This is a genomic window from Martinezella miluonensis, assembly GCF_900094545.1.
Taxonomy (GTDB): Bacteria; Pseudomonadota; Alphaproteobacteria; order Rhizobiales; family Rhizobiaceae; genus Rhizobium; species Rhizobium miluonense.
In genome coordinates, this window is sequence record NZ_FMAH01000001.1 from 279,377 (window position 1) to 334,746 (window position 55,370).

The 55,370-nt window shown below is 61.3% G+C and carries 52 protein-coding genes (1 of these 52 cut by a window edge); 32 read left to right on the forward strand and 20 right to left on the reverse strand.

Going from position 1 to position 55,370, the window contains the following annotated elements:
* The first annotated feature begins 17 nt into the window (after positions 1–17).
* From GA0061102_RS01405 to GA0061102_RS01425, 5 genes are all read left to right on the forward strand, one after another.
* The gene (locus tag GA0061102_RS01405) at positions 18–1,307 is read left to right on the forward strand and encodes an RsmB/NOP family class I SAM-dependent RNA methyltransferase (RefSeq protein ID WP_092843314.1); all 1,290 of its coding nucleotides are present in this window, start codon (positions 18–20) and stop codon (positions 1,305–1,307) included.
* A 323-nt stretch (positions 1,308–1,630) separates the two neighbouring features.
* Positions 1,631–2,917: an imelysin family protein gene (locus tag GA0061102_RS01410; protein ID WP_092843316.1), complete on the forward strand. Its 1,287-nt coding sequence runs from the start codon at positions 1,631–1,633 to the stop codon at positions 2,915–2,917.
* Between the two features lie 44 nt (positions 2,918–2,961).
* Positions 2,962–4,521, forward strand: coding sequence for a di-heme oxidoreductase family protein (locus tag GA0061102_RS01415; RefSeq protein ID WP_092843678.1), 1,560 nt, complete (start codon positions 2,962–2,964; stop codon positions 4,519–4,521).
* The gene (locus GA0061102_RS01420) at positions 4,521–5,630 is read left to right on the forward strand and encodes an imelysin family protein (RefSeq protein WP_092843318.1); all 1,110 of its coding nucleotides are present in this window, start codon (positions 4,521–4,523) and stop codon (positions 5,628–5,630) included. The genes GA0061102_RS01415 and GA0061102_RS01420 overlap by 1 nt, the downstream gene beginning before the upstream one ends.
* Before the next feature lie 5 nt (positions 5,631–5,635).
* Complete coding sequence (locus GA0061102_RS01425; protein ID WP_092843320.1) at positions 5,636–6,727, forward strand: DUF1513 domain-containing protein; 1,092 nt, start codon at positions 5,636–5,638, stop codon at positions 6,725–6,727.
* Between the two features lie 100 nt (positions 6,728–6,827).
* Here GA0061102_RS01425 and GA0061102_RS01430 read toward each other — a convergent pair whose 3' ends face one another.
* The gene (locus tag GA0061102_RS01430; RefSeq protein ID WP_092843322.1) at positions 6,828–7,901 is read right to left on the reverse strand and encodes a DUF2252 family protein; all 1,074 of its coding nucleotides are present in this window, start codon (positions 7,899–7,901) and stop codon (positions 6,828–6,830) included.
* A 124-nt stretch (positions 7,902–8,025) separates the two neighbouring features.
* Between GA0061102_RS01430 and GA0061102_RS01435 the strand changes: the two genes are divergently transcribed.
* From GA0061102_RS01435 to guaA, 4 genes are all read left to right on the forward strand, one after another.
* Positions 8,026–8,394, forward strand: a complete 369-nt coding sequence (locus tag GA0061102_RS01435) for a nuclear transport factor 2 family protein (protein WP_092843680.1) — start codon at positions 8,026–8,028, stop codon at positions 8,392–8,394.
* A gap of 108 nt (positions 8,395–8,502) precedes the next feature.
* Complete coding sequence (locus GA0061102_RS01440) at positions 8,503–8,952, forward strand: PaaI family thioesterase (RefSeq protein WP_092843324.1); 450 nt, start codon at positions 8,503–8,505, stop codon at positions 8,950–8,952.
* A complete protein-coding gene (locus GA0061102_RS01445; protein WP_092843326.1) occupies positions 8,949–9,590 on the forward strand; it encodes a 5'-methylthioadenosine/S-adenosylhomocysteine nucleosidase in 642 nt (213 codons plus the stop codon). Before GA0061102_RS01440 ends, GA0061102_RS01445 begins: the two co-directional genes overlap by 4 nt.
* Before the next feature lie 104 nt (positions 9,591–9,694).
* Complete coding sequence (guaA, locus tag GA0061102_RS01450) at positions 9,695–11,257, forward strand: glutamine-hydrolyzing GMP synthase (RefSeq protein WP_092843328.1); 1,563 nt, start codon at positions 9,695–9,697, stop codon at positions 11,255–11,257.
* Positions 11,258–11,627: 370 nt separating this feature from the next.
* Here the strand turns inward: guaA and GA0061102_RS01460 are convergent, their stop codons facing one another.
* Positions 11,628–12,287 carry an FMN-dependent NADH-azoreductase gene (locus GA0061102_RS01460; protein ID WP_092843332.1) on the reverse strand — a complete coding sequence of 220 codons (660 nt, stop codon included), beginning with the start codon at positions 12,285–12,287 and terminating at the stop codon, positions 11,628–11,630.
* Positions 12,288–12,402: 115 nt separating this feature from the next.
* Between GA0061102_RS01460 and GA0061102_RS01465 the strand changes: the two genes are divergently transcribed.
* Positions 12,403–13,317, forward strand: a complete 915-nt coding sequence (locus GA0061102_RS01465) for a LysR substrate-binding domain-containing protein (RefSeq protein ID WP_092843334.1) — start codon at positions 12,403–12,405, stop codon at positions 13,315–13,317.
* Between the two features lie 95 nt (positions 13,318–13,412).
* Here GA0061102_RS01465 and GA0061102_RS34175 read toward each other — a convergent pair whose 3' ends face one another.
* Both GA0061102_RS34175 and GA0061102_RS01475 read right to left on the reverse strand, forming a co-directional pair.
* A complete protein-coding gene (locus GA0061102_RS34175; RefSeq protein WP_092843335.1) occupies positions 13,413–13,922 on the reverse strand; it encodes a GFA family protein in 510 nt (169 codons plus the stop codon).
* Complete coding sequence (locus tag GA0061102_RS01475; protein ID WP_092843337.1) at positions 13,919–14,284, reverse strand: VOC family protein; 366 nt, start codon at positions 14,282–14,284, stop codon at positions 13,919–13,921. The genes GA0061102_RS34175 and GA0061102_RS01475 overlap by 4 nt, the downstream gene beginning before the upstream one ends.
* Before the next feature lie 80 nt (positions 14,285–14,364).
* Here GA0061102_RS01475 and GA0061102_RS01480 point away from each other — a divergent pair, with 80 nt between their 5' ends.
* Positions 14,365–15,012 carry a TetR/AcrR family transcriptional regulator gene (locus GA0061102_RS01480; RefSeq protein WP_167667862.1) on the forward strand — a complete coding sequence of 216 codons (648 nt, stop codon included), beginning with the start codon at positions 14,365–14,367 and terminating at the stop codon, positions 15,010–15,012.
* A 442-nt stretch (positions 15,013–15,454) separates the two neighbouring features.
* On the opposite strand, the gene GA0061102_RS01485 is transcribed toward GA0061102_RS01480, so the two are convergent.
* The gene (locus GA0061102_RS01485; protein WP_092843339.1) at positions 15,455–16,390 is read right to left on the reverse strand and encodes a LysR family transcriptional regulator; all 936 of its coding nucleotides are present in this window, start codon (positions 16,388–16,390) and stop codon (positions 15,455–15,457) included.
* A gap of 116 nt (positions 16,391–16,506) precedes the next feature.
* Between GA0061102_RS01485 and GA0061102_RS01490 the strand changes: the two genes are divergently transcribed.
* The 3 genes from GA0061102_RS01490 to GA0061102_RS01500 all read left to right on the forward strand — a co-directional run bounded on the left by GA0061102_RS01490 (position 16,507) and on the right by GA0061102_RS01500 (position 17,984).
* Complete coding sequence (locus GA0061102_RS01490) at positions 16,507–16,746, forward strand: P-loop NTPase family protein (RefSeq protein WP_092843684.1); 240 nt, start codon at positions 16,507–16,509, stop codon at positions 16,744–16,746.
* A 47-nt stretch (positions 16,747–16,793) separates the two neighbouring features.
* Complete coding sequence (locus GA0061102_RS01495) at positions 16,794–17,297, forward strand: hypothetical protein (protein ID WP_092843341.1); 504 nt, start codon at positions 16,794–16,796, stop codon at positions 17,295–17,297.
* A gap of 135 nt (positions 17,298–17,432) precedes the next feature.
* Positions 17,433–17,984 (forward strand): GNAT family N-acetyltransferase, encoded by a 552-nt coding sequence (locus GA0061102_RS01500; RefSeq protein WP_092843343.1) that lies wholly within the window; start codon positions 17,433–17,435, stop codon positions 17,982–17,984.
* Between the two features lie 36 nt (positions 17,985–18,020).
* On the opposite strand, the gene GA0061102_RS01505 is transcribed toward GA0061102_RS01500, so the two are convergent.
* Both GA0061102_RS01505 and GA0061102_RS32860 read right to left on the reverse strand, forming a co-directional pair.
* A complete protein-coding gene (locus GA0061102_RS01505) occupies positions 18,021–18,584 on the reverse strand; it encodes a methylated-DNA--[protein]-cysteine S-methyltransferase (protein WP_092843345.1) in 564 nt (187 codons plus the stop codon).
* A 139-nt stretch (positions 18,585–18,723) separates the two neighbouring features.
* Positions 18,724–18,861: a hypothetical protein gene (locus tag GA0061102_RS32860; protein WP_159432132.1), complete on the reverse strand. Its 138-nt coding sequence runs from the start codon at positions 18,859–18,861 to the stop codon at positions 18,724–18,726.
* A 225-nt stretch (positions 18,862–19,086) separates the two neighbouring features.
* On the opposite strand from GA0061102_RS32860, the gene GA0061102_RS01510 reads away from it, so the two are divergent.
* Positions 19,087–19,704: a 2'-5' RNA ligase family protein gene (locus GA0061102_RS01510; protein ID WP_092843346.1), complete on the forward strand. Its 618-nt coding sequence runs from the start codon at positions 19,087–19,089 to the stop codon at positions 19,702–19,704.
* A gap of 9 nt (positions 19,705–19,713) precedes the next feature.
* On the opposite strand, the gene GA0061102_RS01515 is transcribed toward GA0061102_RS01510, so the two are convergent.
* Both GA0061102_RS01515 and GA0061102_RS01520 read right to left on the reverse strand, forming a co-directional pair.
* Positions 19,714–21,354 carry a SulP family inorganic anion transporter gene (locus tag GA0061102_RS01515; RefSeq protein WP_092843348.1) on the reverse strand — a complete coding sequence of 547 codons (1,641 nt, stop codon included), beginning with the start codon at positions 21,352–21,354 and terminating at the stop codon, positions 19,714–19,716.
* A gap of 96 nt (positions 21,355–21,450) precedes the next feature.
* A complete protein-coding gene (locus GA0061102_RS01520; RefSeq protein WP_245297892.1) occupies positions 21,451–22,365 on the reverse strand; it encodes a LysR family transcriptional regulator in 915 nt (304 codons plus the stop codon).
* A 58-nt stretch (positions 22,366–22,423) separates the two neighbouring features.
* Here GA0061102_RS01520 and GA0061102_RS01525 point away from each other — a divergent pair, with 58 nt between their 5' ends.
* Positions 22,424–23,398 carry a quinone oxidoreductase family protein gene (locus GA0061102_RS01525; protein WP_092843350.1) on the forward strand — a complete coding sequence of 325 codons (975 nt, stop codon included), beginning with the start codon at positions 22,424–22,426 and terminating at the stop codon, positions 23,396–23,398.
* Between the two features lie 81 nt (positions 23,399–23,479).
* Here the strand turns inward: GA0061102_RS01525 and GA0061102_RS32865 are convergent, their stop codons facing one another.
* A complete protein-coding gene (locus tag GA0061102_RS32865; protein ID WP_159432133.1) occupies positions 23,480–23,650 on the reverse strand; it encodes a hypothetical protein in 171 nt (56 codons plus the stop codon).
* A gap of 12 nt (positions 23,651–23,662) precedes the next feature.
* On the opposite strand from GA0061102_RS32865, the gene GA0061102_RS01530 reads away from it, so the two are divergent.
* Both GA0061102_RS01530 and GA0061102_RS01535 read left to right on the forward strand, forming a co-directional pair.
* A complete protein-coding gene (locus tag GA0061102_RS01530) occupies positions 23,663–24,844 on the forward strand; it encodes an MFS transporter (RefSeq protein WP_092843688.1) in 1,182 nt (393 codons plus the stop codon).
* A gap of 99 nt (positions 24,845–24,943) precedes the next feature.
* Entirely contained in the window at positions 24,944–26,005 is a 1,062-nt protein-coding gene (locus GA0061102_RS01535) for a M14 family metallopeptidase (RefSeq protein ID WP_092843352.1), read from the forward strand.
* A 393-nt stretch (positions 26,006–26,398) separates the two neighbouring features.
* Here the strand turns inward: GA0061102_RS01535 and GA0061102_RS01540 are convergent, their stop codons facing one another.
* The gene (locus tag GA0061102_RS01540) at positions 26,399–26,920 is read right to left on the reverse strand and encodes a MarR family winged helix-turn-helix transcriptional regulator (RefSeq protein WP_092843354.1); all 522 of its coding nucleotides are present in this window, start codon (positions 26,918–26,920) and stop codon (positions 26,399–26,401) included.
* 152 nt (positions 26,921–27,072) lie between these two features.
* On the opposite strand from GA0061102_RS01540, the gene GA0061102_RS01545 reads away from it, so the two are divergent.
* The 3 genes from GA0061102_RS01545 to GA0061102_RS01555 all read left to right on the forward strand — a co-directional run bounded on the left by GA0061102_RS01545 (position 27,073) and on the right by GA0061102_RS01555 (position 29,260).
* Positions 27,073–27,429, forward strand: coding sequence for an ArsC family reductase (locus tag GA0061102_RS01545; RefSeq protein WP_092843356.1), 357 nt, complete (start codon positions 27,073–27,075; stop codon positions 27,427–27,429).
* 9 nt (positions 27,430–27,438) lie between these two features.
* Entirely contained in the window at positions 27,439–27,912 is a 474-nt protein-coding gene (ybaK, locus tag GA0061102_RS01550; protein ID WP_092843358.1) for a Cys-tRNA(Pro) deacylase, read from the forward strand.
* Between the two features lie 94 nt (positions 27,913–28,006).
* A complete protein-coding gene (locus GA0061102_RS01555; protein ID WP_092843360.1) occupies positions 28,007–29,260 on the forward strand; it encodes an aminopeptidase in 1,254 nt (417 codons plus the stop codon).
* A gap of 60 nt (positions 29,261–29,320) precedes the next feature.
* Here the strand turns inward: GA0061102_RS01555 and GA0061102_RS01560 are convergent, their stop codons facing one another.
* The 3 genes from GA0061102_RS01560 to xseA all read right to left on the reverse strand — a co-directional run bounded on the left by GA0061102_RS01560 (position 29,321) and on the right by xseA (position 32,170).
* Positions 29,321–29,743 carry a VOC family protein gene (locus GA0061102_RS01560; protein ID WP_092843362.1) on the reverse strand — a complete coding sequence of 141 codons (423 nt, stop codon included), beginning with the start codon at positions 29,741–29,743 and terminating at the stop codon, positions 29,321–29,323.
* A gap of 220 nt (positions 29,744–29,963) precedes the next feature.
* Entirely contained in the window at positions 29,964–30,554 is a 591-nt protein-coding gene (locus GA0061102_RS01565; protein ID WP_092843364.1) for an NAD(P)H-dependent oxidoreductase, read from the reverse strand.
* Entirely contained in the window at positions 30,554–32,170 is a 1,617-nt protein-coding gene (xseA, locus tag GA0061102_RS01570; RefSeq protein ID WP_092843366.1) for an exodeoxyribonuclease VII large subunit, read from the reverse strand. The genes GA0061102_RS01565 and xseA overlap by 1 nt, the downstream gene beginning before the upstream one ends.
* Positions 32,171–32,406: 236 nt before the next feature.
* On the opposite strand from xseA, the gene GA0061102_RS01575 reads away from it, so the two are divergent.
* The gene (locus tag GA0061102_RS01575) at positions 32,407–32,637 is read left to right on the forward strand and encodes a homogentisate export protein (RefSeq protein ID WP_092843367.1); all 231 of its coding nucleotides are present in this window, start codon (positions 32,407–32,409) and stop codon (positions 32,635–32,637) included.
* Between the two features lie 7 nt (positions 32,638–32,644).
* On the opposite strand, the gene GA0061102_RS01580 is transcribed toward GA0061102_RS01575, so the two are convergent.
* Positions 32,645–34,474 carry a hypothetical protein gene (locus GA0061102_RS01580; RefSeq protein ID WP_092843369.1) on the reverse strand — a complete coding sequence of 610 codons (1,830 nt, stop codon included), beginning with the start codon at positions 34,472–34,474 and terminating at the stop codon, positions 32,645–32,647.
* Between the two features lie 223 nt (positions 34,475–34,697).
* On the opposite strand from GA0061102_RS01580, the gene GA0061102_RS01585 reads away from it, so the two are divergent.
* Both GA0061102_RS01585 and GA0061102_RS01590 read left to right on the forward strand, forming a co-directional pair.
* Positions 34,698–35,711, forward strand: coding sequence for a glycosyltransferase (locus GA0061102_RS01585; protein ID WP_092843371.1), 1,014 nt, complete (start codon positions 34,698–34,700; stop codon positions 35,709–35,711).
* Entirely contained in the window at positions 35,708–36,094 is a 387-nt protein-coding gene (locus tag GA0061102_RS01590; protein ID WP_092843373.1) for a GtrA family protein, read from the forward strand. The genes GA0061102_RS01585 and GA0061102_RS01590 overlap by 4 nt, the downstream gene beginning before the upstream one ends.
* A 66-nt stretch (positions 36,095–36,160) precedes the next feature.
* Here GA0061102_RS01590 and GA0061102_RS01595 read toward each other — a convergent pair whose 3' ends face one another.
* On the reverse strand, positions 36,161–37,147 hold the full coding sequence (locus tag GA0061102_RS01595) for a Gfo/Idh/MocA family protein (protein WP_092843375.1): 987 nt from the start codon (positions 37,145–37,147) through the stop codon (positions 36,161–36,163).
* Between the two features lie 317 nt (positions 37,148–37,464).
* Between GA0061102_RS01595 and GA0061102_RS01600 the strand changes: the two genes are divergently transcribed.
* From GA0061102_RS01600 to GA0061102_RS01615, 4 genes are all read left to right on the forward strand, one after another.
* Entirely contained in the window at positions 37,465–38,034 is a 570-nt protein-coding gene (locus GA0061102_RS01600; protein ID WP_092843377.1) for an isochorismatase family protein, read from the forward strand.
* Positions 38,031–39,029, forward strand: coding sequence for a GlxA family transcriptional regulator (locus GA0061102_RS01605; protein ID WP_092843379.1), 999 nt, complete (start codon positions 38,031–38,033; stop codon positions 39,027–39,029). The genes GA0061102_RS01600 and GA0061102_RS01605 overlap by 4 nt, the downstream gene beginning before the upstream one ends.
* Before the next feature lie 106 nt (positions 39,030–39,135).
* On the forward strand, positions 39,136–40,086 hold the full coding sequence (locus GA0061102_RS01610) for an aldo/keto reductase (RefSeq protein WP_092843381.1): 951 nt from the start codon (positions 39,136–39,138) through the stop codon (positions 40,084–40,086).
* Between the two features lie 13 nt (positions 40,087–40,099).
* Positions 40,100–40,543: a GNAT family N-acetyltransferase gene (locus tag GA0061102_RS01615; protein WP_092843383.1), complete on the forward strand. Its 444-nt coding sequence runs from the start codon at positions 40,100–40,102 to the stop codon at positions 40,541–40,543.
* Here GA0061102_RS01615 and GA0061102_RS01620 read toward each other — a convergent pair.
* Positions 40,533–41,150: a hypothetical protein gene (locus tag GA0061102_RS01620; protein ID WP_092843385.1), complete on the reverse strand. Its 618-nt coding sequence runs from the start codon at positions 41,148–41,150 to the stop codon at positions 40,533–40,535. The genes GA0061102_RS01615 and GA0061102_RS01620 overlap by 11 nt on opposite strands.
* Before the next feature lie 147 nt (positions 41,151–41,297).
* A complete protein-coding gene (locus GA0061102_RS01625; RefSeq protein WP_092843387.1) occupies positions 41,298–42,191 on the reverse strand; it encodes a LysR family transcriptional regulator in 894 nt (297 codons plus the stop codon).
* A gap of 131 nt (positions 42,192–42,322) precedes the next feature.
* On the opposite strand from GA0061102_RS01625, the gene GA0061102_RS01630 reads away from it, so the two are divergent.
* The 4 genes from GA0061102_RS01630 (at position 42,323) to GA0061102_RS01645 (ending at position 51,844) form a co-directional block, all read left to right on the forward strand.
* Positions 42,323–43,318 (forward strand): aldo/keto reductase, encoded by a 996-nt coding sequence (locus GA0061102_RS01630; RefSeq protein ID WP_092843389.1) that lies wholly within the window; start codon positions 42,323–42,325, stop codon positions 43,316–43,318.
* Positions 43,319–43,571: 253 nt separating this feature from the next.
* Positions 43,572–49,088 carry an alpha-2-macroglobulin family protein gene (locus GA0061102_RS01635; protein WP_092843391.1) on the forward strand — a complete coding sequence of 1,839 codons (5,517 nt, stop codon included), beginning with the start codon at positions 43,572–43,574 and terminating at the stop codon, positions 49,086–49,088.
* Between the two features lie 8 nt (positions 49,089–49,096).
* Positions 49,097–51,184, forward strand: a complete 2,088-nt coding sequence (pbpC, locus tag GA0061102_RS01640; RefSeq protein ID WP_092843393.1) for a penicillin-binding protein 1C — start codon at positions 49,097–49,099, stop codon at positions 51,182–51,184.
* Between the two features lie 300 nt (positions 51,185–51,484).
* Complete coding sequence (locus GA0061102_RS01645) at positions 51,485–51,844, forward strand: nuclear transport factor 2 family protein (protein ID WP_092843395.1); 360 nt, start codon at positions 51,485–51,487, stop codon at positions 51,842–51,844.
* Positions 51,845–52,097: 253 nt separating this feature from the next.
* On the opposite strand, the gene pheT is transcribed toward GA0061102_RS01645, so the two are convergent.
* On the reverse strand, positions 52,098–54,521 hold the full coding sequence (pheT, locus tag GA0061102_RS01650; protein WP_092843397.1) for a phenylalanine--tRNA ligase subunit beta: 2,424 nt from the start codon (positions 54,519–54,521) through the stop codon (positions 52,098–52,100).
* A 16-nt stretch (positions 54,522–54,537) separates the two neighbouring features.
* A protein-coding gene (gene pheS / locus GA0061102_RS01655) for a phenylalanine--tRNA ligase subunit alpha (RefSeq protein WP_092843399.1) crosses the window boundary here: on the reverse strand, positions 54,538–55,370 show its 3' portion. 250 nt of this gene lie beyond the right edge of the window; 833 of the gene's 1,083 nt are visible here — the last part of the coding sequence; its start codon lies off the right edge, out of view — the gene reads right to left on this strand; it ends in the stop codon at positions 54,538–54,540.

A 55,370-nucleotide genomic window follows, 5' to 3' on the forward strand; every position in this document is an offset into this window, starting at 1 on the left:
AAGCAGGAGAGCGATGAATGCGTCTGGGCGGCCGATTGCAGGGGGCCATCGAAGTTCTTGCCGATATCGAAACGCGCAAGCGACCGGTGGCCGACGCCCTGAAAGATTGGGGCCTTGCCCATCGCTTCGCCGGTTCCGGCGACAGGGCTGCGATCGGCAATATCGTCTACGACGCCTTGCGTATGCGGCTTTCCCATGCCTGGCTGATGGAAGACGACAGCCCCTCGGCACTTGCCCATGCCGTACTCTTTCGCCAATGGGGCCTGACGCCCGAGGCTCTCGCCGCCGAACTCGACGGCGACAAGTTTGCGCCCGAAGCGCCAAGCACTGAGACCCTGGCCGCCTTTGCCGCCCGCAAGCTTGAAGATGCCCCCCTCCACATTCAGGGCGACATTCCCGAATGGGTCGAACCCTCCTTCCTTCGCGCATTCGGTGAGAGCTGGCTTTCCGAAGCACAGGCTCTTTCCGAACGCCCGACGCTCGACCTTCGCGCCAATTCGCTGAAGGCCGACCGCCCCAAAGTCGTGAGGGCGCTGGAGCGTGCAGGCGCGCAGGCATCGAAGATTGCCCGTTTTGGCATCCGCATTCCAGCCGGCGAAGGCGCATCCCGCTTGCCGAACGTTACCGCCGAGCTCTCCTTCCAGAAGGGCTGGTTCGAGGTTCAGGACGAAGGCTCTCAGATCGTTGCCGATCTCGTCTTGCCCGAAGAGGGCGATCAGGTGCTCGACTATTGCGCCGGCGGCGGCGGCAAGACGCTCGCCATGTCGGCTGCCATGCACAATAAGGGCCAGGTCCACGCCTATGATAGCGACCGGCGGCGGCTCGCACCGATCATCGAGCGGCTGAAGCGGGCTGGAACCCGTAATGTCCAGGTCCATGACGAGCGCAACGCCTTGCTGGCCCTGCGCGGCAAGTTCGACAAGGTGCTCGTCGATGCGCCATGCACCGGCACGGGCACCTGGCGGCGCCGGCCCGATACCAAGTGGCGGCTGACGCAGAAGAATCTCGACGAGCGCACCAGCCAACAGCAGGAAGCCCTGGCACAAGCCGGCGAGTTCGTCCGCCCAGGCGGCTCGCTGCTCTATGTGACCTGCTCGGTCCTGCCGGATGAAAACGAAGCGCAGGTGAACCGCTTTGCTGCGCAGAATCCGGACTTCGAGGTGGTGGAAACCTTGAGCTCGTGGGAAAAGCTGTTCGGCAAGGAAGCGCCGCAGCCGCTGTCCTCGGACGGAAAGACCATCACGCTGACGCCTGCCTCCACAGATACCGACGGCTTCTTTTTCTGCCGTTTGCAGCGCAAGGGATGAGTTGAAATCCATCCGCGCTCGATGAATTGCAGCCGAGGCGGAATGAGATGAGACGGCGCGGCGGCGATGACCTTTGCGCTGCCGAGCACGACCATCGTGGCCAGCGTTCAAGCCTACGGATGCTATCCGAATGTTGCAGCCGGCATGGCTGGTCGGCAGGCGCCGCTTTTTTCCCCGCAAATCCATTCATTGACAGCGCCTGAACCAATGAAGACCAGCCTTAAAACAATTCCAAACTAGAGTGTTTGACACAAGTTTATTTTTCATACATGACACAAATTACCAAGTTTTGACGGTGTCCCCCGCTGTCACAGGAGAGGAATATGAAACTGAAGATCAATATTGGCGCCGCGCTTGCGGTGGCCCTCGCCACGACTGCCGCATCCGGCCTGCCGGCCTTCGCAGCCGCTCCGGAGCCCGCTGCCGTCCTCAAGCATTATACGGAACTGGCGCATGCCAAATATCAGGACGCGCTGACCACGGCGCAGGCGCTCGACAAGGCGATCGACGCCTTGCTTGCCGACCCCAGCGACAAGACGCTGAAGGCAGCGCGCGCCGCCTGGATCAAGGCTCGCGTTCCCTATGCGCAGACGGAAGTCTATCGTTTTGGCAATCCGATCGTCGATGATTGGGAAGGCCAAGTGAATTCCTGGCCGCTGGACGAAGGCCTGATCGATTACGTCGATGCTTCCTACGGCACCGAAAGTGACGAAAACTCGCTCTATGTCGCGAACGTCATCGCCAACAAGACGATCAAGATCAACGGCAAGGATGTCGACGCTTCGCATCTGACGCCGGAATTCCTGTCGGGCACGCTGCACAAGGCCGGCGGCGTCGAGGCCAACGTCGCGGTCGGCTATCACGCCATCGAATTCCTGCTCTGGGGCCAGGACCTGCACGGCACCGGACCGGGCGCCGGCGAACGCCCAGCCACCGATTATGATCTGAAGAATTGCACGCATGGCAATTGCGATCGTCGTGCCGAGTATCTGCGCTCCGCTTCGACGCTGCTCGTCGCCAACTTCAAGGACATGGCGGAGAAGTGGGCGCCGGACGGCGAAGCCACCAAGAATGTCCAGGCCGATCCGAAGGCCGGCCTCACCACCATCCTGACCGGCATGGGCTCGCTCTCCTACGGCGAACTCGCCGGCGAGCGCATGAAGCTCGGTCTGCTGCTGCACGATCCGGAAGAAGAACAGGATTGCTTCTCCGACAATACCTATAACGAGCACAATGGCGACGCCATCGGCATCGCTTCTGCCTATAACGGCAATTATACGCGCGTCGACGGCACCAAAATGAAGGGCCCGTCGCTGCACGACCTGGTCAAGGCCAAGGATCCGGCGCTCGACAAGGAAATGGAAGCCAAGCTCGACGCCACCCTCGAAGCCATGAAGGCGCTGGTGCATCGCGGCGAGACGGTCGAGAAATACGACCAGATGATCGGCGAGGGCAACAAGGAAGGCAACGCCACCGTGCAGAAGGCGATCGATGGCTTGCTCGACCAGACGAAGAGCATCCAGCGCGTCATCGCCGCTCTCGATCTCGGCACCATCAAGCTTGAAGGTTCGGCGAGCCTGGACAATCCTAACACCGTCTTCAAGAAGTAATGAGGGAGGTGGCAGCGCGGCAAGGCGCTGCCACCTCGACGCCCATGACAAGCATCCAGGCTAATCGCGTCCTCCTGCCCGCCCTAGCTGCGGTTTTTTTGGTTTTCTCCATCACCCTGGCTGCAGCCGGCTTCCTCGACTTTCCGGCCACGCGGACAGACATTTCCGCCGAACAGCTGAATCGGGTGCGCGACGTGACACGCGCGACCACGGATTTTTCCAAGGCCGAGGCCTATGAAGCGATGCAGGGCGGCGCGCTCACGTCGATTGATCCGGTCACTCGCGATATCTTCTCGCAGCCCTCCGCCAATCTTAGCCTGGAGCAAGGGCAGAATTTCCATCTCGGCAATGCCCTCTTCCGCAAGCTCTGGGTCTCCTCCCCCTCCTCCACGCAGGCCTCCGACGGGCTCGGACCGCTGTTCAACGCTCGCTCCTGCCAGAGTTGCCACCTCCGCGACGGCCGCGGACATGGGCTCGAAAAGACCGGCGTTGATGCCACATCCCTGGTGCTGAGGCTGGCACGACCGGCCGCAACTCCGGAGGAGGAGCAGGCGGCCGAGGACTTTCGCGCGCTCAACTTTCCGGATTCCACCTACGGCGCGCAGCTGCAAGATCTTGCCGTGCCCGGCCTTGCAGCCGAAGGCAAGGTGACGGTTACCTATACCGAGGAAACGGTGACGCTTGCCGGCGGCGAGACCGTGACGCTGCGCAAACCGCACTACGGCGTGACCGATCTTGCCTACGGGCCGATGGATCTCAACACCACGTTTTCGCCGCGCATCGCGCCGCCGATGATCGGCCTCGGCCTGATCGAGGCCATTCCGGAAGCCGATATTCTTGCCAATGCCGACCCGGAGGGCAAAAACAGCGACGGCATTCACGGCAAGGCGGCCATCGTCCACGATCATCGCACAGGGCAGATCGCGCTTGGCCGTTTCGGCTGGAAGGCTCAGAATGCGACGGTGCGCGATCAGGCCGCCGACGCCTTCTCCGTCGATATCGGCATCTCGACGCCCGACCGGCCGAACCCCTATGGCGACTGCACGGCGAAGGAGCTGCGCTGCCTAGCCATGCCGAACGGCGTGCAAAAGCGCCTCGGCGACACGGAAGCGCCCGATCCCGTCCTTCCGCTTGTGACCTACTATTCCGAAAATCTCGCTGTGCCCGCCCGCCGCAAGGCAAGCTTTCCCGATGTGCTGCACGGCAAGGAAATGTTCTATCGTTCCGGCTGCGCTTCCTGCCACACGCCGAAATTCGTGACCCGCGACGGCATCAGGGGCAGCGACGGCAAAGACTCCCCACAGGCCTTCCAGCTGATCTGGCCCTATTCCGATTTCCTGCTGCATGACATGGGCGAAGGCCTTGCCGATGGACAGCAGGTGGGCGTGGCATCGGGACGCGATTGGCGTACGACGCCGCTCTGGGGTATAGGCCTCACGCAAACGGTGAGCGGACAGCAGGCCTATCTGCATGACGGCCGCGCCCGCACATTGACCGAAGCCATCCTCTGGCACGGAGGAGAGGCTGAAAAAGCCCGCAACGCATTCGCCGAGCTTTCCAAGGACGATCGGCAAGCCCTCATCAACTTTCTGGAGTCTCTCTGATGCGCCACTGGAAACGTCTCGCTGCCAGCCTTCTCCTCACCGCTGCGGCTCTGCCAGTCCATGCTGAGGATACGGCGACCACTGGCGCCGGCCTGAACGAGGCGGCGGTGCCGGCGGCTCTGCAGAAGGCGGTAGACGACGTCATCCGCCCAGGCTACCGCGCCATGCATGACTCCGCCTCGAAATTGACGGTGGCGATGAAGGCACTTTGCGCCGATCCCTCCACTGCCACGCTGGCAAGCGCCAAGTCGGCCTTCGGCGACACTGTGAAGAGCTGGTCGCGCATTGAGATCGTCGACACGGGGCCTATCATCGAGAAGAACCGCTTCGAGCACATCCTGTTCTATCCCGACCGCAAAGGTGTCGGCCTCAAGCAGGTGCAGGCATTGATCGCCAAGGCGGATGAGCAGGACACGACCGTCGAAGCCGTTGCCGGCAAGAGCGTGGCGCTGATCAGCCTGACGGCGCTGGAATACGTGCTCGACGGCAACGGCTCGGAGGCGCTCGCCACCGAAAAGCAGAACTTCCGTTGCCGCTATGGTGCGGCCGTCGCCGGCAATATCGAAAGCACGGCCAAGGAGATCGCCGACGAATGGGACGCCCCGGACGGAGTGCAGAAATCCTGGAAATTCCCTAGCAAGGATAGCAGTGATTTCACGGACAACAAGGAAGCGGTCACGGCACTGCTCGGCGTCCTCGTGCATGGTGCGGTCAAAATCCGCGACCAGCGACTGGAAACCTTCTACAAGGGCGATCCGGCATCAGCGCGGCCGAAAATGGCGGTCTACTGGCGCTCCGCCAACACCTGGACCTCTTTTTCCGGTAATATCGAGGGCTTGAAGACGCTCTGGGAAAAGGCCGACATGGCGAGCTTGCTGCCATCAGACAAGCGTGATGTCACCGCCAAGATCGGCAAGCTGCTGAACGAACTTGCGACCATGGCACCGACGATCAATCCGGATATCGAAGCAGCTATCGGCAATGACGCGGAACGTGCCAAGATCGACAAGCTGCTTTCCGTCAGCCGCGATCTCGCCACCAGCTTCAGCGATGAATATGGTGGCGCCATCGGGCTCTCGGCAGGCTTCTCCTTCGCGGACGGAGACTGAGCGCGATGCGCAGCGGCCTCATTGATCGGAGAGCCTTCGTCAAGGCGGCAGGACTGACCTTCCTTGCGGCGCTCAAGCCCGGCGCATTGATGGCGCTGGAACGGACGGATGCGGTCTATGCCTCGGGCATCCGCGCCGCCGACGGCTCCTTTGCCCTGGCGACGGTGACCGAACAGGGCCGCATCGTCGATCAAGTCGCTTTGCCCGCTCGCGCCCATGGCATGGCTTTTTCGAAGGCGACCGGGAAGACTGTCGCCTTCGCCCGCCGGCCCGGCACCTATGCGATGATCTTCGACCCTTGGAACAAGGCCAAGCCGATCGTCATTTCCGCCAAAGAGGGGCGGCATTTCTACGGGCACGGCACGTTTTCGCCCGATGGCAGACTGCTCTATGCCAGCGAGAACGACTTCGACAACAATCGCGGCATTATCGGGCTCTATGATAGCAGTAACCGCTTTGCCCGAATCAGCGAATACGAGACCTATGGCATCGGGCCGCACGACATGACGGTCTCGGACGATGGCAGGTTCCTGATCGTCGCCAATGGCGGCATCGAAACGCATCCGGATTTCGGCCGCACCAAGCTCAATCTCGACCACATGGAGCCGTCGCTGACGCTGATCGATGCGGCAAGCGGCCGGCTGATCGAGAAGCATACGCTACCGCCTCAATATGCCCAGGTGTCGACCCGTCACGTTGATATCGATGCAAACGGCAGAGTCTGGTTTGCCTGCCAGTATGAGGGGCATCGTAACGACCTGCCGCCGCTTGTCGGCCACTTTGCGAGGGGCGAGGACCTGACCTTCGTCACCCTGCCCGACGATACGACCCGGGCACTTGGCAACTATGTCGGCGCCATCGCCGTCAACCGCGCTGAAAACCTTGTCGGCGTCACGTCGCCGGTCGAAGGAACCTCCGTGACGCTGGATGCGAGGACCGGTAAGGTGCTGAAGGTGGAAAGCATCGCCGATGCGGCCGGCATAGCGCCGGCCAGTCATGGGTTTGCCGTATCGTCCTATGATGGGAATTTTCTGGGCGAGCACAGCGATGTCGCCTGGGACCAGCATATCGTGCGGATCAAGCGGTCTGCGGCTTGATGGGCGTAGGAATTCTGCCAGGCACGGAAGTGAACTAAGTTTGCTCTACTTCCGTCACCCCTCCGCGAACTCGCAACTTAGATTTTGTCTGAACACCTCATCACCGCCTGGCAAATTCCGCCTGCTCCGCCGTGACCGCTACAGCCGCCGCCTTGGCGGCCATGCGCAGCCAATCGGTGCCGCGCGCATCGAGATCGGCCAGAATGCCGGGAACGAGCGAAGCATCGTTGGCATGGCAATTGGCGATTTCGAAGCCCATCAGATCGAGCATATCCGGCGACAGCAATACCTGCGCATCGCCTTCGACCTCGATCTTGCGGCTGTTGGGTGACAGGCGGCGCACCAGCAAGCCTCCGTCCACCTGATACCGCGGATCGGGTGAGCGCGCCCGTCCGCCGGCGATAATGCCCGTGCGGATCACCTTGTCCGACGGATCGTGCCTCAGCGACCAGCCGGATTGCAGAAGCGCCTTGACCTCGCGCAGTACAGGCCCGCCGCGCCATTCGGCATAGGCAACGAAGCGCGGCCGGCCCAGGCTGCCGGTGCCGGCGAGGCGCGGCTTGGGTTCGAATACGGTCGCAGGACCCGGCAAAGCATTGCTCAGCGCGTCAAGATAGCGATTTGCAATCGGGCCGCTTGCCGGCGGCAGGCTGCGATATTTTTCCCAGAAAGCCTTGCGTTCGGCATTGGGCAGCAGCACGGCCTTGCGCAGCCATTTGTAATCGCGTTCTAGAATGACGGGAGACGGCGCGCGCAAGCCGCGGCGATAGCCTGCGAGGATGCTGTCGACAACGACACGCGGTGCGGGACCATCCTCGCTGCGCGCCAGGATGGCGCTCACCGCAAGGCGCACGAGATCGAGCGCATAGGGCATGACGGCTGCCTCGTCGAAGTCATTCGCGCCCCAGACGAGTCGCCCCTCCTCATCACGCCATGTGCCGAAATTCTCCAGATGCGTATCGCCGATCGCCAATATCCGCGGCGCGATCTTGAGGTCGGGGCAGATGTCGAGGATCGTTTCGGCCCAGCGCCAATAGGTTCCGCGCAGGAAGGAGAAGCTGTCGCCCCTCATCAGCTTGTGCTTCCTCTCCAGACCAGCCTCTACCAGATCGGCGCCGAGCTGTGCCCGCAGCCATGTCTCGTAGGCGATCACGGATTGCTGGATCGTCGTCATTCGCGCGCCTCGTCATGAATTCTCTCACTCGAATAACATGGCGCGGCCGTTGAGAAAAATCGAGGCGAGCAATAGAAGCTTGATAGGCTTATTTTCCACCGCCAATCCGGACCTTGCAAACAATATGAATCAACCGAACGCCGACGTGACATTGCCCGTGCAAATGCAGCTGGAGGCCTATAATGCCAAGGATATCGACGCCTTCATGCAATGGTGGGCGGACGACTGCGAATATTATCAATTCCCCTCCACTCTGCTCGCCAAGGGAGCCCTGGAAATCCGGGAACGTCATGTCGCCCGTTTCCGCGAACCGAATCTCTTCGGCAAGCTGGTCTCACGCATGGCGGTCGGAAATCTGGTCATCGATCAAGAAATCGTCATTCGCAATTTTCCCGAGGGACGCGGCGAGGTGGACGTGATCTGCATCTACGAGATCGAAAACGGCAAGATCGCCAAAGCCTGGTTCAAGATGGGGACGCCGCGTCTGGATTAGCCGAGAGAGAAACGGATTGCAAAGCCCGCGGCACAGTCGATTTCCATCGGATAACCCTTGTCCAAACGGCCTCCCCGTGCGAGTTTCGCACCTGCGAAAGGGGACGATATGACAGTGGCAGACAACGGCGATTTCCGGACCCGCATCAGAACGAGTTTCGATCGGCAGGCGGCAATGGCGACGATCGGCGCGGAACTGACACGCGTGGAGCACGGCACGGTGGAGATCGAGCTGCCGTTCGATATGAAACTGACGCAGCAACATGGCATCCTGCACGCCGGCATCATTGCTGCCGCCCTGGATTCGGCCTGCGGCTTTGCCGCCTACAGCGTCATCGATCCCTCCGCATCGATCCTGACCATCGAATTCAAGATCAACCTGATGTCGCCGGGACGCGGCGAGCGCTTCCTGTTTCGGGGCGATGTCACCAAACCAGGCACGACGATTATCGTCGCCGACGGCCGTGGCTATGCGATCGGCGACGGACCGGCCAAGCTGATTGCCTCGATGACGGGAACCATGATGGTCATCCGGGGCAGAGAGGGAATTAGCGGATGAAGTTCGAATTGAAGCGTGTCTCGGGCAAAACGATCCTGTTCGTGATGGCGGCCGAGGCGGAATACGGGCCCTTCCTGCGCTCGCGCATCGATCCGCTGATGACGGGCGTCGGCCCTGTCGAAGCGGCGATTGCGCTCACCCGCACCTTCGCCCAGCTCGAAGCCCAGGACGACCTGCCCGATCTCGTGGTTTCGCTCGGCTCGGCCGGCTCCGCCAGACTGGAGCAAACGGAAGTCTACCAGGTCTCGTCCGTTTCCTATCGCGACATGGATGCCTCACCGCTGGGCTTCGAAAAGGGCCGCACGCCTTTCCTCGACCTGCCGGCCACCATCGAACTGCCGCTGCGCATCCCCACCATTGCCGAAGCCAGCCTTTCGACCGGCGGCAATATCGTGTCCGGCACGGAGGCTTACGAGCGCATCGGCACCGATATGGTGGATATGGAGACCTTTTCAGTGCTGCGTGCCTGCCAGGCCTACAACCGGCCGTTGATCGGACTGCGCGGCATCTCCGACGGCAAGGTCGAGCTGCAGCACATCTCCGACTGGACCGAATATCTGCATGTGATCGATCGCAAACTCTCCTATGCCGTCGACGGCCTGTTTACGGCGCTGGAAGACGGCGTATTCTGGTTCTGACAGGCTGGAAACCAAGCATTAGTGAGGACAATCGGGACAATAAAATCGGCCCTCGCGTGATTTGCCCGATTGCCAGGGAAAGCGCTTTTCATTAAAGGCTCGCCATGACCCAGACAGCACATCCAGACACCGTTCTCATCGTCGATTTTGGCAGCCAGGTGACGCAGCTCATCGCACGGCGCGTGCGCGAAGCGGGCGTTTACTGCGAAATCGTTCCCTTCCAATCCGCCGAAGCCGGCTTCAAGCGGTTGCAGCCGAAGGCCGTAATCCTGTCCGGCAGCCCTGCCTCGACCGTGGACGAAGGCTCGCCGCGGGCGCCGCAGATCATCTTCGACAGCGGTATCCCTGTCTTCGGCATCTGCTACGGCCAGCAGACCATGTGCATGCAGCTCGGCGGCAAGGTCGAGAGCGGCCATCATCGCGAATTCGGCCGCGCCTTCCTCGAAGTCGACAAGGATTGCCCCCTCTTCGAAGGCCTCTGGTCGAACGGTTCGCGCCATCAGGTGTGGATGAGCCATGGTGACCGCGTCACCGCGCTGCCCGAGGGCTTCGAAGTGGTCGCCACCTCCTCGAACGCACCTTACGCCTTCATCGCCGACGAGAAGCGTAAATATTACGGCGTGCAGTTCCATCCGGAAGTGGTGCATACGCCCGATGGCGCCAAGCTGATCGGCAACTTCATCCATAACATCGCCGGCATCAAGGGCGACTGGTCGATGTCGGCCTATCGCGCAAAGGCGGTTCAGGCGATCCGCGATCAGGTTGGCGACAAGCGCGTCATCTGCGCACTCTCCGGCGGCGTCGATTCATCCGTCGCGGCGTTGCTGATCCACGAAGCCGTCGGCGACCAGCTGACCTGCATCCTTGTCGACCACGGCCTGATGCGCAAGGACGAGGCGGCCAATGTCGTCGCCATGTTCCGCGAACACTACAATCTGCATCTGCTGCATGTGGACGCTTCCGACCGCTTTATCGGCGAGCTCGAGGGCGTCAGCGACCCTGAGACCAAGCGCAAGATCATCGGCCGGCTCTTCATCGAGACCTTCGAGGAAGAGGCCAAGAAGCTCGGCGGCGCCGACTTCCTCGGCCAGGGCACGCTCTATCCAGACGTCATCGAAAGCGTTTCCTTCACCGGCGGCCCCTCGGTCACCATCAAGTCGCACCACAATGTCGGCGGCCTGCCGGAGCGCATGAAGATGCAGCTCGTGGAGCCGCTGCGCGAACTCTTCAAGGACGAAGTGCGCGCGCTCGGCAAGGAGCTCGGCCTGCCCGACAGCTTCATCGGCCGCCATCCCTTCCCTGGCCCCGGCCTCGCCATTCGCTGCCCCGGCGGCATCACCCGCGAGAAGCTGGAGATCCTGCGCGAAGCCGATGCCATCTATCTCGACGAAATCCACAAGGCCGGCCTCTACGATGCCATCTGGCAGGCATTCGCCGTGCTGCTGCCGGTCCAGACCGTCGGCGTCATGGGCGACGGCCGCACCTACGAATTCGTCTGTGCACTCCGCGCCGTCACCTCCGTCGATGGCATGACTGCGGATTTCTATCACTACGACATGGAATTCCTCGGCCGCGCCGCGACCCGCATCATCAACGAAGTCCGCGGCATCAACCGAGTGGTCTACGACGTCACGTCGAAGCCGCCCGGCACGATCGAGTGGGAGTAATTTTGCCCCTCCGGCCGTATCCGGAACTACGCTTCTGTACGATCTAACACACTGAAATAGATAAATTTTCCTTCCGCGATCTGTCGCCGTCTATCGGGGGCACTGCTCCTGGTCGACGGACCGGCGACGGTATGGGGATATTGTACAAGGCCGAAATCACGATTACCGCCACGGTCAGCAGAGATCGTGACGGTATTTCGATTGAGGTTGTCGTGCTCACGGATGCGGCACTCAAGGCGCTAAAGCCTGGCGAGAAACCCTATAAGGTCACGGACTGTGCCCATTCATTCGCAGTAGAATTCCTGAGGTGGTCTGTTGCCGTTAGCGGCCATCGTCAGACCGATTGTCTTTTCACCTAGCGGTGCGCAAGCTACTGTGAGAATGCTGCAGCGAGGGAGATTGCGAGCTCCTTCACCTGCGTCGCCGCGAGATCGCGAGACCGGGCGTGCCGTTCGTCGCCAAATTCCTGATACTCAACGGCGACAGTTTCGATCGCGTCCTGGGCAACGCCTAAATAGCGCGCGCATGTCGCGATGTGGGGGTCCAGATGATTCCAGCCGCCTCGTAAGCCCTCCGCGGCAAAGCCGAACTCGCCGCGTGCGCTCAATACGACAAGTCTCTTGCCCGACAGAACGGGCTCTAACGGCCAGTCACCGCGACTCAGATCGAATGAAAATGTCCGCCCCACGCGCACGACCTGATCGAACCATGCCTTGAGAGCGCTGGGCATGCCGTAATTGTACATCGGCGTCCCGAAGACGAGGATATCCGCCGCCGACAGCTCGTCAATCGCAGCATCCGACCATGAAAGCCTGTCGCGCATGGCCATGTCTCGCTGTTCTGTGGGAGTGAACGCCGCAGCGATCCATTCCTCGGTTACATGCGGTGGAGGATCGATTGCCAAGTCTCGGCGGATGACTTGGTCATCCGGTCTTGCGGCAAGCCATGTGTCGATGAAGGTTTGCGAGAGGGTACGACTGATGGAACGGCTGCGGCGCGCACTCGCGTCGAGATGTAAAATTGAAGGCATGAGTTCATATCATCCATGTTGGCTACAACCAACTATGCCTGCCTTTCGAACAGCTCACAAAGTCGAATACATCACGTTAGAGATGAGTTATACTCATCCTTAAAAGGTGAGATGAATGACAGGTCGACTACCGCCATTGAGCGCGCTTCGCGCCTTTGAAGCTGCGGCACGCCACAGCAGTTTCAAGCGCGCCGCCGCAGAGCTTGGCGTCACTCCGACGGCAATCAGTCATCACATTCGGTTGCTGGAGGCGGATGTCGGCAAGCAATTGTTCTTGCGCCAGGCGAGGACCGTCGCATTGACGGCTGATGGCGACAATCTTTTCCGGCCGTTGACCGAAGCCTTCAGGTCCATGGGGGAAGCTGTAGCCGCCGTGCGACGGCGTCCGGCCCGTAAAATTGCGACGCTGTCCGCCACGTCAGCATTTACAGCGCGGCTACTTCTACCGTACGTTTCAGCCTTCCGCGATCTCAATGAGGGCTGGGATCTTCGCCTGCTCGCGAGCGACGAGCCCGTTAATTTGGAGGCCCGCGAAGCTGATGCCGCCATCCGATACGGCGCGGAATCCTCCTCGGAGCTCACATCGCTTCCTCTCCTGGCGGACCAATATGCGCCGGTGTGCAGCCCAAAGCTGGATCTGCGGAGACCAGAAGACCTTGCGCGAGCATCGCTCATTCATTTTGACTGGCGGTTCGCGTCGAAGAAGCGGACGTTGCCGACATGGCGGCTGTGGGTTGCGCGCGCAGGGGTAAGCTCAATAGACCCCGAGAGCGGGATCGCTTTCAATGACGAAAGCGCAGCGATTCAAGCCGCCGTTGCTGGACAAGGCGTCGGCTTGTTGAGCTTGACGCTCGTCGAGGCAGAGTTAGCCTCGGGCGCTCTCGTGCAGCCATTCGGACCTTCCCTCGACGGCCGACGTTATGATCTGGTTTTTCCAACCCACGCCGAATCCACGCCTGCCGTGGTCGCCCTGCATCGTTGGCTCGTCAGCAGCCTGGCACTGAATGCTTCAGCGGCTCTAACCCGGTAAGGCGCATCGCCAGGTGATCATGGTGATGGACCGACCCCAGCCAGATGGTCCAGAAACGGGGGCAGCTCACCGCTATTGAGGCAGACAGCCGAAGTTCATCGACGCAATAGCATTGCGGCCCCTGACGCCAAAAGCTTTGCCATGAACCGTAAGGGGTAACCTCGATAGCTGGGTAGGTCATTCGGAAGAATGACGTCTTCGGGCTTGAACTTTGTACAGATTCGCATCTGCAAGGGTGGCAGATCTCCCAGGAACCGGGCTCTGTATGCCGAAACCCAGAACGGGCCCTTGTCGAAATTCATGAACATTGCCGAATTGCAGCAAGTTGCGACAACTCTGTTGGTAGCCGAGTTCTCCTTGAGCTTGTAATTTTTTAGGAGTGCGCTCCCATTCGAGCATTCGATGCGGTCTTTTCGGTAGAGGATGTAGGCCGTCCCACCATCAGGATCGCGTACGGGGCCTGCATCGGGCAATTCCTCGATTTGGCGCGAGCCCTTCTGACAATCGTCGCAGTAACAGACGTTGCTGACTATAGGCGCGCCGAACACTTTGAGCTCGACTCTGCCGCATGAACAAGACGCGGTCATGTGAAGAGTGGGCATCATCGGCTGGCGATCACGATGCGGTTGCCTTCACTGTCCCGAAATTCCGCAACCGTGCGTCCCGGTTGCCAGGGCGCCTTTTGTGGCTCCGACACGATTTCGACACCTCGCGATTTGAGCCTCTCGACGGTGGCTTCGACATCGTCGTCCACAAAGACAAGGACAGGCTCGACGGACGGAGCCTCATCCCCGCGTCTGAGGAAGTGCAACGTCGTTTCGGCGCCACCGAACCGGAGTTCGATCCACCTCCAGCCGTCCTTGCCCATAGGCTGATCGGCGACTACCTGACAATCGAAGGTATCTGTGTAAAATGCCTTGGCTCGATCTTGGTCGAACACCGGAAGCTCGGCAAACTGAACGTACACGGTTGATGCTCCTGTCGGATCTGCACTTGAATCAAACTAGACCGTCCAGTACTATGAGTCAACAAATAGGGGACAAGTTTATGACCGCGGCGTCTTCGGCAATTGCTTCGGAAGGGCTCAAACAGTCCGCGCGCAAGCGGCAAGCCATCCTCAATGCAGCCGCAGAGGTGTTTCTGCACAAAGGCTACCTGGCCACCAACATGGACGAGATCGCGGCGCTTGCGGCAGTGTCGAAACAGACCGTCTACAAAAACTTTCCAAGCAAGGAGACGTTGTTCGTAGAGATCGTGAGTAGCGTGACCAACCAAGCTAGCGACGGCGTCCACAATGAAACGCCTGATCTCGCTGAGGGCGAAGACGTTGCCGATTATCTCCGGCGCTATGCGAACCGGCAGCTTGCCATCGTGCTGACGCCGCGCGTGATGCAACTGCGGCGTCTGGTCATTGGCGAGGTCGACCGCTTCCCTGGATTGGCGAAGGCTCTCTTTGACGGCGGACCCAAACGGGCAATGGCGGCGTTCGCGGCGATGCTCGAACGCCTGGCCGATCGCGGTTTGTTGACGATTGATGACCCAGGCGTTGCAGCTTCGCAATTCAATTGGTTAATCATGGGCGAACCGTTGAACCGTGCCATGCTCTTGGGCGACGATGCTATTCCGAAACCGGCGGAGCTTCGACGTCATGTCGCAGCCGGAGTGCGCACGTTCCTCGCGTCATACGGCAAGTGAAGCATATTGCAGGATGAGCGGATGATGCTGACGGTAGTTTCCCGTCACGTCGGTAGGAGCCATTCCGGCGATGGATACGAGAAATCGTGCGGTCGACGCCGATAGTCCCCGAAAGCGAGGGTTTTCCCCGAACGGAAAATTCCCCTTTAGAATCAAAAGGCCCGGACAACGAACGGTTCGGTTGACGGGAGTCCCTGGGGTAGAGAAAATTCTTACGCAAGAAAATCAACAGGTTGCCGTCGATGGGAACCATCGAGTGGGAGTGATCGGACGTGCCGCGGAGTAAAAAGGGGATACAACAGCGTACGACAGGCCATGTGGTATGATCGATAGCAGCCGATCGGTTTCGCATCGGGATATGCGAGCCCGAGTGATCTCGATCCATTGCGGTCGGCGCGGCCCAGAACGGGGCATCTTCACGCCGAAAGCGCGTCCATCATCGCTATAAATTTGGGCCTTGTTGGCTGTGTCCGAGATGGCTCTTGGCATGATCGATGAAGGCGCGCAGTTTCGGCATCATTTGCCGGTAGCCGGGATAGTAGAGAAATACACCCGGCGCCATGGGTGCAAACGGTTCCAGCATAGGTATGAGTTTCCCTGCCTTCACCGCATCGGCAGCGATCGGCTCGGGCACTTGCGCAAGACCCACTCCCTCGACGGCCGCCCTCAGCACTGTGGGAATGTCGTTGGCGATGAGAGGTCCCGAAACGACGACTTCGACTGCCTCTTTGCCGCTGACGAAGGACCATGGCGCGATCGACCCGTTCGAGCGGCGCAGGCGCAGGCAAGCATGCCCGCGCAGATCGTCGATGACTTCCGGACGCGATCGCCGGCGCAGATAATCAGGGCTGCCGACCACGGCCAGCGGCAGCGACGGCGTTAAACGCACCGCAATCATATCGGCTTCGATGAACTGGCCGAGCCGGATGCCGGCGTCAAATCCTTCGGCGGCAATATCGACCAGATCCGCGTTTGCGGCGATTTCCACCTCGACGTCGGGATAGGCTTGGCAGAAGGATGCGATCAGCGGCTCGAGCAGGATCGGCACGACCGATGGCGGCACCGTCAGACGCAGGAGCCCGGCAGGCCGCTGCCCAAGGTCCCGCGCGACCTCGCTTGCGGCGACAAGCTCCTCGAAAGCGGGTTTTGCGCGTGCATGAAATCGTTCGCCGGCTTCGCTGAGGCCGACGCTGCGTGTGGTGCGAATGAAAAGCGCGGAGCCGACGCGCGCCTCAAGTGTGCGCACGGCTTGGCTGATCGCCGATGGCGTCACCCCGAGTTCCACGGCCGCTTTGCGAAAGCTGCGATGCTGCGCGACGCTCAGGAACGCTTCCACGCCGTCTAGCGCACCTTGCCTGATTGTGAAGTTCCGCTTCATAGCTCGACAACATTATAGCGAATAGTCCATCGCGGGAAGCGGCCATATATTTGAGTTGTCAATCAGGACGTCGCCGAAACGAGACCGTGAAGGCTGGCGTCACACGCGAACAAGTCATGACCGTCATGCCCGCTGAAATCCAGCAGACGGTACTGCTCTATCTCAGCGGGAAGATTCGAGAATGGTATTCGCGAGGCGACGGGCGCGGAGCCATCTTCCTGCTGGATTCCAGGGATGTCGCCGAGGCGCAGGCAATCATGGAAGATCTGCCCTTAGCCAGGCAAAATCTCATGGACCACGAATACATCACAATCGGCCCGCTTTTGCCGCTCCGCTTGCTCATGGCCAATCCCTGAGCATCTTCAGATATCGAAACATATCTACAACATAAAGGAATCCGAGCATGCCACCGGACTTCAGTCTTCCATTCGTTCTCAGCGTTGCCGGCGCCTTCTTGACAAGTTCGGTGGTGGCTTACGTCTATGTCTGGCCAGCGGTTCGTGAAATGCCGCGTTATGAGGCGCTGAGACTTCTCGCGGCTTTCCACGCGTTCAGGTTCCTGGGGATGAACTTTCTGGTATCCGGATTCGTATCTTCGGAGTTGATTTCTGATTTCGCCTATCAGGTCGGATGGGGTGATCTCATCGCAGCCGTCCTCGCGCTTGCTTCAATGGCCGCACTTTCTTGGCGGTGGCCGATCGCGGTTCCGATTGTCTGGATATTCAATATCTGGGGAACCATAGATCTTCTGAACGCCTATTACATGGGCATAACGAGGATCGGAAATCCCGGCCTCCTTGGCGCCGGCATTTATGTACCCGCGCTTTACGTGCCATTGCTGCTCGTCAACCATGGTCTCGCCTTCAGAATTCTATGGCGGAAGAGAGCATTGGAACAAGCGGCATGACGCGGCGGCAGGATCGCGATCCAGCCGCTTCACCTTGCGGGATTTCGTGTATGAATAAAAATAACCCAAAGGGCGCGAAGTCTAGCTGGACGCCTGCAGCAGATTTCCCGGCGCCAGACCCAAAAAGTGACCTGAATGGAGCCGACGCTCTCGCCCCCGCGACTGGAAACCGAACGGCTTATCCTGACGGGGCACACGGCCGATGACTTCGAACCGCTTGCCGGCATGTGGAGCGACCCTCGGGTCGTGAAGCATATTTTCGGCAATGTCGTCTCTACCTCCAGGGAGTCATGGATGCGGATGCTGTCCTATCATGGCCTCTGGCCGCTTCTCGGGCACGGCTACTGGGCAGTCCGCGAGAAGTCTTCCGGTCGCTATGCCGGCGATCTCGGCTTTGCCGATTTTCATCGTGTCATGGAGCCACCGATCAAGGGCATTCCGGAGGCCGGATGGGCATTGGCGGCTTGGGCGCACGGCAAGGGTTTTGCTACGGAAGCTCTGGCCGCGGCCACTGCCTGGCTCGACGAACAGCCGCGATATGACCGGAGCGTCTGTCTGATCTCGCCCGATAATCCGGCATCGATCCGCGTCGCCGAAAAGGCAGGCTATCGCGATCCGAAGCCAATCCGCTTGAACGACAAGGATACGCTGTTGTTTTCGCGCGCGCGCCGGGCAACGGAAAAATAGAGCGAGCGGACGAACCCCCTCGCCCGGCTCGATCGCCTAGAACGCCAGCGACTGCTGGACTGGCTTCGGTGGGGCCAGCTGGACGCCTTCCAGCTCGAGCATATGCGCCTTGGCATTGGAGCCACCGGGCGCGGAAAAGCCGCCGATCTTGCCGCCTGCTGCCAGAACGCGATGGCAGGGAATGATCAGTGCCACCGGGTTCTTCGCCATGGCCTGCCCGACATCGCGGGCGGCTTCCGGCCCCGCGCCAAGCTGCTTGGCCAGGGTTCCATAGGTGGTGGTGTGCCCCCAGCCGACCTGCCGGGCGGCATCATAGATCTGCTTGAAGAACGCATCCTGTTCACCGAGATCAAGCGTGACGCCCGAGAAGTCGATTTCCTCGCCGGCGAAATAACGCTTCACCTTGGAGACGACGTCAGCGACTTCCGGCGTCGGCGTGCCGGCTTGTGCGTTCGACAGGCGGCGCAGAAGCAAACGCTCGGTCGTCACCGCATCCTTCGTCGGCAATTGAAAGCGAATGACGCCGATATCGCTCCACGCGATGCCGCAGAAGCCGCCGGCGGTTTCGAAGATCAGGTAATTCTGCCTTGTCTCATTCATGACGAAAGCTCCCGTGTTTCCACTTGTCATGAAAATCGTCCTCGAAAGCGTCGAATTCAACCCGTTTCTTGCGAAGATCGAGAATTGCCACTGTTTTGAGAGTAGCAGAACGGTCTTGAGACAATCGCAGGCACGGATATCAATATCCGCCGCCGGTCGGAGGGGCATTCTGCGTCATGCCACCGCCGGAATTGCGCTCGCCGGAGGTGGTGCAAGACGCAAGAGCAAAGCCGATGAGAGCGAGAAAGAGCACCGCAAAGACAGATCTGATGAACATGGCTGTCATTCCTTGTTGGTGAGAATGGGCATGAAAGCCCGAACTTGGAATGAACAGATTAAGCCGGCCTTTTATTCGATCGCTTTCTAAATGAGATTTACGAGATGAAGAGCCCCATCGACGGCAAATGTTCCTGTTTTGTTCTTGATTTAGCAATTGCTCTATCCTATCATCTTGCGGTCGAAAAACAGGAGGAGGCAAAGCGGCACAGCTTTGAGCTATCCCATGAAGAACAATGGGCAACTCTCGCTCAATCTCAGCGGCGGATCGCGCAGCCGAGCACCACCGCCAGTCGATCAAGGGCCAATTAGCGAACTCTATTTTGCAATCCTTCCCGATGCGGAGAGTGCCGCTCGGAGTCATGAGCTCGCAGGCAACTTCCATCGGCAGTACCGTTTTTTCGCGAAGCCACGAAGAGCTGATCTCCTCCATGTAACGCTCTATACGATCGGTTCGTTTCGCTGCTTGCCGGAGGAGACAGCGTTTGCGGCGATGGAGGCTGCCTCGAGGGTTAGGAAGCCATCCTGTCCCGTGGTTTTCGATCGGGCTGTCAGTTTCGGTAATGGTGATAATCGGCCGCTTGTTCTGTGGAACAAGAATGGGAACGCCGAACTCAAAGCGATCTATCAAGAATTGGTCGATGCCATGCGGCTCACGGGGATTGCGCCGACGAAAGAAAAGCCAGTCGAGCCGCATATGACGCTGCTCTATCAGGGGCGAATCGTTCCGGACATTATGCTTGAGGAACCCGTGAGTTGGACAGCTAAAGACTTCGTCCTCATCAACAGCCTACAGGGTGAATCAATCCACCAGCACCTTTGCTATTGGACGCTTCGCGACTGAGCGACCCGCTCAAGCCTTCGGCTGGTTGCCGTCCGCCATCACCGCCGCCACAGCGTCATCGACGCTGAAGCTGCAGCGACTGGTGGTGTCGGCAACGCCGGCGAGGGCCATGAGATCGCGGACGCGGTCATGCACGCGGGCGAACTGGACGCGCAGACCGGTGCGCTGCATGGCCTTGTCGAATTCCATCAAGGCGTCCATGGCCGTGCTGTCGATATCGGAGCTCTCTTCCAGGCTCAGAATGATGGCCCGCAATCCGGCTTCGTTTCGGCTGCCCGACATTATCGCGCTGAAGATCGTGTCGGCATTGCCGAAGAACAGGGTTTCGCCGGGGCGCCAGATGGCAATGCCCGGCGTCTCGGACGCATCGCCATGGCGGCTGACATCAACGAAATTGTGGCTGTCGCCAAGTCGCCCAAGGCGGGCGACATAGGGCGATGCCAAACGATGCATCATGGCGGCGAGCGAGAGGGCGATCGCCAGCAGCATGCCGTTGAGCACGCCGAACGCCAGCACACCGACAGCAGCGCCCAGCGCCACGTAGAAATCGCGATGCAGGCGGCGCAGACGCAGGATCGGGCTCGGATCGAGCGCATGGGTCAGCGCCGCGATGACAACAGCTGCCAGCACCGGCTCGGGTAGGAGCGCTACCAACGGTCCGGCACTTGTAATCAGGATGGCAAGGCCGATGGCGGCGAACACGGTGGTTGCCCGCGTCTTCGCCCCGGCCGCCTCGCTGGCGAAGCCGGCGGAAAAGCCTGCGCCGACCGGCATGCCCTGGACAAGCGCGCTGGCAATATTGGCGGCCCCGAGCGCGCCAAGCTCGCGATTGACCTTCAGCGTCTCGCCATAGCGCAACGCCAAGGCCCGCATCGTACCCCAGGATTCGGCAAAGAGGATAAGCACCAGAGGCACGGTAAACTGTACCAGCCGCGAATAGGCCGCCCAGTCGGCATCCGGCAGCGACGGCCATTGCGGCAGGATCTCTATGCTGCCGACCAACTTGACGCCATGCGCCTCGAGGCCGAACAGGTACGATGCAAGGATGCCGGCGACCAGCACGAGGAAGGCGCCGGGAAGACTCGGCACGCGCTTGAGCAGCAGCAACGCCGCCAATGCCGCGATGCCGACGGCGACGCTGATCGGGTTCCATTGCAGAACCGCGCCGAACAACGCGGCCGCGTAGGTCAAGATATTCGAGCCTTGCACCGGCACGCCCACCAGGATCGGCAGCTGATGCAGGATGATGGTGATCGCCAGCCCCAGCGCGAAGCCGCCGAGCACGGGCCGCGAGATGAAGCCGGTGATGCCGCCGAGGCGCAGCACGCCGGCGACAACGAAAAGAATGCCGGCGAGCGCCACCGCGACCGTCGCCAGCCCGGCCTTGATTGTGGCATCGCCCGGCACCACTGCCAGCGTTGCGGCGAGAATGGCTGCAGACGACGAAGTCGGTGAGATGATGGCGAAGCGGCTGCGGCCGAATATGGCATACACGAGACATCCGGCAATGCCGGCAAGGATGGCCCGATGCGGCGGCAGCCCGGCAATGCCGGCGTAAGCGACCGCTTCCGGCAGCATCAGGCCGGCAACCGATATGCCGGCAACCAGATCTGCCTTGTCCACCACGAACCAACTGCTCAGCTTCGTCATCGATCACCGATCACCGATCATAAGGAGGCTCATCCATCTATGGATAGAGATTCGCCACCAAGCTGCAACAAGAAAATAAGCCTTGAAAACCGCGCCTTAAGAGGCGGTATCCGCACCGTCGCGCAAGGGGCAGCTTCGGCCGATGATCTCGGTGACAAAATCCATCACCGCGCGGATGGCGGGCGAACGACGCAGATCGGGATAGGTCACGAGCCAGAGGTCGCGCGTGGGGGATGGGATCGTCACCGGCAGGCGCATCAGCCCCGCCTCGCCATCGCCCAGAAAGGCTGGAAGCGCCACGACGCCGAGGCCGGCACGGGCGGCCTCGAGCTGACCGAAGACATCGGTGGCGCGGAACACGATCGGCCGTCCCTCCAACAGGCTGCGCAGCCAGGTCTGCTGCGTCAGATGCTCCATCGCCGCATCATAGCCGATGAAGGCCCAATCCTTCTCGGGCTTCTGCGCCACGGTCGGGATGGCATAAAGACCGAAGCGCATGAGGCCGATGCGTCGCACCAATAGATCGCTCTCCTCCGGCCGCGTCATGCGCACGGCGATATCGGCCTCACCGTAATTAAGCGCAGCACGGCGAGTGACGCCTGCAATGGTCAGGGTGATATCCGGGTGCTCCGCGCGGAAGAGGGTCGCCTTCGGAGCGAGAAGATGGGCAGCGATCGATGGCGGCGCGCTGATTTTGACCGCGGCAGAAAGCCCGGCGACGGCGCTTTTCGAATAGCGTCTGATCGCCTCGACGTTTTCTTCCATGCCGGCCACCAGTTCAGCGATGGCGCGGCCATCGACCGTCAGCGGCGACGTGCGCGGCCGCCGGTCGATCAGCCGCAAATCCAGGGACCGTTCCAAAGAGGCAATGCGGCGTCCAACCGTTGCGTGGTCGACGCCAAGCTCCCGAGCTGCTGCCGAGAGCGAGCCCGTTCGTGCCAGGGCGGCGAAATGAAGGAGGTCCTGCCAGTCGATCATCGGTGCATTATTGCACAGATATGGTGAGCTCATACCGAATTTATTCAAGTCGAGGTTTATGGTCAAAGATCTCCTGAAAGGAGACTTCTGCATGCCCCTAGCGATTACCATTACCGGCCCCGGCGGACCGGAGGCTATGAAAGCCATCGATCTCCCCGCCACCGAACCAGGCCCCGGCCAAGCCCGGATCCGCCAAAGCATCTCAGGCGTCAATTTCGTCGACATATATATTCGTTCCGGCCTCTACCCGCTGCCGCCGGGCCAGAGCGTGCTCGGCTTCGAGGGTGCCGGCGTCATCGAGGCTCTCGGCCCCGGTGTCGGCGAGCTGAAGGTCGGCGACCGTGTTGCCTATGTTGGCCATCCGCTCGGCAGCTATGCCGAGGTGCGCACGCTATCGGCAGCACGGCTGGTGAAATTGCCCGATGGCGTTAGCGAGCGGGTGGCCGGCAGCACGATGCTGCGCGGGCTTACCGCCCATATGGTCCTGCAAAAGGTCTATCCGCTGAAATCAGGCGAATGGGTTCTGGTGCATGCGGCAGCCGGCGGCGTCGGCCAGCTTGTCACGCGCCTTGCAAAGCGCCTCGGCGCCAACGTCATCGCCACGGTCGGATCTGAAGCCAAGGCCGGTTTCGCCTATGAGGCCGGCGCGGACATCGTTCTCCTGCACACATCCGAAGATTGGGTGGAGGAAACCCGCCGCATCGCCGATCGTCGCGGCGTACATCTGGCTGTCGATGGGATCGGCGGAACGATGCTGTCGCAGACGCTCGCCGCCGTACGTCCCTTCGGCATGGTCGCCAGCCTCGGCCAGGCGGCCGGTCCCATTCCGCCGATCGAAATCGAGGAGTTGACCGCACCCCGCGCCATCGGGCTCTCGCGCCCGAGCGTACTGACCTATGCCAACGATCCCGAGCTCTATCGGCAGGGGACAACGGCCCTGATGGAGCACCTGCAGGCCGGACTGATCAATCCGATCGGCGCCGAATACGAGCTGAAGGACGCTGCTCGAGCGCATGCGGACCTCGAAGCCGGACGCACGACGGCCAGCGTCGTCTTGACGATGTAAACCTCATGCGAGCGGGGCCATCCGCCGGCTCCGCTCGCACCGCGGGATTTTCAAAGCCGCACGCACATAATCATTATGTCGTCAATGGATTTTGCTGCAAAGCAGCAATTCGTTGACCCCACCTGCTTTTGCCTGATACGCCTTGTCCATGGCGATGCGCGGCCATTCGGCCATCGCTGCCATCTCTATCCGATACGAAATCTCGATCCTTCGTGGCAAAAAGTTTTGGGCATCGCTCTTGCCGGTGTCCACAGGCGATATCCCGTGAACACAGCCTCCCAGACCATCAGGTTCAACTCGACCCTGGCCCTCGTTTCCATCGTCGCACTGACATTCTTCGGCTACATCGCCATCGGCCTTCCGCTTGCGGTATTGCCGACCTACGTCGACAGCGGCCTCGGCTTCGGTGTCGTCTGGGCGGGTGTCGCCGTCAGTACGCAATATGTGGCAACGATCATCAGCCGCGCGCATGTGGGTCGTCTCTGTGATCAGTATGGGCCGCGCCGCTCTGTCCTGCTCGGCTTCCTTGCCTATGGACTTTCGGGCATTCTGACGATCGCCTCCACGTTTACGGTCCAAGTCCCGACGGCAAGCCTTGCCCTCCTTCTTGCCGGACGGCTGGCGCTCGGGATCGGCGAAAGCTGGGTCAGCACCGCGGCGATCACCTGGGCGATCGGCCTGATGGGATCGCGCGAGACTGTGCGGATCATTTCCTGGAACGGCATCGCCACCTACGGCGGCATCGCGCTCGCCGCTCCCTTCGGTGCCTGGCTGCAGGGGCAATATGGCTTCGTCTCCATAGGTATAGTCACGGGACTCCTCGCCATCGCCGGGCTGATGCTGGCGCAAACCCGGCCGCCCGTGCTAGGCGTGAAGGAAAAGGGTATCGGCACCGGCCAGGTGCTAAGCCGTGTCGCGCCTTTCGGCGTCGCACTCGCTCTCGCCTCCAGTGGTTTCGGCGTGGTCATGGCCTTTGTCGCCCTTTTCTTCCATAGCCGCGGCTGGGTGGGCGCCTCCTTTGCGCTCAGCGCCTTCGGTCTTGCCTTCATGGGCGTTCGTCTCGGCCTTGCGCAAGCCGTTGCCCGGTTCGGCGGCCTGCCGCTGGTACGCATTTCGCTCGTCATCGAGGTGATCGGCCTCGCCGCACTCGCGCTTGCGCCCTCGCCAACGATCGCCATCATCGGCGCAGCCCTTGCCGGCGCCGGTTTCGCGCCTGTCTTCCCGGCGCTCGGCAACGAGGCCATGGAACGCATCCCGCCGCAGAACCGCGGCGTCGCGCTTGGGCTCTATTCGATCTTTCTCGACGTCTCGCTCGGCGCAACAGGCCCGATTGCCGGCATCGCCGCCGATCATCTCGGCTATGCCGCCCCCTTCTCCCTCGGCGTCGGCGCAGTGCTGCTCAGCCTCGTCTTGAGCCTTGGCCTGCGCAGGCACAAGGGTTCCTGACGAATATCAGCACCTCTGTATCCAGTCGGTCGCAACGGTTGCGGAAGACCGCTATGGCTTGTTATGGGTCTCCGATTATGATTTGGAGGAACCCGTTACATGGATATCACCGAAATCGTCATCGAGGGCGATACTGCGGGCATTGTATGGCGATTGCCGGTTCTGCACTTCGCCGGCAACAAGGCCGGTGCGCCGAAGATCTATATCCAGGCCGCACTCCATGCCGGTGAGTTGCCGGGCACCGCACTCATCCACTTCCTCTGCGAACGGCTGCGGAAGGCAGAAGCAGAAGGTGCCATTCAGGGCGACATCACCGTGGTGCCACACGCCAATCCCATCGGCGCGGCGCAATCTCATTTCGGCGAGATGCAGGGTCGCTTCGATTTGGGGTCGCGCACCAACTTCAATCGTGACTTCCCATTGATCTCGCTGCGCGACCGGGATCTCCTGATCGAGAACCTCGAACGCTATCCCGCCGTCGACCGGCTGAAGCGTCAGCTGATCCATATGGCGCTCGGCGCAGATCTGGTGATCGATCTCCATTGCGACGACGAATCCCTGCAATATGCCTATATCGACGAGGCATTCTGGCCCGAGGCCTCCGATCTTGCTGCTGCCTTGAAGATGGATGCCGTGCTGCTTTCGGACGGCGAAAGCTCGGCTTTCGAGGAGGCGGTCAGCTTCGCCTGGAAATACGAAGTGCCGGGCGAAAAGAAGGCAAGACTGCCGGGCAAGCTATCCGTGACGGTCGAATTGCGGGGCACCCGCGATGTTTATCCCGAAATGGCCACGCAAGATGCGGAAGGGCTCTGGCGCTTCCTGGCTGTGCGCGGCGCAGTATGTGACGACAGCGTTCATCTCGCCGCCTTCGCCGGGCCGGCGGTGCCACTCGACAATGTCGAGATGATCCGCGCTCCCCAGGCCGGCACGGTGCTTTTCCATCGCAATATCGGCGAACGTGTCGTGGAAGGCGACCGGCTGGCGACGATTATCACCGCACCCGGCATGCCGGATGGGACCATCGAGGTTCGCGCGCCGCAAGACGGCCTCATCGTCACCCGCGTCTCGGACCGACTGGTGCGCCGGCGTGGCGATCTGATGAAGATCGGTTCCGACAAGCCAAGCTCCGTCGTCCGCAAACCGGGCACGCTGGAAGACTGACTTGCCTTTGGAGCAATTCCTGGAAAAGTGCGCAGCGGTTTTGCGTCCGGAATTGCGTGAAAACAAAGAGCTGGATCGGTTCAGCGTTCCGACAAAAAGCTGAACCGATCTAGCGGCGATCGATCATCCTGCAGCGCAGGGTGAAGGCGATCGCCGCCGCTTCCCGGAGAAGAGTGCCGAGGCGACGGATATGATCCGGTGCGCCGGCAAATGCCGCGCGCCATCTGCCCCTTAGCCAGGCAAGAATTGAGCGATTTCCCATCACGATCATGCCTCAGATCTAATTGATGCAGGCGATGTTCAGCGCGTCGAAGGAAGCGGGTTACGTGCCCCTAAATATATGTATGCATAGTGCATATATTTTAAGACGATGTCAAGGACACCGTCCTGAGGCTAGGACATGAAGGCAATGGGGCAGCGATCCTGATCGCAGACGCCCTGATCGCAAACGCGGCAGACCACATCCTGATCGTCGCCGAGATCGACCAATGCCGGCAGCAATTTCTCCACCAGACGTCCGAGCTGCTCGGTCTCTTCAGGTTTCAGCCCTTTGAAAGCCCGCTCGATAACGGCACGGCGAGCGGCCAGGCTTTTGTCAAACAACACCTGCCCGACCTCCGTCAGTTGCAGCGAGCGGGCGCGCTTGTCCCCCTCGACGCCGCCGGCGCGCAACACGAGATCGGATGCCACCAGCTGGTCGACGAGGCGCACGGTGGCCGAATGGGAGAGTGCGATCATTCTGCGCAACGTCTCGATCGTCAGACCCGGCTCGGAGCCGATCTGGATGACGGCGGCGACGGCGCTCGGACCGAAGCCGGTCTCATCGGCGAAGGCCTTCTCCATCTTGTCCACCAGAGCAAGGCTCATGGCGCCAAAGAGGTTCTCCAGCCGTAGTGTTTCCTTGTCCGTCGCCATGCTCACTCGCGCCATAAATATGCATACTGCATATTTACAGGATTATTGGCGGCAACCGCAACGGATGAGAGAACCGCTCCGCCGTCCGGCCGCCTTTTACCCGGCTTTATTCGCATGCTATGCGCTATCAGACAGCAAGAGACGGATTCGCCATGACGATCACCATTTACGGCATCAAGAACTGCGACACGATGAAGAAGGCCCGAACCTGGCTCGAGGGCCACGGCATCGCCTATGATTTCCACGATTACAAGGCCGTTGGCATCGATCGGGATCATCTGGAGCACTGGACCAAGGAAGCAGGCTGGGAAGTCATGCTCAACCGCGCCGGCACCACCTTCAAGGCCCTGCCGGAAGCGGATCGCACCGACCTTTCGAAGGACAAAGCCATTGTGCTGATGCTGTCGCAGCCTTCGATGATCAAGCGTCCGGTCCTGGAAGCAGACGGCAAATTGCTCATCGGATTCAAACCCGATATTTATGCGGCGGCATTCGGCAAGACAGCCTAGAGACAAGCCATGTCAAAAACCACCCGCGCCACGCAAGTGCTGAGCCAGACGAAAGTCGCCTTCACCGTGCATGCCTATGACTACGATCCGAATGCGGAGCGTGTTGGTCTGCAGGCGGCGGAGGCCCTCGGCGAGGAGCCGCATCGGGTACTGAAGACGCTGATGGCGGAGGTCGACGGCAAGCCGGTTTGCGTCGTCGTACCCTCCGATCACGAAGTCAGCATGAAAAAGCTCGCAGCAGCCTTCAGCGGCAAATCGGCTGCCATGATGAAGCCAGCCGATGCTGAGCGCCTGACGGGGTACCACGTCGGCGGCATCAGTCCCTTCGGCCAGAAGAAGCTCGTTCCCACAGCGATCGAGGCGCAGGCGATGACCGAGGCCTATGTCTATATCAACGGCGGCCAACGCGGCCTGCAGGTGAGGCTCAGCCCACAGGACGCCTTGACCGCTCTCAAGGCCAAGGCCGCGCCGCTGATTGCCTGACGATCTTCAAGATCGGACAAACCGCCTTCAATTTCGCCGCAAAGCGGTCTAAGTCTTCAGTCCATCTTTCGATATCAGCCAAGCAGGTTTTGCCATGACATCAACCTCCCCCAACCATCATCCCGTCGATCACGCCAAGCTGGAAAAGCTTGCGGAAGTGGCCGTAAAGGTCGGGTTGCAGCTGCAGGCCGGCCAGGATCTGCTCATGACAGCGCCGGTCGCGGCGATGCCGCTGGTACGGCTGATCACGCGCGAAGCCTACAAGGCCGGCGCCGGCCTTGTTTCCACCTTCTATTCGGACGAAGAGACGACGCTCGCACGCTACGAATACGGCCACGACGCGAGCTTCGACCGCGCAGCAACATGGCTCTACGAGGGCATGGCCAAGGCCTTCTCCAACAATACGGCGCGCCTCGCGATTTCCGGCGACAATCCGATGCTGCTGTCCAATCAAGACCCGAACAAGGTGGCGCGCGCTAACCGCGCCAATTCGGCTGCCTACAAGCCGGCTCTCGAAAAGATCTCGAATTTCGATACCAACTGGAACATCGTCTCCTATCCGAACCCCTCCTGGGCGAAGCTCGTCTTCCCGAACGATCCGGAAGCGATCGCGGTTGCCAAGCTCGCCAAGGCGATCTTCTCGGCCTCGCGCGTCGATGTCGAAGATCCGATCGCGGCGTGGGCCGAGCACAATGCCAATCTGCACAAGCGTTCCGCATGGATGAACGGCCAGCGCTTCGCTGCCCTGCATTTCCAGGGACCGGGCACCGACCTGACGGTCGGCCTGGCGGAAGGCCATGAATGGCACGGCGGCTCCTCGACGGCCAAGAACGGTATCACCTGCAACCCGAACATCCCGACGGAAGAGGTCTTCACCACGCCGCATGCGCTGCGCGTCGAAGGCCATGTCTCCTCCACCAAGCCGCTCTCGCATCAGGGCACGCTGATCGACAATATCCAGGTGCGTTTCGAGGGCGGCCGCATCATCGAAGCTAAAGCGACACGTGGCGAGGAAGTGCTGAACAAGGTGCTCGACACCGATGAAGGCGCGCGCCGGCTCGGCGAAGTGGCGCTGGTGCCGCATTCCTCGCCGATTTCGGCGAGCGGCATCTTGTTCTACAACACGCTCTTCGATGAAAACGCCTCCTGCCACATCGCGCTCGGCCAGTGCTACTCCAAGTGCTTCATCGATGGCGCGTCGCTCAGCCAGGAGCAGATCAAGGCACAGGGCGGCAATTCCAGCCTGATCCATATCGACTGGATGATCGGCTCCGACAAGGTGGATATCGACGGCATCAATGCCGATGGCTCGCGCGTAGCCGTCATGCGCAAGGGCGAGTGGGCCTAAGCCTTAACTGGCAGCAATCGCAGAGAAGGGAAAGCGGGCCGTGAGCCCGCTTTCTTGCATTTAGATGCCGAACGTCACCAGGCCGTTTTCATCAATCGGCCAGAAGGGATTCCAGGCGATTTCCCAGGCGTGATCGTCGGGATCTGCCACATAGCCGCGGAAGCCGCCATGCGGCGGTGCATCGGCCTCGCGAAGCATGCTCCCGCCTGCCAGCACCAGCTGATCCATGAGGATGTCGACATCCTCACGAGTCGCAACATTGTGCGCCAGCGAAAAGGCGCCAGGCGATTTCAGGCCTGATCGACCCATGTCCTGCTCCAGCGACGGGAGCTTGAAGGTGCCGAGGACGAAGCCGTTCATCTGGTAGAAGACGATCTCCTCATTCTCGAAGACGGGAGCCCAGCCAAACCCTTCCATATAGAAGCGTTTGGGCCGATCGAGATCGAGAACACCGATGGTGATGACGGAAATCTGCTGCTGCATAACCAAGTCCTTTCGTTCGCCTCGCGAGATTGCGAGCCGTTCAAGGTCTTGGGCCGCTACCGAAGTAGTGGAAGGACCCGCATAAAGCGGGGGTTGGGCCAACCGCACCAACCTAACCTGTTTCTGACGATATAATCGTCTCAGATTCGAAAAACGGAATCAAGATGGCCGCTATTAAAGCAGTAAACGCGGCAGGTTCAGCCCCCGCTTGCGCTTGGCTCTAAAGAGCTGCCAAGGCTTTCCTGATGCGGGCAAGATGCGCCTTGCGTCCGGCATCGGTGACGCGATCCATGTCGTGCAGCGCCAGCATGCGGAAATTCAACCGCTTGGCGCAGAAGGCGGCGATACCGCGCTTCAGCAGTCGCCGCACGGGATTGCCCATATAGAGATACACGATCCACCAGGGCGAGCCTGTCGTCGTCAACGCCCAAAACAGCCGGATATTGGTGAGCTTCGGCACGATGCGCCCACCGGCGGGATCGTGCGTGAAGGCAACACCGGGCGCGAAGGCGCGATCGAAGAAGCCCTTGAGAATGGCCGGAAAATTGAACCACCATTGCGGAAAGACGAGTATCAGCCCTTCGGCCGCCCGCAGCCGCGCGACGATATCGTCGACGCCAGAGGTATCGTAAGGTTGGTCGAAATAGCCGCCTCGCTCGGCTTGCGACAGGCGCGGATCGAAGCCTTCGCGGTAGAGATCGAGCAGATCGACCTGATGCCCTCCGGCAACGAGAGTCTCCTGCGCGACCTTTGCCACAGCCGCGGCAAAGCTATCCTCAAGCGGGTGGGCCAGGATCAGCAGGATGCGCATCAGAAGAGGCTCCCTTGCTTTGGCAGAGCAGCGGGCTCAGCGGCCTTGGTGGCGCGCTTCTTCGAAGGCGCGGCGCCTGATGGGGGAATGGCCGGTGATGGCGGCACCTCGCCATCACCGGTGACAGCACCGATGCGGCCGTCGGCGAATTCGATCGAGATAGCCGCGCCAGTGGAGAGCGCCGCTGCCAGCGAAACAGGGCGGTCGTCCTCGTCACGAACCACGGCGTATCCGCGCTTCAAGACGTTCTTGTAGGAGAGCGACTGCAGAATGCGCTCCTGCGCCACGAGTTCGCTGCGGGCGCGGGTCAGCTGATGCCGGATGGCGGTATCGGCGTGGCGTACGAGATTGCCGAGACGATCACGGGCGCGGCCCGTCTGCGTTTCGAGGCGCGATGGCAGCGTGGCGAAGACGGCGTCGGCACGTTCGATGCGGGCGCGCGAACGGTCGAGCAAGCGCTCGACGGTCCGCTCCGCCCGGGTCATTCGCTCGCTCAACTGCTGGCGGCGCTCGGCGATCCGGTTCGACAGGATATCCGGGCGCAGCTGTGAGGCCATACGTTCGAAGGAACGGCGCTTGTTCAGCGTGTTCAGCTCGAGCCCGCGGCCGAGACCGGTGGCTGCCTCATCGAAGCGGCGGCGCGGCAGGGCCAGGATCTGATCGAGCGAAGGCAGGGCACGCAACAGCGCGCGCACCGCCTGCCGCCGCTGATCCATCTGCCTGCCCACTCCACCCTGCAGCCGGGCGGCAAGGCTTGCGAGCTGTGCCTCAAGTTCAGCCCTGACCGGCACGGCCATTTCGGCTGCACCCGTCGGCGTTGGAGCCCGCACATCGGCAGCATAGTCGATCAAGGTCCAATCGGTCTCGTGACCTACGGCCGAAATCAGCGGGATGTCGCTCGCGGCAGCAGCACGGACGACGGTCTCGTCGTTGAAGCTCCAGAGATCCTCCAGGCTGCCGCCGCCGCGCGCGACGATCAGCACATCAGGGCGCGGGATCGGCCCGCCGGGTGCGAATTCATTGAAGCCGCGAATGGCGTTCGCCACCTCATCGCCCGAGCCCTCTCCCTGCACCTTTACCGGCCAGACCAGCACATGCACGGGAAAGCGATCGGAGATGCGATGCAGGATATCGCGAATGACAGCGCCGGTCGGCGAGGTAATGACGCCGATCACTTTCGGCATAAAGGGGAGCCCGCGCTTGCGCTCGGCATCGAACAGGCCTTCGGCTCCGAGCTTGCGCTTACGCTCCTCCAGAAGCGCCATCAAAGCGCCAGCGCCAGCCGGTTCCAGGTTCTCGATGACGATCTGGTATTTCGACGAACCCGGGAAGGTCGTCACCTTGCCGGTCGCGATGACTTCCATCCCCTCTTCCGGGCGGAATTTCAGCTTTGAGAAGGTGCCTTTCCAGATCACCGCGTCGATGCGGGACCGGTCGTCCTTCAGTGAGAAATAGGCATGGCCCGAGGAATGCGGGCCACGATAGCCGGAGATTTCCCCGCGCACGCGCACCTGATCGAACGCATTCTCGACCGTGCGCTTGATCGACCCGGACAATTCCGAGACGGAATATTCCGTCAGGTTCGAAGGCGAATCATTCTCAAAAAAGCTGCTCATAGCTTCTTTCTAGCCCATGTCGCGGAAAATGCGGAGCCTAGCGCATGGCCCTTCAATCGGAATCGATGGACGCAGAGGATTATGTGCAGATTTAAACTGCGACTGAGTCCCTATGCGTCCCATAAGACGGCGCGCGGCGGAGCTTCATCAAGCGTTAACCCTGTCAACAAAGCCTTTTTTAGCCATCGGCGCGTAAATCTGTGCAAACTGGTTCTTGGTAAAGAGGATATGGAGCGATGATATTCGCGACCGCCACGATCATCGGGATTGCCGCAGGCCTGCAGCGCTCGACCATCGGCGCGCTGCTCGGCGTGGCTCTGGTGAGCATCGCCTTCATGGCCGCAGTCGTCCTATCCGTCTCTCCCCCGCCGCTGATGACATTGTTCATCGCGCTTGGCGGCTATAACCTCGGCTTCATCGGCTATCTTGTGACTGCCGATATGATGGAGCCCGGCCGACGCGCCTAGATCGTTCCTACGGCTTGAACCGGAAGAATTGAACCTCAGACTTGGCCGATGCGGCAAAGGGCTCCAGATAGGTGGGCACACGACCGGCGCTGAGTTGGGCATAGAGTCCCTGAGGGCTCCGCTCGGACAATAGTTGCATCTGCGGATCGCCCTTGCAGAAGGCGACTAGCGTTACATGCGCATCACGCAGAAGCGCTTCCGCCTGCTGCGGCTGGGCAAGGCCGATATTCAGTTCGGCTCGCATCCCGTCCGGGTCGCGATGATAGGGCCCGGAGAGAACTCGGTGCGGCGTGAAGCGCAAAATCGGCGCTCCCATGTTGGACGCCGCAACCACGACGCCGGGCTCGAGGCCGGCGATCGGCGCCAGCGCCTCCTTCGATATGCAGTCTGTCGTTTCCTCGGCTTTGGCAGGCGAAGCCATAAAGCGATTGACGATGACCTCATGTGCAAAGGCGCCGCCGACCGCCCATACCGTCGGCACAGAGATCAATACAGTGACCACGTAGAAGAAGGATGCCCTCACATTCTTCGTGTCGGCCGCCGAAACGCGACGCAGCTCGGCGACAAGGAGCGCGAGCGGCGGAATAGCCAGCAGATTGGCGAATTCCGCACCGCGGACCTGCACAAGCGTGATGATCCAATTAATGGCGATCAGGGCCATGAGGATCGCGTGCATGCGGGCCCGATCGCCTCGCAGCATACGGAACGCGCAGACAAGCATTGCGATGAAGCTTGTCGCGTAGAATGTGCCGAGCATGTCCGGCTGCCTGTGCGCGACCGAGAAGATCGATTGCGCTTCCGTCACTCTGCTCAGCCAAAGGTCTACCAGCATCGGGTCCAGATCGGAAAGCGGATTGTGCAGGCATTGCGGCGCGATCGCGATGGTGGTGGCAAAGACGAATGCGCCGTTGGCAGCCAACACAGCCATACGCCCCGGTCGGGACAGGTGGCTGGCGAAGATTGCCGACAACAAAAGTCCGACGCCGCCGGCGCTGGTGATGGCGTAGAAGCCGAGAGAAAGATTGTCGCAGGTGACCATCGAGTAGAAGCGCGGTGACACCAGAGAGAAGAACGCCGCACTGACGGCAATCGTCAGCGTCAGCGCGAAAGCTTTTGCGGCAGGCGCGAACAGCGCGCCGTCCCAGGCCCATAGGCAGGCGACAGCGACGCAGACGACGGCGACGAAGGGCGTCGTCTCCGCGCCGATGCCGAGCTGGATTGCAAGAGCGACGGCGGCGATGGCAAAATTGCGGGGCCTGTAGCTTTCATCGACCAGCATGGCGACGGTCAATGCGACAAGGCAGAGCTGGACGTTGTCGTGATCGATGGATCCAGGCACGAAACGCGGCGAGAGCAAAACGAACAGCGCCGTAAACAGAAGTGAGAAATGCATGCCCTCGACGGCGGCCATGCGACGGCCGGCAAGAGCCATGAAAAACATCAACGGCAGGATGAGCATCAGCGGCCAGACGGTCAGCGCCGCCGCCTCGGCGCCCTCCGGCGAGAAAAACATGCGGAAAAACAGGATGAGGCTTGCAATCGGCAAGTCGATGAAGCGCGACCAGTGCATCAACGTCCCGCCATCGAGACCGAGGCGGTATTGGATCATGTCGAACCAGCCCTGACCGGCGAGCAAGTCGCGCACCTCGACAAGACGCATGACGTCGTCATTGTCGGGGCCGACATAATCCGTGACGTGGCGATGGATGACGAGCTGCGCGACGATGACCAGGATGCAGTAGATCAACGGCACGAGAACGGGATGAGACCAGCGCGACGACGCTTTCCTGCCCGTTGCCGGAGCGGCTTCGGGCGACATTGCCAGCGTCTGCGTCATACAGATAAACCCCGTATTTGAAGGATATTCCGGGGCAACACTAACGCCTGCCCATCAAAAAAAAGTAAAGCGCGCGCCGGCCGCGATATTCATCACGATAATGTTTTTCTCAGACACGATTTCCCGCCAATTTTCCTTCGCAACCATAGCGTCTTATTAACAGCCAGCGCGATAAGCTCTCGCCCGGATCGTCTGATATCACGCATAGGAAGCGGCCAAGACCATGTGGAATGAGAAGCTGAGCATCGCCGTCCTGCTGCCTTGCTACAACGAAGCTGCCACGATCGGAGATGTCGTTCGCGGCTTCCGGCGCGCCATCCCGCAAGCCAGCATCTATGTCTACGACAACAATTCCACCGACGGCACAGCGCTGCACGCCATGCTCGCTGGCGCGACGGTCGTGCGTGAGCGCCGGCAGGGCAAGGGGCATGTGGTGCGGCGCATGTTCGCCGACATCGAAGCCGATATCTATCTTATGGCCGATGGCGACGGCACCTATGCGCCGGAGGATGGAGAAGAGCTGATCCGCACGCTTCTGACCGAAGGCTCCGACATGGTCGTCGGTACCCGCCGCAACGTGCACAACGACGCCGGCCGCCAGGGCCATGCCTTCGGCAACCGCATCTTCAACTGGCTCTATCGCTCGATTTTCGGTGCGGATTTCACCGATATCTTCTCCGGCTACCGCGCCTTCTCGCGCCGTTTCGTCAAGAGTTTCCCGGCCGTGTCAGGCGGCTTCGAGATCGAGACGGAAATGTCTGTTCACGCCTCGCGGCTGAAACTGCCCGTCAGCGAGCTGGAGCTCGACTATGGCCGGCGGCCGGAGGGCTCGCATTCGAAGCTTTCCACCTTCGGCGACGGCTGGAAGATCCTCCGGATGTTCGCGATGCTGATGAAGGAAACGAAGCCTTTCGCCTTCTTCGGCATTCTGGGCATCATTGCCATGGAAATGAGCATCGGCTTCTCGATCCCGGTCTTCATCGAATATTTCGAAACCGGGATGGTGACACGCCTGCCGAGCTGGATCCTCTCCGTGGCGCTGACGATGATTGCCTGCATGCTGTTCACAGCCGGCCTGATCCTCGACTCAGTCGCACGCGCCCGCGCCGAACAGCTGCGCATCCATTATATGAGCCTGGCCAAACCGTCGTCAGGTGAGATTGGCGATGACCGCACGGTCTACACGGCGGAACTCGAAAAACCCGCAAGCCGGAAGAAAAGGGCGAAGGCTGCATGAAGAAGCTCTTTCGCTTCCTGATCGCCGGCGGCGTCGGCTTCGTGGTCGATGCCGGCGTGTTGCATCTGTTGCTGTGGTTCACGCCTTTCGGCCCCTTCATTGGCCGGGCCATCTCGATACCGAGCGCGCTGCTCGCCACCTGGGTACTCAACCGCAACTTCACCTTCGGCCGGTCCGACCGCTCGCTGGCAGCGGAAGGCTTCCGTTACGGATCCGTGGGCCTTACCTCGGCGTTGCTGAACTATACTCTGTTCAGCTCGCTTCTGATGACGGAACCGTCGTTGCGGCCGATCATAGCGCTGACCCTCGCTTCGGCGGCAGCGACGGCGTTCAGCTTCTTCGGCTATTCACGCTTCGTCTTCCGCCACCGGCAAAATCCCTGAAGCAATTCCAGGAAAAGTGTTCAGCGGTTTTCCGCCCGGAATTGCTTAAATGAGTACGAAAGGCGGTCAGACCGGCTCCCAGCCATCCTTTTCGCTGGCGCGGTAGATGGCGTCGATGACCTTCTGGTTGAGCTTCGAGCTTTCCAGCGGCACGATTTCCGCACCCTTGCCGAGTGCGGCGGATGCGAAGGCTTCCGCCTCGCGTCTGTACTGGCGACTGTCGGGGAAGCGGAAGATCTGCGATTCCGAGTGGCTGCGATTGGTCAGTTCCAGCTCTTCCGCGCCATAGCGATCGGCATTGAAGGGCGACTTCACCTCGATGAAACCTTCCGTGCCGTGGAAGACCATGACCTGACGATTGGCCATCTGCGTCGAGATGTAGAAGCTAAGCTCGAAGTCGCCGAAATCGGCCTTGATGCTGGAATAGATGTCGGTGCCGAATTCCGGATCGCGCTCCGTCACCGCTTGAATGCGCAGGGGTTCGCGGCCGGTGACGAAACGAGTGCTGATCGTCGGATAGATGCCGATATCGGGCAGGCCGCCGCCGCCAAGCGCAGGGATATTGCGCATGTTGCCGGCATCGCGGTTGAAATAGGTGAAGGCGCCCTGGATATGGCGCAGGCGGCCGATGGCGCCATCGGCGAGCAACGAGCGGACCTTCCGCCAGACCGGCGCATAGGCGACCATATAGGCTTCCATCACCAGTACCTTGTTGCGATCGCGGGCGGCAATCAGGCTGTCGATTTCATCCGCCTTGAGCGCGATCGGCTTTTCGCAGAGCACATGCTTGCCGGCATCGGCCGCCTTGATCGTCCATTCGACATGCTGCGAGGTCGGCAAAGGAATGTAGACGGCGTCGATGGTGTCGGAAGCCAGCATCTCCTCATAGGAGCCGAAGGCATGCGGCACGGAGAAGCGGTCCGCCATCTGCCGGGCGCGATCAAGATCGCGGCTGGCGATGGCAGTCACAACGCAATTTTCCGCATCCTGAATGGCGGGCACCACCAGATCGCGGCCAATCTTCGCCGTCGACAGAATTCCAAAACGCAGCATCTCTCTCTCCTGAAGCATCATCCCGAAGCAGACGGCAGCATGGCGACGATCGCGACATGGCCCTTCCGGCGGGATCCTTTGTGAACACGGTGTGTAGAGCGAAACGAGGGTCATTCCGCTCCGGACGAAACCGACGCCAACCTTATTCGGCCATTTCCCAAGGCGCAACGCCCGAGACGGCCCGTGCGCGCGAACGCTGAGGCGTGACGCTCATCGCATCATGTCCGTATTTGTCCTCTTTCTGTCTGCCAAATGGCTTTCTGAGCCTTCATACGACGCCTAGTCTCGGCTATCCTTCAAGCACAGGAGATACGCAAATGTCCCAAGCCGATACCGCACTGCTCGTCATCGATGTTCAGGAATCCTTCCGCCAGCGCCCCTATTGGCGTGCCGACGACCTGCCTGCTTTCACCAACCGCCTGCAGGCGCTGATCGACGGAGCCAAGGCAAAAGGCATTCCCGTCGTCCAGATTTTCCATGTCGAAGATGAGGACGCGCATTTCAGCCTGAAGAGCGGCTATGTCCGCAAGCTTGACGAAATCTCGCTGGAGGCCGATGCCGTGTTTCACAAGCGCCGCCATTCGGCGCTCGTCGGCTCCGGCCTCGATGTCTGGCTGGTAGCAAACGGCATTCGCAAGGTGATCGTCTCTGGCATCCGCACCGAGCAGTGCTGCGAGACCACGACGCGGCACGCATCCGATCTCGGCTATGAGGTCGACTATGTCACCGAGGCGACGCTGACCTTCCCGATGACGCACGCCTCGGGCACGGTCTTCAGCGCCGACGACATCAAGAAGCGCAGCGAGCTGGTGCTGTCGGGCCGTTTCGCCCGCATCGCGACGGTCGAGCAAGCCCTCGCCGAAGCATCGATCCGGAGTGCCGCATGACCCAAAGCGACCGACACCTCCATCGACGGACCATTCCCGTTTACGTCGTGCTGCCGCCCTATACGCTGCTGATGGACGTAGCCGGGCCGGTGGAGGTGTTGCGCCGCGCCAACATCGAACAGGACGACGTTCTGTTCGATTATCGCTTCATCGCCGCCCAGGCATCGCAAACAACCTCGGTCGGGCTGATGCTTGCCGACCTCAAGCCCTTGCCGGATCACATTCCCGATGGGGCCTATGTCATCCTATCCGGCAGCGTGACGCCACCTGACGATGCCGAAGATATCGAGCCCGAACTAACCGCGCTTGCCGCCTGGTTGAAGGGCGCGATCCGTCCGGGCATCACTCTCGTCACCATCTGCTCCGGAGCGGTGCTTGCAGCCCGGGCCGGCCTGATGGACGGCTATGCCTGCACCACGCATGCCGCCTGCCTCGACGAGGTCAGGGAACACGCACCGACGGCAAGGGTTCTCGACAACCGGCTCTATGTCGAAGACCGGGAGCGCTATTCGAGCGCCGGTATCACGACGGGCACCGACCTGATGCTGCACCTCGCCTCCAAGCTGACCTCGCCGGTGACGGCGCTGACCATTGCCCGGCACATGGTCGTCTACATGCGAAGGACCGGCGCCGAGCCGCAGCTTTCGCCCTGGCTGAGCGGCCGCAACCATGTGCACCCTGCCATCCACCGCGTTCAGGATGCGATCATGGCCGATCCGGCGCACAGCTGGTCGCTTTCCGAGCTTGCCGGTATCAGCGCAATGAGCGCACGCCATATTTCACGGCTGTTTCAGGAACATGCCGGCTTGTCGGTGACGGCTTATGTCAATCTGATGCGCGTGACGCTGGCGCGGGACGTGCTCGCCAATTCGCGGCTCGACATGGAGCGCGTGGCGGAAAAATCCGGCTTCGCTTCACCAAGGCACATGCGGCGTGTTTGGTCGAAATACAACGCGCTGCCACCCAGCCACTATCGACGCTCGACGGCGGAATAAAGAAATCGTTAGTGGAATTTCACGGCTTGCGGCGCTAGCCTGCCTTGTCCCTCCCCGCTGGCGCCTCTGACGCCGGCTTCCTGCTGAAGTGATTTGGAGATGTATCATGGACATGCGCAAGCTTGGACGAACCGATTTGTCTATCGCCCCCATCGTTTTTGGCGGCAATGTCTTCGGCTGGACAGCCGATGAGAAAACCTCCTACGCCCTGCTCGACGCCTTCTTCGACGCCGGCTTCAACACGATCGACACGGCCGATGTCTATTCCCGCTGGGTTCCCGGCAACAAGGGCGGCGATTCCGAAGAGATCATCGGCAAGTGGCTGAAGCAGGGCCGCATTTCGCGCGACAAGGCTGTTATCATCACCAAGGTCGGATCGGACATGGGGCCGGGCAGGAAGGGCCTGAAGGCCGACTATATCATCGAGGCCGCCGAAGCCTCGCTGAAGCGGCTGCAGACCGATCATATCGATCTCTATCTCTCGCACTGGCCGGATCCCGAGACGCCGCATGAGGAATCGCTTGCCGCCTATGCGAAGCTGAAGGAACAGGGCAAGATCCGCCATGTCGGCTGCTCGAACCTCGATGCAACGCAGCTCCAGGCTTCGCTCGATGCCGCCGCCAAGGCCGGCCTGCCGCGCTACGATGTGCTGCAGCCCGAATATAACCTTTATGCCCGCGACAGCTTCGAGGGGCCGCTGGCGGATCTCTGCATCAAGGAAGACATCGGCGTCATCACCTATTTCAGCCTCGCCGCCGGCTTCCTGACCGGCAAATACCGCAGCAAGGCAGATACCGAGGGACGGGCGCGCGAGAACCGGGTTGCCGCCTATCTCGACGACAAGGGTCTGCGCATCCTCGCCGCTCTCGACAAGGTCGCCGCCGAAACCGGAGCGAAGCCCGCCGAGATCGCGCTTGCCTGGCTGCTGCGCAAGCGCGGCGTCACGGCCCCGATCGCCAGCGCCACTAGCCTCAGCCAGCTTGACGCGCTAATCAATTCGTTGAAGCTTTCGCTTTCCGACGATGCCATGCGCCTGCTCGACGCAGCCGGCGAATAAGAGAGACCGGCCGATGACAGTGACGATCCGAGACGCCAGACCCGAAGACGAAGCGCGCTGGCGTGCTCTGTGGGACGGCTACCTGGCCTTCTACCGCGTCACCATCGCGCCTGATATCACCGATGCAACCTGGCGCCGGGTCTTCGATCCGGCGTCGGCAATCTTCATGCGGGTCGCTGAGGTCGACGGCGATGTGAAGGGTTTCACGCTCTGCATCACCCATGAGGGCACATGGACGCTCGCTCCCGACTGCTATCTGGAAGACCTGTTCGTCGATGAAAGCGCAAGAGGCCACGGCGTTGGGCGGGCGCTTCTGGACGATCTCGTCGCGCTCTGCAAGAAGAACGGCTGGGGTCGCCTTTACTGGCATACCGAAGAAGGCAATGCGACCGCTCGCAAGCTCTACGACACCTACGTGAAGAGCGATGGACATATCCGTTATCGCATCAACTTCTGAGTTTGGGAAAACCCTCATAAAGGGCGGAATGATCGCCCTCCCAGTTCACCATGCCCGGCTTGGTGAGCATGCCGCGCGGGCTGACAAAGCTCTGGATGGTCCGCATCGGCCGCTCGTGCCACTGGATGTTGAAGGCCCATAGTTTCGGGAAGAAGCAGAGCGACGCATAGGGGAGGTGATCGTGAATCCACCAGGCAAGCTTCTGCCAATCGCCCTCGTGGGCGTGGTGATCGATCAGCCACGGCACGACGATGCAGACTGCCGAGCCCATGCAGCCATCGAGATCGCGCATATCCCATATGTGATGCGCGGCGGTGTGAGGGTTGGTCGAGCAGTTCAGCCCATTCTTGTTGCCGAAGGCATTGACCTCGGGCGAGCGGTAGCCCGAGCGGATATGTAGCCGGCCAAAGGTCGCCTCCAGCGGCTCCAGCAATTCCTCGCAGAGCCTGCGGCCGGTCTCGATCGCGAGATCGGGATCCTCCGGAATATTTGGGATGCGATAGAAATCGGCGATTTCCGAATGCAGGAAATCGCGGAAGAAGAAATTCTTCGAAAGCCTGACGCGGCCGAGATCCTCAAGCCCCTTCATCGACCCCGGTTTTCTCATCGCGGCAATCTCCTTCCTGAAACCATCCGATCAGTCGAGGCGAGTTATGGCATCGCCGCCGCCCGATTTCTGTCAGCAGTCTCTCTCGCTGTTTGCTCCTACGCAATTCCGGACGCAAAACCGGTGCCCACTTTTGCTGGAATTGCTCTAAGGCCCAGTATATTTAAAGAAATCGATGAAGGCTCTGAGCGCCGGGCGCATCTGGCGGCGGCTCGGATAATAGATGCAGAAGCCAGGATAGGGTGGGCACCAATCCTCGAGCACGCGGATGAGCTTGCCTTCGGCCAGCTCCTGCTGCACGCGTATGTCGAAGAGATAGGCGAGGCCGGCGCCGTTGACGGCTGCCAAAACCCCGAGCCGATCCTCGATCACGATCAGGGGGCCATCGATGGCGACGACCAGCTCGCGGCCATCCTTCTCGAACTCCCAGCGATAGAGCGAGCCATCGGTAAATCGCCGCTTGATGCAGCGGTGATGAACGAGATCGCGCGGATGCAGAGGCTTCGGATGCTTCTCGAAATAGGCCGGGGAGCCGGCGATGACGGTGCGTATATCAGGCGAGACCTTCACCGCGATCATGTCGCCCTCGATGCTTTCCGCCAGCCGGATTCCGGCATCGTAGCCTTCCTTGACGATATTGCTGAAGCCATCCTCATTGGCGATTTCCAGCGTGATGTCCGGGTAGGTATTGAGGAAATCGCCGAGCCGCGGCGCCATCAGGAGATCCGAGGCAAAGCGCGGGGCGGTGATGCGCAACGTACCGGCCGGGCGGCCACGGGTCGCAAGGGTGTCCTCCAGCGCGATGTCGATCTCCTCCAGAGCCGGCGCCAGCCGCTGGAGCAGCGCCTGGCCTTCCTCGGTCGGGAGCACGCTGCGCGTGGTGCGGGCAAGCAGCCGCACGCCAAGACTTTCTTCAAGGCTGGAAACGGCATGGCTGACCGCGGACGGAGCGATCGACAGTTCCTTGCCGGCAGCGCGGAAGCTGCGATGTGCGGCGACGGCGGCAAAAACCGCGAGTTGGGAGAGCTGGGTTCGATTCATTGATCTATATTATAGAACAGCCTGTAAGGATTTGCATGGATTTTCATTCATTATGCGGAACCCTACCTTGAGCTCGTAGGCAGCGGACATAAGCCCCCTGCCACTCCCATAAGGCTCAAGAGGAATAGACCATGAAAACCCGCAGGCTTGGTAAGGATCTCACCGTTTCCGCCGTTGGACTCGGCTGCATGGGCATGAGCTTTGCCTATGGCTCGGCCGACGAGGCGGAATCCGTGAAGACGCTCCTTCGCGCCGTTGATCTCGGCGTCACCTTTTTCGACACCGCCGAAACCTATGGCCCCTTCACTAACGAGGAGCTGCTCGGCCACACGCTGAAGCCGGTTCGTGATCGCGTGGTTATCGCCACCAAATTCGGCTTCAAGCTCGACCATACCAAAACCGGTCCGGCCGCGATGATCGGCGTCGACAGCCGGCCCGAACACGTCAAGGAAGTCGCCGAGGCTTCGCTGAAGCGGCTCGGCACCGATGTCATCGACCTCTTCTACCAGCATCGCGTCGATCCGAACGTGCCGATCGAAGACACGGTCGGCGCCATGGCGGAGCTGGTGAGAGAGGGCAAGGTGCGGGCGCTCGGCCTTTCCGAGGCCGGTTCGGCTACCATCCGCCGCGCCCATGCGGTGCATCCGATCGCCGCAGTGCAGAGCGAATATTCGCTGTGGACCCGCGATCCGGAGGAGGACGTGCTTGCCACGTGTCGCGAACTCGGCATCGGCTTCGTGCCCTACAGCCCACTCGGCCGCGGCTTTCTGACCGGTGCGATCCAAAAGACGGATGATCTGGCCACCGACGATTTCCGCCGATCGCTGCCGCGCTTCCAGAGCGAGAATTTCGATGCCAACGCGGCTCTGGTCGCCAGGTTGCAATCACTTGCCGAGGAAAAGGGCATCACGGCGGCACAACTGGCGCTCGCATGGGTGCTGCACCAGGGCGACGACATCGTGCCGATCCCCGGCGCCCGCAAGCTGCATCACCTCGAGCAGAATGCAGCAGCTGCCGATATCGTGCTTTCGCAACAGGAAGTGAAGGAACTTGGCGACATCATCGCGCCCGAGAACGTCGCCGGCAAGCGGTATAGCGATGCCTCCCTTGCCATGACGAATATATGACAATTGAGGCACTGCCATCGGCTGAACGAAGACACCGGCCATCAAGGCCGGTGTCATTTTGGGACTGAAAAGAAAAGTGAAGTTCTCCCAAGAGGTAGCGGAATATGCGGATCGTCTGATTTGCAGGTTCTTTCAAGCTCCTAGAAAGATCGTCATAGGCGTAAATCTTTGCCATCTCTCCACGCTCGGTTGACAAACGGGTCTGAAATTTGAAGATTGCGCCATCAAAAACGGGGCAGCGTTGGGAGGACTTATGTCTAAGCGCGCGTTTATCGGCTTCTCTACTTTTCTTCTCGCCACTTTCGCATCTCTGAGCCTTTCGGCCGCGGCTGACGTCAAGCGCCAGGTGGTCACCACGAAGGATGGCGATTACTTCGGTTTCGATCTGCGCACCGAGCAGAACGTCACGCTGGACCAATGCTCCGCGTCCTGCATCGGCGACAAATCCTGCAAGGCCTTCACCTACAATCCCAAGGTGAAATGGTGCTTCATGAAGTCCGACTTCAACCAGCTCAACAGCTTCCCTGGCGCGATCGCCGGCAAGATCGTCGAGACGGCTGCCGTCACGGAACCGGACATTGGTGCTGCCCCCGCCCTTTCCTTCCTGTCGGACGATTTCGTTAAAAGCGCGCGCGACGCCAAGAGCACGCTGACGCTCGGCAGCGAGTTGAAAGGCCAGGGCGTCGAAAGCCTGATCGCGCTCGGCCGTATCGAGCTGACCTCCGGCAACGTCAACAATGCCCTCAACGCATTCCAGGGGGCGCTCTCGCTCAGCCCGGACAATGGCGATCTCTGGGTCGAAATGGCGCGCGCCGCCAATACCGTCACGAACGATACGTCCGTCGCCACCAGGGCGGCCTATGCGGCGCTCAACGGCTACCAGCTGACCCGCACGACGAGCAGCCGCGCCGATGCGCTCGCAGTTCTCGCCGAGGCGCTGAAGAACGCGCAGAACTATCGCCCGGCGCTCGGCGCCTACAAGGCGAGCCTTAATCTCGTCAGCTCCGCCGCTGTCCAGGCGGCCTATAACGATCTTCTGGCCCGCCAGGGCTTCCGCGTCACCGGCAACACGCTCGACAACGACAACGCTTCGCCACGCGCCTGCGTGCAATTCTCCGAAAAGCTGGTGAAGAGCGGCGTTGACTACACGCCTTTCGTCACCCTCAACGGCGCGGCACCGAAGGGCGTCGATGCCAAGGACAACCAGATCTGCGTCGAGGGCCTGGAATTCGGACAACATTACCGCATTTCGCTGCGCGCCGGTCTGCCCTCCTCCGTGGATGAAAACCTTGCCTCCCAGGTCAATGTCGACGTCTACGTCAAGGATCGCACGGCCTCGCTGCGCTTCACGGGCGACAATTTCGTGCTGCCCTCCACCGCACGCCGCGGCATTCCGATCGTCTCCGTCAATGCCAACACGGCCAATCTCAAGCTCTACCGCATCGGCGATCGCAACATTGCGCAGCTCCTCAATGGATCGCAGTTCCTGACACAGATGGACAACTACAGTGCCCAGACCATTCAGGACACCAATGGCGAACTGGTCTGGCAGGGCTCCATCGAGATCAAGCAGGAGCTCAACAAGGATGTCGCGACCAGCTTCCCGGTCGACGAGGCGCTGCCGAAGCGCAAGCCCGGCGTCTATGTGCTGACGGCGGTTGCGCCCAACAGCGGCCATGAATGGGATCCGCAGGCTACACAATGGTTCGTGGTTTCCGATATCGGCGTCACCACCTATGCCGGCACCGACGGGCTGAATGTTTTTGCCCGCTCGCTCGGCAGCGCCAAGCCGCTTGCCGGCGTGCAGCTGCAGCTGCTTGCCAAGAACAATGAAATCCTCGGCACCGCAAAGACCGATGACAAGGGCCGCGCCACCTTCAGCGCAGGCCTGATGCGCGGCACGGCGGGGATGACGCCAGCCGTCATCACCGCGCAGAATGGCGATCAGGATTATGTCTTCCTCGACATGACGCGCGCAGGCTTCGATCTTTCCGACCGCGGCGTTGCCGGCAGAACCGCGCCCGGCGCGATCGACCTGCTGACATGGACGGAACGCGGCATCTACCGCGCCGGCGAAACGGTGCATGCCTCGGCTCTTGCCCGCGACGTCAGCTCGACGGCGGTCGAAAAGCTGCCGCTTACCTTCGTCTTCCTCCGCCCCGATGGCGTCGAGGACCGCCGTATCGTCACGGACGGCGGCAAGCTCGGCGGCTACAATGTCGACCTGCCGCTGCAGCAGACATCAATGCGCGGCACCTGGACGATGAACATCTATACTGACCCGAAGGGCTCTTCCATCGGCTCGCAGACCTTCCTCGTCGACGACTTCGTGCCGGATCGCATCGAATTCGATATGAAGAGCGATGCCAAGGAAATCGAAGTCGGCCAGCCGACGCCGATCAATGTCGACGGACGCTACCTCTATGGCGCTCCGGCAGCCGGCCTCAACCTCGAAGGCGAAGTGACGCTGAAGCCGACGCGCCAGAGCGATGCCTACAAGGGCTATCAGTTCGGCCTCGCCGACGAAGGCGCCGGCAAGGCAAATGCAAACAATGACGACGACAGCAGCGGCGGCGACAGCAAGGCCGAGAGCACGCAGGTGCCGCTCGAAGACCTGCAGGCGCTGGACGAAGACGGCAAGACCACCTTCAACGTCACCATCAACGACACACCTTCGACCACGCAGCTGCTGAACGCCAACATCACCGTTCGCATGCAGGAAGCCGGTGGCCGCGCCGTCGAGCGCTCGCTGACGCTGCCCGTCAAGGCAGATGGTCCGCGCATCGGCATCAAGCCGGAATTCGACGGCGATCTTGGCGAGAATGCCATCGGCAACTTCCACGTCATCGCTGTCGATGCCAACGGCCAGAAGCAAGCCATGCAGGGCCTGACCTGGAAGCTGCTCAGCGTCGAGCGCAATTATCAATGGTATCGCGACGGCAATAGCTGGAAATATGAGCCGATCATGTCCACCAAGCAGGTGGCGGTCGGCACGGTGAACGCCACGACCGATGGCGCGGCAATTTCCATGCCCGTCACCTGGGGCCGCTACCGGCTGGAAGTTTCCACCGCCGATGCCAACGGCCCTGAAACGAGCATCGAATTCAATGCCGGCTGGTATGTCGCCTCCACCTCGACGGAAACGCCGGATGCACTGGAAATCGCGCTCGACAAGGCAAGCTATCATGTCGGCGACACCGCCAAGCTGAAGGTGACGTCGCGCTATGCCGGCCAGTTGATGGTGACAGCCGGCTCCGAAACGCTGATTTCGGTCACCAGTGCCGATATCGGCGCCACGGGCGGCGAAGTCGACATCCCGGTAACAGCCGATTGGGGTGCCGGCACCTATCTGACCGCCACCCTCTTCCGCCCCGGTGAAGCGCAGGAAAGCCGCATGCCGATGCGCGCCATCGGCATCAAATGGGCGCCGGTCGATCCCGGCGAGCGCAAGCTGCAGATCAAGCTCGACGCGCCGCAGAAGACCTTGCCTCGCCAGCCACTGACCATCGGCGTGCAGGTATCGGGCGCCGGCGCCGATGAAGACGCTTACGTCACGGTTGCCGCCGTCGATGTCGGCATCCTCAACCTGACGCGCTACCAGCCGCCAGCACCGGACGAGTGGTATTACGGCCAGCGCCAGCTCGGCCTTGAAATCCGCGACATCTACGGTCGCCTCATCGACGGCTCGCTCGGCGCGACCGGCAAGCTGCGCACCGGCGGTGACGGCGGACAAGCCGCCCTGTCCGCGAGCCCGCCGACGGAAAAGCTGGTCGCCTTCTTCTCAGGCCCGGTCAAGCTCGACGCCAGCGGCAAGGCCAATGTCAGCTTCGACATCCCGCAGTTCAACGGCACGGCAAGGCTGATGGCTGTGGCATGGTCGAAGGCAGGCGTGGGGCATGCGACGCAGGACGTGATCATCCGCGATCCGGTCGTCGTCACGGCCAGCCTGCCGAAGTTCCTCGCACCGGGGGACAAGGCGAACCTGCGTCTCGATGTTGCCAACACCGACGCCCCCGCCGGCGAGTATACGCTCGCGGTTACGGGCAACAGTGCCGTGAGCGTGGATGAAAGTGCCACGCAGCAGAAGATCAACCTGCAGGCCGGCGGCAAATACAACATCACCCTGCCGCTCACCGGCGGGAAGCCCGGCGACGGCACGGTCTCGATCAAGCTGTCGAATGCTTCGGGACTCTCGCTCGATCAATCGGTCGACATCCCCGTTCGCCCTGCACAGCTGCCGGTCACCGAACGGCGTCTCATCGCGCTGGCGCCCGGCAAAAGCCTGACCGTCAATGCCGACCTTCTTGCCGACAGCGTGCTGCCGGGCGCCTCGGTCAGCGTCAATGTCAGCCGCTCCAGCGCCTTCGACGTGCCGGCGCTGCTGATGAGCCTCAGCCGCTATCCCTATGGCTGCGCCGAACAAACGGCGAGCAGCGCGCTGCCGCTGCTCTATTTCAGCGACATGGCGATCAAGAACGGCCTTGCGGACGACACCGAAATCCGCAAGCGCGTGCAGGACGCCATCTATCGTGAAATGTCCTACCAGTCCTCGACCGGCAGCTTCGGCCTCTGGGCCCCCGGCTCGGGCGATCTCTGGCTCGATGCCTATGTGACCGACTTCCTGACCCGTGCGCGCGAGCAGAAGTACAGCGTGCCGGATCAGGCCATGGTGCAGGCCCTGGAAAATCTCCAGAACGCGCTGAGCGCCAACACCAACGTCAAGGATAACGGCAACGAGATCGCCTATGCGCTCTACGTGCTGGCACGCAACAAGAAGGCCTCGATCAGCGATCTGCGCTATTATGCCGACACGATGCTGAACGACTTCCCGACGCCGCTGTCCAAGGCGCATCTGGCTGCGGCTCTGGCGCTCTATGGAGACGCACAGCGCTCGCGCAACATCTTCGTCGATGCCTTGCAGATGTCGCAGAAGGCGGCCGTCACCAAGGTCAGTTTCGCCCGTTCGGATTACGGTTCGTCGCTGCGCGACGGTGCCGCCGTGCTGGCGCTTGCCGCCGAAAGCCGCCCTGTCCCGCCGATCATTCCCGATCTCGCAAGCGTCGTCGCCAAGGATTGGCAGAGCCGGAAGTATACCAGCACGCAGGAACAGACCTGGATGCTGCTCGCTGCCCGCGCCCTGCAGAATGGCGATGACGGCCTGACGCTCGACGTCAACGGCGCTGCCCATACCGGCACCTACATGGCGCAAATGTCGGGCGATGCCCTGATGGGCCATCCGCTGACCGTCACCAACACGACGCGCCAGCCGCTGTCTGCGGCCGTCACCTCTGTCGCCGCTCCGGCTGCACCATTGCCCGCCGGTGGTAATGGCTTCAAGATCGAGCGCAAGTACTACACGCTCGATGGCGAAGAGGCGAATGTCAGCCAGGCACAGCAGAACGAGCGCTATGTCGTCGTGCTGCACGTCATAGGCGACAATGACTGGCCGCAGCGCCTTCTCGTGACCGATCTCCTGCCTGCGGGCTTCGAAATCGACAATCCGAGCATTGTCAGCAGCGCCCAGCTTTCGAATTTCGACTGGCTGAGCGATGTGCAGCCGGCCCATGTCGAGTTCCGCTACGATCGCTTCGTTGCCGCCTTCGACCAGACCTACGGCGCTAACCGCGACCTGAGCTTCGCCTATGTCGTGCGCGCCGTTACACCCGGCGTCTACGACCATCCGGCCGCGAGCGTCGAGGACATGTATCGTCCGCAGTCCTCGGCCCGTACAGCGATGGGCCGCATGGAGGTGCTGGCCGCCCAGCAGTAAGTGCAGCCATGAAAGCACGATGGAAGATTGCGATCGGCCTTGGAGCCACTGCCTTGACGGCGGTGGCTCTGGTCTTCGGCCTTAAGGCCGCGGACCGCGCCTTTCCGCCGCCACTGGACAATGCCCGCCTGGTCTCGGCCGAGGTACTCGATGCCAATGGCGATCTCCTGCGCGCCTTCGCCACGCCAGAGGGGCGCTGGCGGCTGAAGACAGGGTTTGCCGATGTCGATCCGCAATATCTGCGCATGCTCGTCGCCTATGAGGATCGGCGCTTCTACGATCATCACGGCGTCGACCCCATAGCGATCGGCCGCGCCTTCATGCAGCTCGTCACGCATGGCCGCATCGTCTCGGGCGGCTCGACGCTTTCCATGCAGGTGGCGCGTCTGATCGAGCCGCGCAGCGAGCGGTCGGTAACGGCGAAGCTTCTGCAGATCGTCCGTGCCATCCAGATCGAGCAGCGGCTCAGCAAGGAGCAGATCCTCGATCTCTACCTGACGCATGCGCCCTACGGCGGCAATCTGGAGGGCGTTCGGGCGGCAAGCCTTGCTTATTTCGGCAAGGAGCCGCGCCATCTGAGCGTGGCGCAATCCGCCCTACTCGTCGCCCTGCCGCAGCTGCCGGAAAAGCGCCGGCCGGACCGCAATCTTGCGACCGCACAGGCTGCCCGCCACCGCGTGCTCGAGCGCGCTGCCGTCGCCACCATCATTGGCGAAGGGGAAGCCGAGCGCGCTGCGCTGACACCCATCCCGGCCGACCGGCGGCAGCTGCCTGCCTTTGCGGCGCATCTCGCCGAACTCGCTCTCAAGAAGCAGCCCGGCGTCATCCAGCATCGGACGACCCTGCGCCGCAGTGTGCAGCAGGGGCTGGAAGCCGTCGCAGACGCGGCGGCAAAGCGGCTCGGGCCAAAAGTATCGGTGGCCATGATCATGGCCGATGCCAAGACGGGCGAGATCATCGGCGAAGTTGGCTCGGCCAACTATTTCGATTCCAGCCGCTCGGGATGGGTCGACATGACCCGCGTGCTGCGCTCGCCCGGCTCGACCTTGAAGCCTTTCATCTACGGCCTTGCTTTCGAGCAGGGCTATGTGGCCCAGGAGACGATCATCGAGGATCGCCCGGCCGATTTCTACGGCTACCGCCCCCGTAATTTCGATATGACCTACCAGGGTGATGTGAGCGTGCGCCAGGCGCTGCAGCTGTCGCTCAACGTGCCGGCCGTGCGGCTGCTCGATGCTGTCGGGCCGACCCGGCTGCTGGTGCGCTTCCGCCGCGCCGAGGTGAAGCCGAAACTGCCGCCGAACGAAGCGCCCGGCCTTGCCATCGGCCTCGGCGGCGTCGGCGTCACCCTTAAGGACCTCGTGCAGCTCTATGCAGGGCTTGCCAATCGCGGCAAACCCATGCGGATCGGCGATGGCGTTCAGGACCAGCCGGGACCGATCGACGGCGAGCCGCTGATGGAGCCGATCGCAGTCTGGAACATCACCGACATTCTCTCGGATATCATCGCACCGCGCGGCAGCAAGCAGCTCGGCATCGCCTACAAGACTGGCACCAGCTACGGCAATCGCGACGCATGGTCGATCGGCTATGACGGCGCGCATGTGCTCGGCGTCTGGGTCGGCCGGCCGGACAATGGCGCGGTTCCAGGGTTGGCAGGCTATGTATCGGCGGCACCCATCCTGTTCGAGGCCTTCGCCAAGTCAGGCGTCGCCATCACGCCTTTCCCCCCGACGCCCATGGGGGCGGTGCGCATCTCAGCGACCGAACTGCCTATCAGCCAGCGGCGCTTTTCCGTTACGGCCGCCGGGCTGCTGGCCGCTTCGAGCCGCGAGCCGGCGCCACAGATCGTCTATCCGCCCGAAGGCGCGCGCGTCGATCTCGGGGCGAGCAGCGGTGTCGATCAGATCGCGCCGCTAGCGCTGAAGCTGCAGGGCGGACGGGCACCGTTTCGATGGCTCGCCAACGGCAAGCCACTGCCCGAACTTTCGCGCCGCCGCACCAACCAATGGACGCCCGATGGCGCCGGCTATTCGACGCTGACGGTCATCGACGCCGCCGGCCGAGCCGCAAGCGTGCGGGTTTTTGTCGAATAGAGCCTACAGCCCCGCGCGTCACATGTGACGCGCAAAGGTCGCTGTAGCACTTTAGATCTGCTGCATAATTTTATCCTTAAATCGATTTCGATTTAGGGAATTATGCAGTAGCAAATCCTCGTGACCGCACTGTCGTATTTTTGCCAGCCTGCATAGCCTATGGTATCTTAAAGCGCGTCGCGATCTTTCAGATTCGCTATGTGCGCTTTAAGTTTTGATGTTTCGCATGTCGTTATCGCAAAACCGCTGCACACTTTTGCGCGACATGCGTCAGACATGACTCAAACGAGGAATGGCGAGATGTCGGAAGAGCAGGCAATCCGTGCGGTTGTTCACCTCTATGTCGATGGCATGGCATTCGCGAATGAGCCGGCGCTGCGCAAGGCACTGCATCCGCGCGCTGATATCATCGGCAATTATCAGGGTGTGGTCGAATGGATGACGCGGGATGAATTCATCACTGCGATCGTGGAAGAAGGCAGCGCCCCGCCCGGCACTATACCTTTGATGGAGATCGAGCTGATCGACATCGAAGGCGATGCGGCCAGCGTCAAGGTCGTTGACGAATTCGCCGGCATGCGCTTTTCGGACTATCTGTCATTGCTGAAGATCGATGGGCGGTGGAGCATCGTGAACAAGGTCTATCATCTGCATCGGTAGATGATGCGACACCGAATATGCCGAGCCTCTGATACCCCCCTCTGTCGCTGTCGCGACATCTCCCCCACAAGGGGGGAGATCAGTGGGAGTTTGCTGCTTATCCTCGTTAAAGCAGAAACCTCGGTTTCAACAGATGCGATGTCAGCTTGAGGCGAAAGAGTGCCGAAGGTTACCAATCTCCCCCCTTGTGGGGGAGATGTCCCGAAGGGACAGAGGGGGGTGCCGAGCTCTCCGCGAACTCGGCAGCAGCCGATTACCCTCTCAGCACCCCACCCGTCGACTTCGTCACGTTCGACACAATCTTCTGTGTCAGCACTTCGAAATCCTCGTCGGTGAGCGTCCGCTCGGCCGGCTGGATCTGCACCTCGATGGCGATGGACTTCTTGTCTTCGCCGAGCGACGCACCTTCGAAAATGTCAAAAACGTTGACGCCGGTTACCAGCTTGCGGTCGGCACCGGCAGCAGCGCGGACGACGGCGCCAGCTTCCACCGACTTGTCGACAACGAAAGCGAAGTCGCGCTTGACGGCCTGGAACGGAGAAAGCTCCAGCGCCGGCTTGGTGCGGGTCGCCTTCTTCTTCGGTTCGGGCATGGCATCGACATAGACTTCGAAGCCGGCAAGCGCGCCGGAGACATCGAGCGCTTCCAGCGTCTTCGGATGGAATTCGCCGAAATAGCCGAGCACGACCTTCGGGCCCATCTTGATGGTGCCGGAACGACCGGGATGATACCAGGCCGGACTGCCCTGCTCGATCTGGATATTGCCCATCGGCAGGCCGCAGGCTTCGAGCACCGCCAGCGCATCGGCCTTGGCGTCGAAGACGTCGACCGGCTTGCCGCCGCCCTTGGCAGCGTTCGACCACATGCGGCCGACGCCGGCAAGCGTTGCCGTGCCGCGGCGGATGCCGCCGGCCACGCGACGCTGGCCCTCGGGCGTGTCGTTCTCATAGGTGCCGGAGACTTCGAAGATCGCGACGTCGCCGTAGCCCTTGTCGGCATTGCGCTGCGCAGCCGACAGGAGCCCTGGCAGCAGCGAAGGGCGCATGTCGGACATGTCGGCGGCGATCGGATTGGCGAGCTTCAGCGCGTTGGAGCCGCCGCCGAAGAGCCTGGCCTGATCTTCGGAGATGAAGGACCAGGTCACGGCTTCCAGCATGCCACGCGATGCGAGCGCGCGCTTGGCAGTCCGCGTGCGGATCTGCAGCGTGGTCAGGATCTTGCCGTTGACGGCGGCATGGCTGCTAAGCGGCTGCGGCTTGATATTGTCGACGCCGTGGATGCGCATGATTTCTTCGACGAGATCGGCCTTGCCGTCGACATCCGGGCGCCAGGAAGGAACGGCAACTGAAATGCGCTCGCCCGAACCGGAAACCGAGAAGCCGAGCTTCGTCAGGATGGATTTGCTCTCATCGGCGGAGACTTCAAGGCCGGTCAGGCGCTTGACTTCCGACAGCGGGAAATCAACGACCTTGGCCTCATAGCCCTTATAGCCTTCGACGCGTGCCTTGGCGGCCGTCCCGCCGCAGCTGGCAAGCACCAGCTCGGTCGTGCGCTCAAGGCCGGGCACCATATATTCCGGATCGACGCCGCGCTCGAAACGATAGCGCGCATCGGTGATGATGCCGAGGCTGCGGCCGCTCTTGGCGATGTTCATCGGATCCCAGAGCGCCGACTCGATCAGCACATCCGTGGTGTTCTCGTCGCAGCCGGAATGTTCGCCGCCCATGATGCCGCCGATCGACTCGACGCCGTTATCATCGGAGATGACGACATTGCTCGGGTTGAGCTTGTATTCGCGCTCGTCGAGCGCCAGCACAGTCTCACCGTCCCTGGCGCGGCGCACGACCAGATTGCCCTTGACCTTGGCGGCGTCGAAGACGTGCATCGGGCGGCCTTGGTCGAAGGTCATGTAATTGGTGATGTCGACCAGCGCGCTGATCGGACGGAGACCGATGGCGAGCAGGCGCTGCTGCATCCACTTCGGGCTCGGGCCGTTCTTGACGCCGCGCACGAGGCGAAGCGCGAAGCCGGGGCAAAGGCGCGCATCGTCCAGGTCGATCTTCAGCTCAGTCGTCGTTTCGCCTTCGACGGCGAAGGACGGCGTGCTGCGCGGCTTCAGCGTGCCGAGGCCGGATGCGGCGAGATCGCGGGCGATGCCGTAGACGCCGGTGCAGTCCGGGCGGTTCGGCGTCAGATTGATCTCGATCATCGGATCGTCGAGGCCGGCATAGGCGGCAAAGCTCGTGCCGACGCGCGCATCTTCCGGAAGATCGATGATGCCGTCATGGCTGTCGGAGATTTCCAGTTCCTTTTCCGAGCACATCATGCCGCGGCTCTCGACACCGCGAATGTTGCCGATGGCGAGCGTCACGTCGATGCCGGGAACATAGGTGCCGGGAGCGGCGAAGGCGCCGATAAGGCCGGCGCGTGCATTCGGTGCACCGCAAACGACCTGAACCGGGGAACCGGTGCCGGTGTCGACCATCAGCACCTTCAGGCGGTCGGCCTGCGGATGCTTTTCTGCTGACAGCACCTTGGCGATGACGAAGGGCTTGAACGCCGCCTTATCGTCGACTTCCTCCACTTCCAGCCCGATCATCGTCAGGCGGGCGCAGATCTCGTCGAGCGTGGCGTCGGTTTGCAGGTGCTCTTTCAGCCAGGAGAGTGTGAATTTCATGTTCTTTATCCCTTCCTTACGCGCTCAGGCCGCCGAACAGGGTCGGCATATCGAGCGGGCGGAAGCCATAGTGGTTCATCCAGCGGACATCGGCGTTGAAGAAGTCGCGCAGGTCGGGCATGCCGTATTTCAGCATGGCAATGCGGTCGAGGCCCATGCCCCAGGCAAAGCCCTGATATTCGTCCGGATCGAGCCCACCATGGCGCAGCACGTTCGGATGCACCATGCCGCAGCCGAGGATTTCCATCCAGTCGGTGCCTTCGCCGAACTTGACGATCGGGCCGGAACGATCGCACTGGATATCGACCTCGAAGGACGGCTCCGTGAACGGGAAGAAGGACGGGCGGAAGCGCATCGTCACGTTGTCGACCTCGAAGAAGGTCTTGCAGAATTCCTCCAGCACCCAGCGGATGTTGCCGACATTGGCCGTCTTGTCGATGACGAGGCCTTCGACCTGATGGAACATCGGCGAATGGGTGGCGTCGCTATCCTGGCGATAGGTCTTGCCGGGGATGATGATGCGGATCGGTGGCTTTTGCGCTTCCATGGTGCGCACCTGCACCGGCGAGGTGTGCGTGCGCAGCACCTTGCGCTCACCCTTCTCGTCCGGCTGGAAGAAGAAGGTGTCGTGCATTTCGCGCGCCGGATGCCCTTCGGGGAAGTTCAGCGCCGTGAAGTTATAGTAATCGGTCTCGACATCGGGACCTTCGGCGATCGAGAAGCCCATGTCGCCGAAGATGGCGGTGATTTCATCGACGATCTGGCTGATCGGATGGATGCGGCCGCGTTCGGCCGGCGAAGAGCGAACCGGCAGGCTGACATCGACGGTCTCGGCCTTCAGCTTCGCGT

What these genes read in the sequence shown, in the direction of transcription:
- GA0061102_RS01600 (WP_092843377.1), top strand. Translation starts at nt 37,465, where the DNA reads ATGTCCCAAGCCGATACCGCACTGCTCGTCATCGATGTTCAGGAATCC.
- GA0061102_RS01445 (WP_092843326.1), top strand. Translation starts at nt 8,949, where the DNA reads ATGAAGTTCGAATTGAAGCGTGTCTCGGGCAAAACGATCCTGTTCGTG.
- GA0061102_RS01625 (WP_092843387.1), bottom strand. Translation starts at nt 42,191, where the DNA reads ATGAATCGAACCCAGCTCTCCCAACTCGCGGTTTTTGCCGCCGTCGCC.
- GA0061102_RS32860 (WP_159432132.1), bottom strand. Translation starts at nt 18,861, where the DNA reads ATGTTCATCAGATCTGTCTTTGCGGTGCTCTTTCTCGCTCTCATCGGC.
- GA0061102_RS01430 (WP_092843322.1), bottom strand. Translation starts at nt 7,901, where the DNA reads ATGACGACGATCCAGCAATCCGTGATCGCCTACGAGACATGGCTGCGG.
- GA0061102_RS01480 (WP_167667862.1), top strand. Translation starts at nt 14,365, where the DNA reads ATGACCGCGGCGTCTTCGGCAATTGCTTCGGAAGGGCTCAAACAGTCC.
- GA0061102_RS01505 (WP_092843345.1), bottom strand. Translation starts at nt 18,584, where the DNA reads ATGAATGAGACAAGGCAGAATTACCTGATCTTCGAAACCGCCGGCGGC.
- GA0061102_RS01490 (WP_092843684.1), top strand. Translation starts at nt 16,507, where the DNA reads ATGACCGTCATGCCCGCTGAAATCCAGCAGACGGTACTGCTCTATCTC.
- GA0061102_RS01435 (WP_092843680.1), top strand. Translation starts at nt 8,026, where the DNA reads ATGAATCAACCGAACGCCGACGTGACATTGCCCGTGCAAATGCAGCTG.
- GA0061102_RS01620 (WP_092843385.1), bottom strand. Translation starts at nt 41,150, where the DNA reads ATGAGAAAACCGGGGTCGATGAAGGGGCTTGAGGATCTCGGCCGCGTC.
- GA0061102_RS01420 (WP_092843318.1), top strand. Translation starts at nt 4,521, where the DNA reads ATGCGCCACTGGAAACGTCTCGCTGCCAGCCTTCTCCTCACCGCTGCG.
- GA0061102_RS01495 (WP_092843341.1), top strand. Translation starts at nt 16,794, where the DNA reads ATGCCACCGGACTTCAGTCTTCCATTCGTTCTCAGCGTTGCCGGCGCC.
- GA0061102_RS01525 (WP_092843350.1), top strand. Translation starts at nt 22,424, where the DNA reads ATGCCCCTAGCGATTACCATTACCGGCCCCGGCGGACCGGAGGCTATG.
- GA0061102_RS01565 (WP_092843364.1), bottom strand. Translation starts at nt 30,554, where the DNA reads ATGCGCATCCTGCTGATCCTGGCCCACCCGCTTGAGGATAGCTTTGCC.
- GA0061102_RS01575 (WP_092843367.1), top strand. Translation starts at nt 32,407, where the DNA reads ATGATATTCGCGACCGCCACGATCATCGGGATTGCCGCAGGCCTGCAG.
- GA0061102_RS01410 (WP_092843316.1), top strand. Translation starts at nt 1,631, where the DNA reads ATGAAACTGAAGATCAATATTGGCGCCGCGCTTGCGGTGGCCCTCGCC.
- GA0061102_RS01605 (WP_092843379.1), top strand. Translation starts at nt 38,031, where the DNA reads ATGACCCAAAGCGACCGACACCTCCATCGACGGACCATTCCCGTTTAC.
- GA0061102_RS01580 (WP_092843369.1), bottom strand. Translation starts at nt 34,474, where the DNA reads ATGACGCAGACGCTGGCAATGTCGCCCGAAGCCGCTCCGGCAACGGGC.
- GA0061102_RS01585 (WP_092843371.1), top strand. Translation starts at nt 34,698, where the DNA reads ATGTGGAATGAGAAGCTGAGCATCGCCGTCCTGCTGCCTTGCTACAAC.
- pbpC (WP_092843393.1), top strand. Translation starts at nt 49,097, where the DNA reads ATGAAAGCACGATGGAAGATTGCGATCGGCCTTGGAGCCACTGCCTTG.
- GA0061102_RS01415 (WP_092843678.1), top strand. Translation starts at nt 2,962, where the DNA reads ATGACAAGCATCCAGGCTAATCGCGTCCTCCTGCCCGCCCTAGCTGCG.
- GA0061102_RS01590 (WP_092843373.1), top strand. Translation starts at nt 35,708, where the DNA reads ATGAAGAAGCTCTTTCGCTTCCTGATCGCCGGCGGCGTCGGCTTCGTG.
- GA0061102_RS01465 (WP_092843334.1), top strand. Translation starts at nt 12,403, where the DNA reads ATGACAGGTCGACTACCGCCATTGAGCGCGCTTCGCGCCTTTGAAGCT.
- GA0061102_RS01510 (WP_092843346.1), top strand. Translation starts at nt 19,087, where the DNA reads ATGAAGAACAATGGGCAACTCTCGCTCAATCTCAGCGGCGGATCGCGC.
- GA0061102_RS01485 (WP_092843339.1), bottom strand. Translation starts at nt 16,390, where the DNA reads ATGAAGCGGAACTTCACAATCAGGCAAGGTGCGCTAGACGGCGTGGAA.
- GA0061102_RS01615 (WP_092843383.1), top strand. Translation starts at nt 40,100, where the DNA reads ATGACAGTGACGATCCGAGACGCCAGACCCGAAGACGAAGCGCGCTGG.
- GA0061102_RS01440 (WP_092843324.1), top strand. Translation starts at nt 8,503, where the DNA reads ATGACAGTGGCAGACAACGGCGATTTCCGGACCCGCATCAGAACGAGT.
- guaA (WP_092843328.1), top strand. Translation starts at nt 9,695, where the DNA reads ATGACCCAGACAGCACATCCAGACACCGTTCTCATCGTCGATTTTGGC.
- GA0061102_RS01610 (WP_092843381.1), top strand. Translation starts at nt 39,136, where the DNA reads ATGGACATGCGCAAGCTTGGACGAACCGATTTGTCTATCGCCCCCATC.
- pheT (WP_092843397.1), bottom strand. Translation starts at nt 54,521, where the DNA reads ATGAAATTCACACTCTCCTGGCTGAAAGAGCACCTGCAAACCGACGCC.
- GA0061102_RS01535 (WP_092843352.1), top strand. Translation starts at nt 24,944, where the DNA reads ATGGATATCACCGAAATCGTCATCGAGGGCGATACTGCGGGCATTGTA.
- GA0061102_RS01460 (WP_092843332.1), bottom strand. Translation starts at nt 12,287, where the DNA reads ATGCCTTCAATTTTACATCTCGACGCGAGTGCGCGCCGCAGCCGTTCC.
- GA0061102_RS01635 (WP_092843391.1), top strand. Translation starts at nt 43,572, where the DNA reads ATGTCTAAGCGCGCGTTTATCGGCTTCTCTACTTTTCTTCTCGCCACT.
- GA0061102_RS34175 (WP_092843335.1), bottom strand. Translation starts at nt 13,922, where the DNA reads ATGATGCCCACTCTTCACATGACCGCGTCTTGTTCATGCGGCAGAGTC.
- GA0061102_RS01520 (WP_245297892.1), bottom strand. Translation starts at nt 22,365, where the DNA reads ATGAGCTCACCATATCTGTGCAATAATGCACCGATGATCGACTGGCAG.
- GA0061102_RS01560 (WP_092843362.1), bottom strand. Translation starts at nt 29,743, where the DNA reads ATGCAGCAGCAGATTTCCGTCATCACCATCGGTGTTCTCGATCTCGAT.
- GA0061102_RS01500 (WP_092843343.1), top strand. Translation starts at nt 17,433, where the DNA reads ATGGAGCCGACGCTCTCGCCCCCGCGACTGGAAACCGAACGGCTTATC.
- GA0061102_RS01645 (WP_092843395.1), top strand. Translation starts at nt 51,485, where the DNA reads ATGTCGGAAGAGCAGGCAATCCGTGCGGTTGTTCACCTCTATGTCGAT.
- GA0061102_RS01595 (WP_092843375.1), bottom strand. Translation starts at nt 37,147, where the DNA reads ATGCTGCGTTTTGGAATTCTGTCGACGGCGAAGATTGGCCGCGATCTG.
- GA0061102_RS01540 (WP_092843354.1), bottom strand. Translation starts at nt 26,920, where the DNA reads ATGGCGACGGACAAGGAAACACTACGGCTGGAGAACCTCTTTGGCGCC.
- GA0061102_RS01515 (WP_092843348.1), bottom strand. Translation starts at nt 21,354, where the DNA reads ATGACGAAGCTGAGCAGTTGGTTCGTGGTGGACAAGGCAGATCTGGTT.
- GA0061102_RS01630 (WP_092843389.1), top strand. Translation starts at nt 42,323, where the DNA reads ATGAAAACCCGCAGGCTTGGTAAGGATCTCACCGTTTCCGCCGTTGGA.
- GA0061102_RS01555 (WP_092843360.1), top strand. Translation starts at nt 28,007, where the DNA reads ATGACATCAACCTCCCCCAACCATCATCCCGTCGATCACGCCAAGCTG.
- GA0061102_RS01405 (WP_092843314.1), top strand. Translation starts at nt 18, where the DNA reads ATGCGTCTGGGCGGCCGATTGCAGGGGGCCATCGAAGTTCTTGCCGAT.
- GA0061102_RS01545 (WP_092843356.1), top strand. Translation starts at nt 27,073, where the DNA reads ATGACGATCACCATTTACGGCATCAAGAACTGCGACACGATGAAGAAG.
- ybaK (WP_092843358.1), top strand. Translation starts at nt 27,439, where the DNA reads ATGTCAAAAACCACCCGCGCCACGCAAGTGCTGAGCCAGACGAAAGTC.
- xseA (WP_092843366.1), bottom strand. Translation starts at nt 32,170, where the DNA reads ATGAGCAGCTTTTTTGAGAATGATTCGCCTTCGAACCTGACGGAATAT.
- GA0061102_RS01425 (WP_092843320.1), top strand. Translation starts at nt 5,636, where the DNA reads ATGCGCAGCGGCCTCATTGATCGGAGAGCCTTCGTCAAGGCGGCAGGA.